This window comes from uncultured Sphingomonas sp. (assembly GCF_934560975.1).
Lineage (GTDB): Bacteria > Pseudomonadota > Alphaproteobacteria > Sphingomonadales > Sphingomonadaceae > Sphingomonas_I.
The window spans coordinates 286959-341227 of sequence record NZ_CAKTFO010000001.1 but is presented as its reverse complement, the minus strand read 5'-3'; the positions used below and the strand labels follow the sequence as shown (position 1 = coordinate 341227).

General features: G+C 66.2%; 68 protein-coding genes and 1 tRNA gene (2 of these 69 cut by a window edge). 30 read left to right on the top strand and 39 right to left on the bottom strand.

Translation table 11 applies throughout. The features are described from left to right. The 20 genes from Q0D93_RS01610 to Q0D93_RS01515 form a co-directional block, all read right to left on the bottom strand. Window positions 1-137: the 5' end (the start) of a hypothetical protein gene (locus Q0D93_RS01610; RefSeq protein ID WP_294390451.1), read on the bottom strand. It extends 244 nt beyond the left edge of the window; only the first 137 of its 381 coding nucleotides appear in the window; its start codon is at window positions 135-137; its stop codon lies beyond the left edge, outside the window. A 35-nt stretch (window positions 138-172) separates the two neighbouring features. Continuing rightward, a complete protein-coding gene (locus tag Q0D93_RS01605) occupies window positions 173-601 on the bottom strand; it encodes a hypothetical protein (RefSeq protein WP_294390449.1) in 429 nt (142 codons plus the stop codon). 121 nt (window positions 602-722) lie between these two features. Further along, window positions 723-1172: a hypothetical protein gene (locus Q0D93_RS01600; RefSeq protein ID WP_294390448.1), complete on the bottom strand. Its 450-nt coding sequence runs from the start codon at window positions 1170-1172 to the stop codon at window positions 723-725. Between the two features lie 95 nt (window positions 1173-1267). Next, window positions 1268-1693: a hypothetical protein gene (locus Q0D93_RS01595; RefSeq protein ID WP_294390445.1), complete on the bottom strand. Its 426-nt coding sequence runs from the start codon at window positions 1691-1693 to the stop codon at window positions 1268-1270. After that, window positions 1690-2271, bottom strand: a complete 582-nt coding sequence (locus tag Q0D93_RS01590; RefSeq protein WP_294390443.1) for a hypothetical protein — start codon at window positions 2269-2271, stop codon at window positions 1690-1692. Before Q0D93_RS01590 ends, Q0D93_RS01595 begins: the two co-directional genes overlap by 4 nt. Window positions 2272-2273: 2 nt before the next feature. Then, window positions 2274-2468 carry a hypothetical protein gene (locus Q0D93_RS01585; protein WP_294390439.1) on the bottom strand — a complete coding sequence of 65 codons (195 nt, stop codon included), beginning with the start codon at window positions 2466-2468 and terminating at the stop codon, window positions 2274-2276. Continuing rightward, window positions 2469-2852, bottom strand: a complete 384-nt coding sequence (locus Q0D93_RS01580; RefSeq protein WP_294390437.1) for a head-tail adaptor protein — start codon at window positions 2850-2852, stop codon at window positions 2469-2471. Further along, the gene (locus Q0D93_RS01575) at window positions 2828-3460 is read right to left on the bottom strand and encodes a hypothetical protein (protein WP_294390434.1); all 633 of its coding nucleotides are present in this window, start codon (window positions 3458-3460) and stop codon (window positions 2828-2830) included. The genes Q0D93_RS01580 and Q0D93_RS01575 overlap by 25 nt, the downstream gene beginning before the upstream one ends. Next, a complete protein-coding gene (locus Q0D93_RS01570) occupies window positions 3457-3681 on the bottom strand; it encodes a hypothetical protein (protein WP_294390430.1) in 225 nt (74 codons plus the stop codon). The genes Q0D93_RS01575 and Q0D93_RS01570 overlap by 4 nt, the downstream gene beginning before the upstream one ends. Continuing rightward, complete coding sequence (locus Q0D93_RS01565) at window positions 3678-4178, bottom strand: hypothetical protein (RefSeq protein WP_294390427.1); 501 nt, start codon at window positions 4176-4178, stop codon at window positions 3678-3680. The genes Q0D93_RS01570 and Q0D93_RS01565 overlap by 4 nt, the downstream gene beginning before the upstream one ends. Then, window positions 4178-4609 carry a hypothetical protein gene (locus Q0D93_RS01560; RefSeq protein WP_294390425.1) on the bottom strand — a complete coding sequence of 144 codons (432 nt, stop codon included), beginning with the start codon at window positions 4607-4609 and terminating at the stop codon, window positions 4178-4180. The genes Q0D93_RS01565 and Q0D93_RS01560 overlap by 1 nt, the downstream gene beginning before the upstream one ends. 15 nt (window positions 4610-4624) lie before the next feature. Next, a complete protein-coding gene (locus Q0D93_RS01555; protein WP_294390422.1) occupies window positions 4625-4939 on the bottom strand; it encodes a hypothetical protein in 315 nt (104 codons plus the stop codon). A 2-nt stretch (window positions 4940-4941) separates the two neighbouring features. After that, window positions 4942-5202 carry a hypothetical protein gene (locus Q0D93_RS01550; RefSeq protein WP_294390420.1) on the bottom strand — a complete coding sequence of 87 codons (261 nt, stop codon included), beginning with the start codon at window positions 5200-5202 and terminating at the stop codon, window positions 4942-4944. 80 nt (window positions 5203-5282) lie between these two features. After that, the gene (locus Q0D93_RS01545; RefSeq protein ID WP_294390418.1) at window positions 5283-6545 is read right to left on the bottom strand and encodes a phage major capsid protein; all 1263 of its coding nucleotides are present in this window, start codon (window positions 6543-6545) and stop codon (window positions 5283-5285) included. A 22-nt stretch (window positions 6546-6567) separates the two neighbouring features. Next, the gene (locus Q0D93_RS01540; RefSeq protein ID WP_366510231.1) at window positions 6568-7278 is read right to left on the bottom strand and encodes an HK97 family phage prohead protease; all 711 of its coding nucleotides are present in this window, start codon (window positions 7276-7278) and stop codon (window positions 6568-6570) included. A gap of 2 nt (window positions 7279-7280) precedes the next feature. Beyond that, window positions 7281-8648 (bottom strand): phage portal protein, encoded by a 1368-nt coding sequence (locus tag Q0D93_RS01535; protein ID WP_294390412.1) that lies wholly within the window; start codon window positions 8646-8648, stop codon window positions 7281-7283. Continuing rightward, a complete protein-coding gene (locus Q0D93_RS01530) occupies window positions 8648-10357 on the bottom strand; it encodes a terminase TerL endonuclease subunit (protein ID WP_294390409.1) in 1710 nt (569 codons plus the stop codon). The genes Q0D93_RS01535 and Q0D93_RS01530 overlap by 1 nt, the downstream gene beginning before the upstream one ends. Next, complete coding sequence (locus Q0D93_RS01525) at window positions 10358-10930, bottom strand: hypothetical protein (RefSeq protein WP_294390405.1); 573 nt, start codon at window positions 10928-10930, stop codon at window positions 10358-10360. Window positions 10931-11043: 113 nt separating this feature from the next. Further along, entirely contained in the window at window positions 11044-11466 is a 423-nt protein-coding gene (locus Q0D93_RS01520; protein ID WP_294390402.1) for a hypothetical protein, read from the bottom strand. Next, entirely contained in the window at window positions 11463-11837 is a 375-nt protein-coding gene (locus Q0D93_RS01515) for an HNH endonuclease signature motif containing protein (RefSeq protein WP_294390400.1), read from the bottom strand. Before Q0D93_RS01515 ends, Q0D93_RS01520 begins: the two co-directional genes overlap by 4 nt. 312 nt (window positions 11838-12149) lie before the next feature. Between Q0D93_RS01515 and Q0D93_RS01510 the strand changes: the two genes are divergently transcribed. Then, window positions 12150-12341: a helix-turn-helix transcriptional regulator gene (locus Q0D93_RS01510; RefSeq protein WP_294390397.1), complete on the top strand. Its 192-nt coding sequence runs from the start codon at window positions 12150-12152 to the stop codon at window positions 12339-12341. Window positions 12342-12432: 91 nt separating this feature from the next. On the opposite strand, the gene Q0D93_RS01505 is transcribed toward Q0D93_RS01510, so the two are convergent. From Q0D93_RS01505 to Q0D93_RS01475, 7 genes are read right to left on the bottom strand one after another with little or no spacing between them, the layout of a single operon-like run. Beyond that, window positions 12433-13050 (bottom strand): hypothetical protein, encoded by a 618-nt coding sequence (locus Q0D93_RS01505; RefSeq protein ID WP_294390395.1) that lies wholly within the window; start codon window positions 13048-13050, stop codon window positions 12433-12435. A gap of 24 nt (window positions 13051-13074) precedes the next feature. Next, window positions 13075-14226: a glutathionylspermidine synthase family protein gene (locus Q0D93_RS01500; RefSeq protein ID WP_294390392.1), complete on the bottom strand. Its 1152-nt coding sequence runs from the start codon at window positions 14224-14226 to the stop codon at window positions 13075-13077. Further along, entirely contained in the window at window positions 14223-14612 is a 390-nt protein-coding gene (locus tag Q0D93_RS01495) for a hypothetical protein (RefSeq protein ID WP_294390390.1), read from the bottom strand. The genes Q0D93_RS01500 and Q0D93_RS01495 overlap by 4 nt, the downstream gene beginning before the upstream one ends. Further along, window positions 14609-15394, bottom strand: coding sequence for a DUF1376 domain-containing protein (locus tag Q0D93_RS01490; RefSeq protein ID WP_294390387.1), 786 nt, complete (start codon window positions 15392-15394; stop codon window positions 14609-14611). The genes Q0D93_RS01495 and Q0D93_RS01490 overlap by 4 nt, the downstream gene beginning before the upstream one ends. Next, window positions 15387-16823: a DnaB-like helicase C-terminal domain-containing protein gene (locus Q0D93_RS01485; RefSeq protein ID WP_294390383.1), complete on the bottom strand. Its 1437-nt coding sequence runs from the start codon at window positions 16821-16823 to the stop codon at window positions 15387-15389. Before Q0D93_RS01485 ends, Q0D93_RS01490 begins: the two co-directional genes overlap by 8 nt. Beyond that, entirely contained in the window at window positions 16820-17827 is a 1008-nt protein-coding gene (locus Q0D93_RS01480; protein ID WP_294390380.1) for a CHC2 zinc finger domain-containing protein, read from the bottom strand. Before Q0D93_RS01480 ends, Q0D93_RS01485 begins: the two co-directional genes overlap by 4 nt. A 5-nt stretch (window positions 17828-17832) precedes the next feature. Next, window positions 17833-18036, bottom strand: coding sequence for a hypothetical protein (locus Q0D93_RS01475; protein WP_294390377.1), 204 nt, complete (start codon window positions 18034-18036; stop codon window positions 17833-17835). Window positions 18037-18148: 112 nt separating this feature from the next. Between Q0D93_RS01475 and Q0D93_RS01470 the strand changes: the two genes are divergently transcribed. The 16 genes from Q0D93_RS01470 (at window position 18149) to Q0D93_RS01395 (ending at window position 23178) form a co-directional block, all read left to right on the top strand. Continuing rightward, complete coding sequence (locus tag Q0D93_RS01470; RefSeq protein WP_294390373.1) at window positions 18149-18745, top strand: S24 family peptidase; 597 nt, start codon at window positions 18149-18151, stop codon at window positions 18743-18745. A gap of 202 nt (window positions 18746-18947) precedes the next feature. Beyond that, a complete protein-coding gene (locus tag Q0D93_RS01465; RefSeq protein ID WP_294390371.1) occupies window positions 18948-19280 on the top strand; it encodes a hypothetical protein in 333 nt (110 codons plus the stop codon). 74 nt (window positions 19281-19354) lie between these two features. Further along, a complete protein-coding gene (locus Q0D93_RS01460) occupies window positions 19355-19762 on the top strand; it encodes a hypothetical protein (protein WP_294390369.1) in 408 nt (135 codons plus the stop codon). Then, window positions 19759-20082, top strand: a complete 324-nt coding sequence (locus Q0D93_RS01455) for a hypothetical protein (protein WP_294390366.1) — start codon at window positions 19759-19761, stop codon at window positions 20080-20082. Before Q0D93_RS01460 ends, Q0D93_RS01455 begins: the two co-directional genes overlap by 4 nt. Further along, window positions 20079-20306, top strand: a complete 228-nt coding sequence (locus Q0D93_RS01450) for a hypothetical protein (RefSeq protein WP_294390362.1) — start codon at window positions 20079-20081, stop codon at window positions 20304-20306. Before Q0D93_RS01455 ends, Q0D93_RS01450 begins: the two co-directional genes overlap by 4 nt. Beyond that, window positions 20303-20803: a hypothetical protein gene (locus Q0D93_RS01445; RefSeq protein ID WP_294390360.1), complete on the top strand. Its 501-nt coding sequence runs from the start codon at window positions 20303-20305 to the stop codon at window positions 20801-20803. The genes Q0D93_RS01450 and Q0D93_RS01445 overlap by 4 nt, the downstream gene beginning before the upstream one ends. Beyond that, window positions 20800-21015 carry a hypothetical protein gene (locus tag Q0D93_RS01440; RefSeq protein ID WP_294390355.1) on the top strand — a complete coding sequence of 72 codons (216 nt, stop codon included), beginning with the start codon at window positions 20800-20802 and terminating at the stop codon, window positions 21013-21015. The genes Q0D93_RS01445 and Q0D93_RS01440 overlap by 4 nt, the downstream gene beginning before the upstream one ends. After that, window positions 21012-21188 (top strand): hypothetical protein, encoded by a 177-nt coding sequence (locus tag Q0D93_RS01435; protein WP_294390350.1) that lies wholly within the window; start codon window positions 21012-21014, stop codon window positions 21186-21188. Before Q0D93_RS01440 ends, Q0D93_RS01435 begins: the two co-directional genes overlap by 4 nt. After that, window positions 21185-21508 (top strand): hypothetical protein, encoded by a 324-nt coding sequence (locus Q0D93_RS01430; protein WP_294390347.1) that lies wholly within the window; start codon window positions 21185-21187, stop codon window positions 21506-21508. Before Q0D93_RS01435 ends, Q0D93_RS01430 begins: the two co-directional genes overlap by 4 nt. 197 nt (window positions 21509-21705) lie before the next feature. Then, window positions 21706-21864 (top strand): hypothetical protein, encoded by a 159-nt coding sequence (locus Q0D93_RS01425; RefSeq protein WP_294390345.1) that lies wholly within the window; start codon window positions 21706-21708, stop codon window positions 21862-21864. Further along, window positions 21861-22088 carry a hypothetical protein gene (locus Q0D93_RS01420; protein ID WP_294390342.1) on the top strand — a complete coding sequence of 76 codons (228 nt, stop codon included), beginning with the start codon at window positions 21861-21863 and terminating at the stop codon, window positions 22086-22088. Before Q0D93_RS01425 ends, Q0D93_RS01420 begins: the two co-directional genes overlap by 4 nt. Beyond that, complete coding sequence (locus Q0D93_RS01415) at window positions 22085-22393, top strand: hypothetical protein (RefSeq protein WP_294390339.1); 309 nt, start codon at window positions 22085-22087, stop codon at window positions 22391-22393. The genes Q0D93_RS01420 and Q0D93_RS01415 overlap by 4 nt, the downstream gene beginning before the upstream one ends. After that, on the top strand, window positions 22390-22620 hold the full coding sequence (locus tag Q0D93_RS01410) for a hypothetical protein (RefSeq protein ID WP_294390337.1): 231 nt from the start codon (window positions 22390-22392) through the stop codon (window positions 22618-22620). The genes Q0D93_RS01415 and Q0D93_RS01410 overlap by 4 nt, the downstream gene beginning before the upstream one ends. Beyond that, entirely contained in the window at window positions 22617-22838 is a 222-nt protein-coding gene (locus tag Q0D93_RS01405; protein WP_294390333.1) for a hypothetical protein, read from the top strand. The genes Q0D93_RS01410 and Q0D93_RS01405 overlap by 4 nt, the downstream gene beginning before the upstream one ends. Then, window positions 22835-22978 (top strand): hypothetical protein, encoded by a 144-nt coding sequence (locus tag Q0D93_RS01400; protein WP_294390332.1) that lies wholly within the window; start codon window positions 22835-22837, stop codon window positions 22976-22978. The genes Q0D93_RS01405 and Q0D93_RS01400 overlap by 4 nt, the downstream gene beginning before the upstream one ends. Beyond that, on the top strand, window positions 22975-23178 hold the full coding sequence (locus Q0D93_RS01395; protein WP_294390330.1) for an AlpA family phage regulatory protein: 204 nt from the start codon (window positions 22975-22977) through the stop codon (window positions 23176-23178). The genes Q0D93_RS01400 and Q0D93_RS01395 overlap by 4 nt, the downstream gene beginning before the upstream one ends. A 9-nt stretch (window positions 23179-23187) precedes the next feature. Here the strand turns inward: Q0D93_RS01395 and Q0D93_RS01390 are convergent, their stop codons facing one another. The 4 genes from Q0D93_RS01390 to Q0D93_RS01375 form a co-directional block, all read right to left on the bottom strand. Continuing rightward, entirely contained in the window at window positions 23188-23808 is a 621-nt protein-coding gene (locus tag Q0D93_RS01390; protein WP_294390327.1) for a hypothetical protein, read from the bottom strand. Window positions 23809-23863: 55 nt separating this feature from the next. Continuing rightward, window positions 23864-24046, bottom strand: coding sequence for a hypothetical protein (locus Q0D93_RS01385; protein WP_294390324.1), 183 nt, complete (start codon window positions 24044-24046; stop codon window positions 23864-23866). 263 nt (window positions 24047-24309) lie between these two features. Further along, entirely contained in the window at window positions 24310-25614 is a 1305-nt protein-coding gene (locus Q0D93_RS01380) for an integrase arm-type DNA-binding domain-containing protein (RefSeq protein ID WP_294390321.1), read from the bottom strand. Between the two features lie 157 nt (window positions 25615-25771). Further along, a tRNA-Ser gene (locus tag Q0D93_RS01375) sits at window positions 25772-25862 on the bottom strand. 74 nt (window positions 25863-25936) lie between these two features. On the opposite strand from Q0D93_RS01375, the gene Q0D93_RS01370 reads away from it, so the two are divergent. The 3 genes from Q0D93_RS01370 (at window position 25937) to Q0D93_RS01360 (ending at window position 28592) form a co-directional block, all read left to right on the top strand. After that, the gene (locus tag Q0D93_RS01370) at window positions 25937-26839 is read left to right on the top strand and encodes a peptidylprolyl isomerase (RefSeq protein ID WP_294390318.1); all 903 of its coding nucleotides are present in this window, start codon (window positions 25937-25939) and stop codon (window positions 26837-26839) included. Window positions 26840-26843: 4 nt separating this feature from the next. After that, window positions 26844-27617, top strand: coding sequence for a metallophosphoesterase family protein (locus Q0D93_RS01365; RefSeq protein WP_294390315.1), 774 nt, complete (start codon window positions 26844-26846; stop codon window positions 27615-27617). A 528-nt stretch (window positions 27618-28145) separates the two neighbouring features. Further along, on the top strand, window positions 28146-28592 hold the full coding sequence (locus Q0D93_RS01360; protein ID WP_294390312.1) for a hemerythrin domain-containing protein: 447 nt from the start codon (window positions 28146-28148) through the stop codon (window positions 28590-28592). A 13-nt stretch (window positions 28593-28605) separates the two neighbouring features. On the opposite strand, the gene Q0D93_RS01355 is transcribed toward Q0D93_RS01360, so the two are convergent. Both Q0D93_RS01355 and Q0D93_RS01350 read right to left on the bottom strand, forming a co-directional pair. Next, the gene (locus tag Q0D93_RS01355; RefSeq protein WP_294390309.1) at window positions 28606-29712 is read right to left on the bottom strand and encodes a histidinol-phosphate transaminase; all 1107 of its coding nucleotides are present in this window, start codon (window positions 29710-29712) and stop codon (window positions 28606-28608) included. A gap of 2 nt (window positions 29713-29714) precedes the next feature. After that, window positions 29715-32099, bottom strand: a complete 2385-nt coding sequence (locus Q0D93_RS01350) for a TonB-dependent receptor (RefSeq protein WP_294390306.1) — start codon at window positions 32097-32099, stop codon at window positions 29715-29717. Window positions 32100-32308: 209 nt separating this feature from the next. On the opposite strand from Q0D93_RS01350, the gene Q0D93_RS01345 reads away from it, so the two are divergent. Both Q0D93_RS01345 and Q0D93_RS01340 read left to right on the top strand, forming a co-directional pair. Further along, window positions 32309-33301, top strand: a complete 993-nt coding sequence (locus Q0D93_RS01345; protein WP_294390302.1) for an SDR family oxidoreductase — start codon at window positions 32309-32311, stop codon at window positions 33299-33301. Continuing rightward, on the top strand, window positions 33298-33621 hold the full coding sequence (locus Q0D93_RS01340) for a hypothetical protein (RefSeq protein ID WP_294390299.1): 324 nt from the start codon (window positions 33298-33300) through the stop codon (window positions 33619-33621). The genes Q0D93_RS01345 and Q0D93_RS01340 overlap by 4 nt, the downstream gene beginning before the upstream one ends. 27 nt (window positions 33622-33648) lie before the next feature. Here Q0D93_RS01340 and Q0D93_RS01335 read toward each other — a convergent pair whose 3' ends face one another. Both Q0D93_RS01335 and Q0D93_RS01330 read right to left on the bottom strand, forming a co-directional pair. Beyond that, entirely contained in the window at window positions 33649-33834 is a 186-nt protein-coding gene (locus Q0D93_RS01335) for a helix-hairpin-helix domain-containing protein (RefSeq protein ID WP_294390297.1), read from the bottom strand. Between the two features lie 138 nt (window positions 33835-33972). Beyond that, entirely contained in the window at window positions 33973-35613 is a 1641-nt protein-coding gene (locus tag Q0D93_RS01330) for a GGDEF and EAL domain-containing protein (RefSeq protein WP_294390293.1), read from the bottom strand. Between the two features lie 138 nt (window positions 35614-35751). Between Q0D93_RS01330 and Q0D93_RS01325 the strand changes: the two genes are divergently transcribed. Next, window positions 35752-37071, top strand: coding sequence for an Nramp family divalent metal transporter (locus Q0D93_RS01325; RefSeq protein WP_294390288.1), 1320 nt, complete (start codon window positions 35752-35754; stop codon window positions 37069-37071). A gap of 18 nt (window positions 37072-37089) precedes the next feature. Here the strand turns inward: Q0D93_RS01325 and Q0D93_RS01320 are convergent, their stop codons facing one another. Then, on the bottom strand, window positions 37090-39453 hold the full coding sequence (locus tag Q0D93_RS01320; protein WP_294390284.1) for an FdhF/YdeP family oxidoreductase: 2364 nt from the start codon (window positions 39451-39453) through the stop codon (window positions 37090-37092). Window positions 39454-39484: 31 nt separating this feature from the next. Beyond that, the gene (locus tag Q0D93_RS01315) at window positions 39485-40582 is read right to left on the bottom strand and encodes an NADH:flavin oxidoreductase/NADH oxidase (protein WP_294390279.1); all 1098 of its coding nucleotides are present in this window, start codon (window positions 40580-40582) and stop codon (window positions 39485-39487) included. A 64-nt stretch (window positions 40583-40646) separates the two neighbouring features. Between Q0D93_RS01315 and Q0D93_RS01310 the strand changes: the two genes are divergently transcribed. Next, entirely contained in the window at window positions 40647-41027 is a 381-nt protein-coding gene (locus Q0D93_RS01310; protein WP_294390277.1) for a helix-turn-helix domain-containing protein, read from the top strand. A gap of 63 nt (window positions 41028-41090) precedes the next feature. Next, window positions 41091-41438, top strand: a complete 348-nt coding sequence (locus Q0D93_RS01305) for a DUF2934 domain-containing protein (protein WP_294390274.1) — start codon at window positions 41091-41093, stop codon at window positions 41436-41438. Here Q0D93_RS01305 and glgA read toward each other — a convergent pair. Together glgA and glgC are read right to left on the bottom strand one after the other, a co-directional pair. Continuing rightward, complete coding sequence (gene glgA / locus Q0D93_RS01300; protein ID WP_294390271.1) at window positions 41419-42879, bottom strand: glycogen synthase GlgA; 1461 nt, start codon at window positions 42877-42879, stop codon at window positions 41419-41421. The two genes, Q0D93_RS01305 and glgA, sit on opposite strands and share 20 nt — an antisense overlap. Then, complete coding sequence (gene glgC / locus Q0D93_RS01295; protein WP_294390268.1) at window positions 42876-44147, bottom strand: glucose-1-phosphate adenylyltransferase; 1272 nt, start codon at window positions 44145-44147, stop codon at window positions 42876-42878. Before glgC ends, glgA begins: the two co-directional genes overlap by 4 nt. A 126-nt stretch (window positions 44148-44273) precedes the next feature. Between glgC and glgB the strand changes: the two genes are divergently transcribed. The 5 genes in view from glgB to treY are tightly spaced (each overlapping or abutting the next) and all read left to right on the top strand, a layout consistent with a single transcriptional unit that may run on beyond the window. Further along, window positions 44274-46421 carry a 1,4-alpha-glucan branching protein GlgB gene (gene glgB / locus Q0D93_RS01290; RefSeq protein WP_294390265.1) on the top strand — a complete coding sequence of 716 codons (2148 nt, stop codon included), beginning with the start codon at window positions 44274-44276 and terminating at the stop codon, window positions 46419-46421. Beyond that, window positions 46418-48520, top strand: a complete 2103-nt coding sequence (gene glgX, locus Q0D93_RS01285; RefSeq protein WP_294390263.1) for a glycogen debranching protein GlgX — start codon at window positions 46418-46420, stop codon at window positions 48518-48520. Before glgB ends, glgX begins: the two co-directional genes overlap by 4 nt. Then, on the top strand, window positions 48517-50232 hold the full coding sequence (treZ, locus tag Q0D93_RS01280) for a malto-oligosyltrehalose trehalohydrolase (RefSeq protein WP_294390260.1): 1716 nt from the start codon (window positions 48517-48519) through the stop codon (window positions 50230-50232). Before glgX ends, treZ begins: the two co-directional genes overlap by 4 nt. Next, window positions 50229-52160 carry a 4-alpha-glucanotransferase gene (gene malQ, locus Q0D93_RS01275; RefSeq protein ID WP_294390257.1) on the top strand — a complete coding sequence of 644 codons (1932 nt, stop codon included), beginning with the start codon at window positions 50229-50231 and terminating at the stop codon, window positions 52158-52160. Before treZ ends, malQ begins: the two co-directional genes overlap by 4 nt. After that, window positions 52157-54269: the 5' portion of a malto-oligosyltrehalose synthase gene (gene treY, locus Q0D93_RS01270; RefSeq protein WP_294390255.1), read on the top strand. Its footprint extends 359 nt past the window's final position; 2113 of the gene's 2472 nt are visible here — the first part of the coding sequence; its start codon is at window positions 52157-52159; the stop codon falls past the right edge of the window. The genes malQ and treY overlap by 4 nt, the downstream gene beginning before the upstream one ends.

The window sequence follows — 54269 nt, the reverse complement described above, 5'->3', positions numbered from 1 at the left end:
CCGATCTCCATGAGGCGATCGGCGATCCACGGCGCGGAGAGCGGCGGCATAGGAGGATCGACCCCTCCCGCCTCCAGCAGCGCGCCCCTGCTGTGCTTTGCGGCCGGCAGGCCAGCCTCAGGCATCGCCTGGGGCACGGCCGCCAGCCACGCCGCGTGACGGACGAAGAGGGTTAGTTCTTCGCCGAGGTCGTCAAAAAATTGGCGTAATCGCCCAGCTGCTCATCGAACTGCTCCACGATGAAGCCATAAGCGGGGTCGGCATACAGCGCGTGGTGATAGTCCCGGCCGGACAGGTGCTGGTACTTCTGCGAGGCGAAGTTGTTGAAGCCGATCGTGATATCGGCGAGGAAGTCCGCCTTGCTCTCGTCCAGCTCGGCAGCCGACAACTGCTTCGCCTTGCCGCCGCGCTTGTTCAGGCGACCGAGCCAGCGGTCGGACTGCTTGGCCTTCGCCTTGGCATATTCCGGCGAGCCGGGCGCATAGTGGTCGATCGTCGCCGGGCCGTCGGGGCCCGCCAGCGGCTCCTGGGTAGCCGGGTGCAGCAGGATCAAGGAGGCGCTGGGCGCTGCGGCGAGCGTATCGATGTTGAAGCCGTTCATGAGAAACCTTTCGCGGGTTGATGGCGCACCGGCCCGCCTCGCACCCGCGTGGACGAGGCGGACCGATGCACAGGAACCAGACAGGCGTGGTCGAACCCGCCCGCTGGAATGGGGTTAGGGGTCAGGCGGCGTCGACGTCGACCTGCTGCTTGCTGAAGCGGATCAGGGCGCTGCCCATCACGACATTGGTGGCGCTGCCGGGCTCTTCCGTTGCGCTGAAGACGCGGCCCTGATTATAGCGGGCGTCGTTGTTCGGATATTGCACCTTGAACGAGCGAAGCGCGTTGTCGCCCGGCTTCGCTGCCTGGCGCAGCATCGCCTGTCCTGCGTCCTGCTTGTCATAGGCATAGGGGACGGTCAGCGAGCCGTAGGACACGGGGCCCTTGTGGACCTCCTCCGGGCCGTTCAGCGGCTGATAGCTGTTCTCACCGACGCTGGGGCCGAAAGCGGGGATCGTCTGGACGCCCGTGATTTCGGTCCAGGCCAGCGCCTCATAGCCGGCCTTGGTTTCGGCTGCGGGCAGGGCGGCGGAAATAAACAGCCGCGTGCCCGCCGAGGTGGTCGACGTCATTGTCATTCTCCTGGGGAGTTGGAGCCGGTCGATCCGGCGGAGCTTTGCCCGGCGGGCAAACTGGGTCAGGTTTCGCCGCAAGTTGCGGCGGAACCTCAGGCGGCCTCGGTGTAGGCCACGAAGAAATCGATACTACGCGAGTAGAGGTCGGCGCCGGTATCATCGTCCAGGTCGGGGCCGGTGCTCTCGTAGACGACCGACACCCCGGCGAGGCCGGCCACATCGCCGCGCTTGCCGGAACAAGCCTTGCCGATCGCGCCCTGCCCGCCGACCGCCGTCAGCGCCTGAAGATCCTCATAATTCTCGCACACGCCGGTGACGCGGACGCGCTCGAACACGGGGCGGCCGGTTGCGGCATCGTCAGCCAGCGACATGCGGCTGATCGAGATCGAGCGGGCGGCAATGCCCGGGAGCGGTGTGCCCTCAGGCAGGCGATACGCCCAGCGGCTGCCATCTGCGACGAGCGCCGTCGCGTCAGGTGACGCGCCAAGCAGCGTCAGGATTACGTCGACGCCGGTCATTCGCCGGCCTCATCGGGTTCGAAGGTCTCCGGCATGGCCAGCCCCTCCTTCGTCAGGCGCAATCGGACATAGTCCGCAGCTGCCTTGGCCGACACCTCGCGCGCCGCGTCGGCGCCGGTGCTCATGAACGGGTTCCACTTGGCACCGGGATGGTAGACCGCGTCGCCGACGAAGTTCTTGCCGATCACGAGCGAGCCGTTTCGCAGGGCGCGATTGGCGGTGCGCACGCTGAGGCCGTTGAGCTTCGTGCCCTTCTTCTTGGTGACCCAGTGCCCAAGCGTGCCATGCTCGGCCCAGATCCCGACCGAGGCGGGGAACTTGCGCAGCTGCAGCTTGGACTTGATCAGGTCGCCGCGCGAGCTGTCGACCACCTTCAGGGCATCAGCCAAGCGCACGGATGCGTGCTTCACCTGACCGCCGACCTTGATTTCAGGAGTGCGCAGGCTGCCGGCGGCCTGCTGGACGATGGGGAGAGCCGCAGTCGCCGCCGCCTTGGCCGCGCCGCGCAGGATGTTGCGGCCGGTATTGCCGGCGAGGCTGTCCAGCAGAGCATATAGCTCTGCCTCCCCCTTGCCCACGATCAGGCCTTATCGGACGCCGACGACTGCGCCTTCTTGTGGGCGTCCGCCTCCGCCTTGGTCGGCTCGCGCACGAGGCCGACGCCCTTCCAGTCCTCGAACTGAGGCAGCGCCGGAATGAACTGCTTGGCGGAGTAGGCGACGGGGCCGTGGGTGAAATCGCGTGTCGCAACGGCGTCGTGCTTGGGCTGGGCCATCTACTTGCCTCCTTCGTGGGCGCTGGTTTCTTCGATCACCAGCTCAAGGCGCTGGCGGAAGCCGAGCTGCGCCGGGCCGGTGACAATCTCGTAGGTGCGACGATCGTGAACGACGCGCATGTCGGCGGTGATGTCGGTCCGGTAGAGCATGCGGAGCCGCGCCGGCCGCGCGCTGGCGGTCGCCACATCGCTGTCGCGCTGGGCACGACTGGGCAGCACGTCCTGGACCTCCGCGCGCACCGTGCAGACCTCGTCCCACTGTTCCTTGCCCTTCCCGGGCTTGTTCGTCGCGCCAGGTGCAGGGGCGCGGCGACGAAAGAAGGTGACCACCGACCGCATGTTGCCGGGATCGAAGGCGGTCACCACCGTTCGTGCAGCTCGCAAAGGCTGCGAACGCCTTCCGACATCTTCCATTCCCCGCGAGTCACGAACCAGCTCGTCACCAGGATCAGAATGGCGCGCTTCAACGTGTCGGGCACATCGTCAGGCGTGTAGCCAGCAGTGGCGGTGATGGTAATCGCGTCGCGGCCGCACGGATATACCGAAGGGAGGCCGCTGCCTGCGGGGACGACCCGGGCGGTGCCGCGACTGACGATGGCGCGCCACGCGCTCGCATCCAAATCCTGAGCAGCGCCCGTCAAGTCCGTGTAGCTGATGGCATCGATGCTTATGATCGGTCGCTCTGCCAGCTTGAGCCCCCAGAAGGATGCCGCGCCGACGGTGATGACGCGCCGGGCCAACACCATGCCGGTTTCGCCCTCGATCATCTGGCGGGCTGCACAGATCATCTGTTCAATGAGGCGATCCTGCGTAGCATCGTCGCCTGGGAGCATGCCGAGCTGGGTGCGGGCCTCCGCCAAGGTGACCGGCTCGTCTGGAGGCACTTGCTCGACAGACACGCCAGCCTGAAGCTGCGCCCACCGATCAACAACCTCAGCGTCTGACACCTCCGGACCGAGGCCCAGCTGGGCGCGCATCTCATCAGGCGTCATCGGGTGTACCGGTAACGGGCGATATAGGAGCGGTCGTCGCCGGCCGGCTCAATATCATGGAGGATCACCGTCCGACCGTTCAGCAACGCGCCATGCACACGCCCTGGCGCACGATCGGTGAGGTTCGGGGTGAAGGCCACCATGCCGCGAGCGACGCCGCAGACGCCCTCGAACACTTCATGGATATGGAGCGGCAGCTGCTCGCCGGCATCAATGATCATTTCTGCCTCACGATCAGCACCGCCGTCTGCTCGATGAACTGCGGCGGGCTCTGGTCGGTCGCGATCTGCATGCTGATGCCGATCGGCGATCCGGTGCTGGAAAATGCGTTGTTCGACTGGAAGAGGTCGGCAACGGATGGCCAGAACGCCACCAGGGTGCCGGTCTCCGCATCGATCAGCGTCGGATGCTCGGCGTCGTTGATGACTGTGACGCCATATTGCGCGCCAAGGGCCGAAATCGAGATGCGGCGAACCGTCTCGACCTTAGCGCCCTCGGGCAGCGCCTCCGTCCAGTCGAAGGCATAGGGCAGGCGATCGGACGGGTCGAAATGCCGCTCGAACGGCACCGAGCCCAGCGGCAACCCGGTCGCGATGCTGACCACCGAGCTGATCCGCCGCAGCACGGCCGTGCAATCGTCCGGAACGCCCACGTCGCCGGGGATTGGATCGGCGGTGGCGGAAGGGATGACCCCGATCGCGACCAGCTGCGCGAGCATCAGTCCGCGTAGCCCACGAACCCGGTAGCCGACGTGCCGGCCGCCCGGATGTACTGGATGTTCACCGGAATGATCTCGCCAGCGACGGCGGTGATCGTCACGTCCGCAGAGCTGCCCGAAGCCCGAAAGGCGACTGTGCCGGCGGCGTTCACGCGCACGGCGCGAGGGATGGGTGAAATCGCCGTGCCGTCGCTGGGCGTGATCGCGAACGCCTTGGACGCCGGGCCCGCGTCGGTCAGCAATCGCGCCGCAAGCGCCGTAACGATCGCCTTCAGTCGGCCAAGCAGCGTGTTTGCACCCGGACTGGTCGTGACCAAGCCCATGGCGTCTTCGCCGGTCGTGTCGTTCAGCAGGTTGTTGCCGTGCAGCTTCCCGCTGATGTTGGTGCCGATCGGCGTGCCGGCGGGCAGCGGAGAGTTGAAATCAGCCATGCGGGTGCTCCGGGACTAAGCGGCGACGGCGGCAGTTGCCGCTGAAGTAGCCTTGGTGATGTTGGTGGATCGCAGAGCGTTGGTGACGACGACCTCGAACGTCAGCGCCGCGCCTACATCTGCCGCCTGGGGAACGTACGTAGCCTCCGTGGCCCCGATGATGGCGACGCCGCCCCGCTTCCACTGGCGACCGCTGACCGTTCCGTTGAGGATGGCCCCGCTCGCTCCGGTCAGCGTCTGCCCGACCTTGGGGATACCGCTGATCGACGGCTTGACGGTGAAGGTCGGCGAACAGGCGAAGTTCCGCAGACGCTGGCCGGGGCGGGCCATGATCAGGCGCCCTTATTGGCGGGCTCGGCCGCCTTCTTATTGGCCGGTGCCTTGGCCTGCTTCTCGCTCTCGACGGGCTTGGACGGGTCGGGCTCGATTGAGTGCTGATCGCCGGCCTCGACCTCGGCAGCAGTTGCTTCGCGCACCAGCCCGCGCGCCTCCAGTTCGTCGAAGCGTTTGGTCTGGACGTCGCGCAGGATCTTGCCCTCGCGTACGGTTCCGTTGTCCCCGTGGTGATCGCTGATCACGTAAGCGTTCTTCATGGATCGTCTCCTTTCTGGACCGTCGATGCGGCGGCGGTCGAAAAAGGAGGGCGGCCCTAGCCGCCCTCCGGTTCGCCGGCTCAGAGACCGGTGAAGTTGCCCTTGGTGAGCGCCGCCAGCCGGCGGATCACCAGTGCCAGCCGCTTTTCGGCGCGGATCGTCAGCATGTTCTTGATGAAGTTGTCGCGATCCTGATCCGAGATGCGCACCTCGGTATCCATGCGATCGAAGATCTGCGCCGCCAGCTTGAATGCGCCGACGAGGAAGTTGCCCTGGCCGATCCGCTTGGTGGACACGACCGGGCGCCCCCACAGCACGTTCGAGGCGAGCCCCTGCGGGTTGGCAAAGACGTAGCCGCCGGCCGAGTCCTTCGTCAGCTCGATGTTGGTCCACTGCGTGGGGTGCAGCACCATGCCGTCCGGCGCATAGTCGGCCAGCTCGACCATCAGGATCGCCAGCCGGATGCGATCGATGCGGGTCTCGCCGTTGATCGTCACGCCGGAGGGCTGAACATAGCTCGGTGCCTGCGTGTAGAGGCCGAGGATGTTCTGACCCGAACCGTCGCCGAGCAGCAGCTGCGCGTCCTCGGCATCGTCGAGGCCGAACCGGAGTTCGCCGTCAATCAGGCTCTCCAGCTGCGGCACGTCATCCATAGCCTGGCGCGACGCAGGCACCCAGTGCGCGATGGTGCGCACGGGCGCATTCGCCACGTCCCAGCCATAGCCGCTCTCCGGCTTGAGGGCGGTTTCCGCCACCGCCGCCGCGTTGTTGTTGCGGAGGCTCTGGTAAGCGTACTCAATCGAATTGCTGTCGGTCTGACCAGGGGTAAGCAGATCACGCACGCGCAACTGCGGGCGCTGGATGCCAACGATTTCGGGCTGGCGATCCGGGCGGATCAAGCCGCCGGCCGAACCGGTCGCGCTGGTGACCGCCTTGACCGAGAAGCCGATCGTGCCCTTGCAGCCGCCAGCCGCATAATCCTTCACTTCCTGGTGATTGGCCACCTCGTGGCCCAGCGACTTGATCTGCGGCGCTTCGTCTCCGCCGCGCTTGCCCTGCGCCAGCTTCTGCGAAAGCTCGGTAATTTCGCCGCGCAGGCCGGTGAGTTCGGAGAGCGCCTTGTCCGCCTTCTCCTTGGTCTCCTCGTTGACCTTGTCGCCTGCGGCATTCTTGGCGCGGAACTCCTTGGCGAAATCCTTGACCTCGCCGAGCGTCTCACCGAGCTGCTTCTGGAGTGCCTCCAGCGACTTGTCGTCGCCAGCGCCGCCGTTGGCGTCCTTACGGCCGAACTCGCGCGCAACCGGGCTCGCGGCTGCGGCCATCGCCGCAGCAGACGTGATCATATTCATATCGTGGTGTTCCTTGTCAGGCCGTCTTCAGGCTGAAGCCGGCGAGGGTGTCCGAAAGGGCCTTCAGGCCCGGTGCCGTCTGATCGCGTTCGGACTCCCTCCGACGCAGTTCTGCGAGGCCGTGGCCGACGAGGCCGGCGGCTCGCGTTTTCGAGAAACCTGCCTCCCGCAGGTACTTCTCAAACTCTCGATCTGTGGGAAGCTCGTTGTGGGCGAGCTTGAACTTGACCGCTTCCACCCGCGCATCATCGTTCGCAGGGAAGGTGACGAGGCTGATTTCGACGAGGTCGAGCTTGGTCAGCGTCCGAATGCCGGTCTTTTCGTCGTAGCTGCTCTCACGGACCCAATAGCCGATCGACAGGCCAGTGACGGTGCGCGCCTTCATGTGGGCGTAAGCCCGGCGCTCCATGTCACCGGCATCGAGCAGGATCTTGCCGTCGCCGAACAGGCCGTGGTCATCTTCCTTCAGGTTCGACCATGCGCCGATCGGCTCGCCGCTGCGATGCTGCCACAGCACCGGCACCGGCCGGCCCTTGGCCGCGATCTCGGCCAGGCTGTCGGTGAATGCACCGCGCGCGACGATCTCCTGATAGCTGTCGACGACGTCCCACACGGAGCCGTAGCCCGAGAAAGAGCCGTCATCACCGACCGCCTTCACCTCGAAATCGAAGTCACGGACCTTCAGCGCGCCAGTGTGTTTGCGCCCGAAGGCGGACGGCATGTTCATTGTCATTCCTCCAGACGGGGAACGCCATCGCGGCCCCTCATCGCGGCTTTCACGCGGGCGTCGATCGCTGCGTCGACATCGCCGCCGAACAGCAGGTTCATGAGTGCCGAGCGGGCCTGTTGCTCCGCCGGCGCGGCCGTTGTGCCGAGCTGATCGAGCCGCACCAGGTTAGACTGCACCGTCAGATACTCACCGCCTGCGCGGTGATCGAGGTTCTCGCGAGACCGCATCTCGTTGCGATCCATCACGCCGTTCTGACCGAAGGCGGAATACAGCGCGGCGCGGCCGGCGCTGTCGATCGCCATCATCGATTCGCGGTTCAGCTCCGGATAGACCGCCTGTCGTTCCGCCGGAGACAGCAGCTGCAGCTTGACCGCCTGTTCGATCTTCCGCAGCAGCGGGTTGAGGCGGAGCGTCTGCCAGCCGAGCAGAAGCTGCTCGATCCCACTGCCCCACATCGTCTGACCCTTGGCCGCGTGCCCGATCAGCATTGGCAGCATGGCGAACCAACGGCAGACCTCCTCCACGTCCCAGGCGCGGCTTTCGAGGAGCTGCACCTCGGTCGGGTTCATCTTCAACGGCTGGAACTTGAAGTCCTTCTCCAGCGGCACGATCCGGCCCCGCATCGCCCTGCCGGTGAACTCGTCGAAGATCTCGACCATGTCGGCCCGCTGATCGGGGGTGAGCTTGGTCGAGCCCGTTTCCATGAAGCCGCCGAGCTGGAGCCCGTTGGTGAACGTATCCCGTGCGACCCGATTGGCCGCCATGGCCGAGCCGAGCGTACGGCGCCCGTATTCGATGGCGGACAGGCCAGTGTCGCCGCCGAGCGTCATGCCGCGCAGGTGGAGCATCTTGTCGGCCGGCAGCACCTCCTGCTTGCCCCGGTCGAGATAGACGTATTCGCGCTCGTTCCGCTTGTTCCGGCGGCAGGTCACCAGATCGGGCGAGAGCGGCGTCAGCGCGGTGGTGCGCTTGCCCAGCATCTCCTTCTCGGCATAGCCGTTGCCCCACAGGTCGATGCACGCGACCATCGCGGCCCAGAACTCGGACGGGCTCTGGTCGCGGTTCGGCTGCTCATGCACCAGGTTGTAGAGCCAATGGTCGGGTTGATCCTTCCGGCCGCCGCCAGCCTTTTCATAGACGCCCATGCCCATGGCGCCGACCAGCTCGGACTTGAGCGTGACGCTCGCCCAGGCAGCCGAAAGCCCAAGCGTCGACTTCTGATTGACAGATTCTCCAGCCGTGTTCTGGCCGTTACCCCATTGGATCGCCTTTCGGGTGGGTTCGTCCTCAGGCGCCCCGCTCAGTTTGCCGTTTTCGCCGGTGCCGAACCAGCGAAGGGTGGAGCCCACCCACGAACCGAGGCCCATCAGGCCGCCCGCTTGTGCTGGGCGATGAAGTCGTCGACGCCCCCGCCGCCCGCTTCAGGGTTGCGGCTCATCAACACCACCGCGTTGAACATCGCCATCAGTGGATCGATCTTCGCCTTGCCGGCGACCTGCTTCGTGATCAGCACGGCATTACCTCGCTGCTCTGTCTTGGCGTTGCCCACGCACCAGTCCATCAAGCGCTGGCTGGCATGGACCATCGTGCCGTCCTTCAGCTTGCGCTCGCTGCCGATCACCGCGCTGTGCAGGCGAAAGCCCTGCGGCACGTTCATCAGCTGCTTCATGTCGAAGCCACGCCCCGCCAGTTCGTCAACCAGGGCAGTGACGCCATGCGGGTCGAGGCCGATGGCATGATCTTCCGGGAACAGCCCGGCATCCTTCACCTGCTCCAGCAGGTCCGCCACCTCGCGCAGATCCTGCGTCGGATCCTCGCATTTGATCAGGTCGTCGTCCTTGATGAAGCCGTCGAGCGTTGAAACGATGTCCTTGCGCCGCTCGAATACGTCCTGCTGCGCCCATGCCCGGCACCAGATCAGCCACTGCTTGGTGACCTTGTGACGGCCGAGCAGACACAGACCGAACAGGTCGTCCAGGCCGCCGCCGTCGATCCCGGCCGTGACGACCTCGCAAATCTCAAGGAGCTGCTCCAACGAGCCGTCCCACACCTTTGGCGATGCCGCCGCCTTCTCCCAGTGCAAGGCGCCAGCCCATGCATCGTGCAACAGGCCGACGCCGATCTCGACGTTGAGGTGCTTGGCGTAGAACACCTGCCGCTCGCCGGGATCGCCGGCTTCGGCCTTCGTGAACTCCCCCTCCAGCCAGTCCTGGCGCACCGAAAGACCGATATTCGGGTTGGTGACGTAGAAGTTCGCGGGGTCGCGATGCTCGCCCGCTGCCAGCATTTCGGTCGGAAACTCGTACAGTACCGGCAGGAACTTGGGGTCGTTGACTGTCCCGTCCCGCACGTCCCGCGCGTATGTAAGCTTCTCCTTGAAGATCCCCGCTGGCGGCTTGTCCGACTGCGTCGTCAGATAGAGATTGTAGCCTTCCGGGCGACCGATCTGGCCGCCTGTCGCCTCGCCCAGCATAGCGCCGGCCGTGGCCACCTCGCCGAACAGCCAAAGCTCATCGACCAGCACCCGGCTTGCCTTCTTGCCCGCCACCGTCTTCTTGTCGGCCGCAACAACCTTGAGCTTCGCCTTTGTAGTGCGGTTGGTGATGAGCCGGTAGTGATCCTGGATCTGCATCAGCGCATCCAGTTCCTCGTCGGCGCGGATCATCGCCGCCGCTGGCCCGAAGCTGTTGTCCGCCACCTCCTTCGTGGGCGCGAGGATCAGGTTTTCGTCATAGTCGCGCCAGCCGCAGACCAGCTCCGTGACCATGATGCCGGCGGCGATCGTGGACTTGGTGTTCTTCTTGCTGACCAGCAGCATCGCATTGTTGATGCGCTGCTCGCCGGTCTCAGGATCGTAAGCGCCGAAGATGGCGGCCGCGAAGTCGAGGATCCAGGGCGCGCATGCGTCGCCGATCGTCGGCTGGCCCGGCAGATCGGTGATCCGCAGGGACGAGAACACCGCCATCTTTGCTTCGGCGGCGTCCGGGTAGAGCGGGTCGAACGGTATGAGCGATCGGCGCCCCTTGATCCGTTCGCGCCAGTCGGGGCACGCCGTCGACCAGGTCGGAAGCGCCAACTACTGCACCGCCTTCAGCTTCGGCGGGCCGATCGGACGGAAGCGGCTGGCGATCTGGTTCGCCTTCTCCTGCTGCGCCGCCTTCTTACCCTGCGGCGCGGATGCCTCATTCGCCTGCTTAAACGCGGCGGTCAGCTCCTTCAACGTCTTGGCGCGGCCGCCGAGGCTGATCGCGCCCAGCATGCCGTCGCGGCGGCGGTTATTCTCGTCACCGGCCGTCTCGGAAAGGATCATGTCCTCCAGTTCGCCTTGGTGGGTGGTGACGGTGTCCAGTTCGTCCAGAAGGCGGCTCACCAGCGCGCGGGCCTGGTCGGCGATGGCCGCCGGCTCTGCCGCTGGCGCGCTTTCCGCCCCGACCGGCCGCGCGGGTGGCGCGGTACGCACTTTCCGGGCCTGTTCGAGCTGTCTGCGTACCATTTTCGGCCGGACGGGCCATTTTTCGGCCTTCGCACGCTTGCGAATAGCCCCCTCTGTGAGGCAATATTGTTCAGCGATCTCGCGGATGGACATAGTCGCAGCCAAGTAATCGGCCTTGATCGCGGTCCAGTCGGCCGCCTTTTTCTTGTTGATCATGGTCCGCCTCTCTGGCGCCGGTACGCACCCCTGCCGATCTGGGGGAGGAAATTTTCTGCGCGTGGGTACGGGGGCGGTCCTTACCCCGGCCGGACCCCTGACTTTCGACCCCCCTACCCCCGGTCGGGGTGCAGGGGCTTGGCGGCACCATCACGAAGGCCCGGATAGGCACCGTCGATCAGGTCGTTGGCAATGTCAGCGAGGTTCCAGCCCAAGTAGGCGCTCAGCCTTTTATGCCTGCGCATCCACGACAGCGGTTCCAAGAGCGAGCGAAAGGCGGCCTCGTAATCCGGGCTAACCGGCCGATCTCCCTCACCGCCCCGCACAGGGACAAGCCCCGCGTCAGGCTCGCTTGCAAGCAGGAGGGACGCCACATCCTTAGCGTTGCCCTTCACGCGCCAGCTGCACCTATCCGCCATCCACACGATAGCCAGCGTGGCGTCGTCCGGCGCGCGTTGCACGCTGCTCACCTGCGCCGGGTTGATATAGACCGTTGCACCGTGCTCGGTCTCCAGAACGGGGATAGGTCGCATCACCGCATCTCCTGCGCCTGCTCCAGGCGCTGCTTGTGTTTCGAGTGGCATGGCGACGCGCACAGCGTCTGGAGGTTGTCCGGCTTCCAGAACAGCGTCAGATCGCCACGGTGCGGCCGCCTATGGTCGGCCACCAGCTTGGAGGGATCGTGCCCGATCTTCCCGCACATCTGGCAGGTGAAGGCGTCCCGGACCAGCGTCTGCCAACGCAGCTTCATCCATCGCGCCGTCTTGTAGAGCTTGCGCAGCGGGTTGAACGCAATGCGCTCGCGGTCACGGTCCTGCGTGGTGGCGGCACTGGCCAACCGTGGAGCGGCCGTCGACAGGCGCGGGGCAATGCGGCTTAGCTTGGCCATCAGGATCTCCCGGCGCACGACCCAGCCTCAGGGGGGAGCCGCACCGCAGCGCCGGAAGCTCGGAATGTGGGAGGCACAAAAAAAAGACGTGACACCTAACTTACCGCTTGACCGGTTTAGGTGTCACGTCTAAATCATTCCTTGTCAGCGGGAATGCAGCCCGCCGACAAACCGAAAGGAAAGACCAATGATGATTGGCTTCACCGTTCGGTTGGCTTGGAAGAAGCTTCGGGTGTCGTTCCTGATCTTCTTCTAGCTTAACCGGGGTCCGGTGACCGTGAACAACACGGCACCGGGCTCCGACTGCAAGATACGATTGGAGGCCACACGATGCAACCCGACGAACTGAGGCGCCTGCGCAAGGATGCGGGCATGACGCTTGCCCAGATGGCCGAGGCCTTGGGCATGTCCCTCGACAGCATCAGCCGCATGGAGCGCGGTGTGGCCGGCTATCCAATCGAGCGCCGCACGGAACTGGCGGCCCGCTACGTGGTGGAGGTGCTGCGCCCGGTAGGCGGCTAGGGTTTAACATCTCTGGACATTTCTCTAGCTGTCGCGGGAAGCAGGGTGCTTCCACCGCGTTGCTGGCGAGGGCGACCCCAAGTCGACCGAGTTAGCTCGCCATAGCCGTCCTTGCGGCCGCGTCCTTACCGGACAACGCTGCATCTACATGATCAGGAATCAGTCGCCAAGTCTCAATGTTCCACTTGTGTCCATTGCTGAACTCGATCTGCGCCACCCGGTCGTTGCCGCCCGCCACGACGCCGACCATGCCCAGCATGCTGTCCTGATCGGCCACCCGCACGACCGTTCCTCGACCGTAGAGGTAGCGCTGCGAACGCTTCAGCTTCTTCTCGCGCCGATCCACGAACGCCTGCCACTCGATGTCGGCCTTCGTCTCCTCGGCCTTCAGCCCCTGGATGTCCGTCCCAGAAATCTCCGGGACACGGCGGCCGACCGTGAACACGGAGAACGGCGGGAACGGGCAGACGGGAAGCGCGAGCGCGCGCCAGAGGTCGTCCAGGTGCCGCGAGGGCACGAAGACGAACCCCGGCGCGATCGCCAGTTCCCGGTCAATGGTGACCGTGCTGCGCGGCCGGCGGCGGGACTCCATCCGCCTCGGCGTCCATCCCTCATAGCCGGCCGCCGACAGCGCCCGCGCGAGCGGAAGTGTCCGCCCGGCCGACGTCTGCAAAATGCACCACTTCCCCGCCCTGCCCTCTTCCACCATGCTCTCCAAAAACGAGGCCCGCCCTCACGCCTCGATGATGATATGCGGCACGAACCGCGCGGTATTTCCGGTAATTAGCCCGTCTTCACGGATGCCCATGCCCGCCGGCTCGCCGTCCACCACCCAGCTGCCGATGACCGGGAAGCATCCCGGTGCGCTCTCCGGCAGCGGGTACAGGCCCTGGTAGACATAGCCCTCCTCGCCATATTCGCCCTCTGCCTGGGCGATGACCTGGCCGCCGCGCCGGATCGAAACATTCGCGCCCTCGCGTGACAGCAGCGGCTTGGCGACGGCGTCGCCCGCCGGGATGTCGAAGGTGGCGGGCAGCAGGTTCGGATGGTCAGGGTGCAGATCCCACAGGATCGGCAGGATCGCCTTGTTGGACCAGATCATTTTCCAGATCGGCTCCAGCCACTGGGTGTCCCCGCGCTCCAGCGTCTTCAGCAGCTGCGCGCCGAACTCCTCGTGGACCATCCACTCCCACGGATAGAGCTTGAACGTCGACCACATCGGGTTGCCGTCCAGATCGGCGAAGCATCCGTGCTCACTATCCCAGCCGATGTCGCTCATCAGGATCGGCACGGTCGTCAGACCGGCCGCTTGCGCTGTGTCGCGCAGGTAAGACACCGTGACGGTATCCTCCCCGGCGTCATCTGCGACGTGGGCGAAGTAGACCACGCTGGACAGATGCGGCGCAAGGTCGCGCCACTTGGCCACCAGCTTATCATGCAGGCTGTTGAACTGGTCGGCTTGCGGAAACCGCTCCTGTTTCCAACTCCATTGGATCACCGCCGCCTCCAGCAGGGACGTGGGCGTGTCGCAGTTGAACTCGAACAGCTTGGCGGAGCCGGTGCCGTCATAGCCCAGGTCGAACCGGCCATAGTTCAGCGCCGCCGGTTCCGCGTGCCACGCAGCCCGAACGGCGTCGTGGAATGCGTCGGGAATGCGGAACCGCTCCATCAGGCGCGGATCGTGGACGATTGCGTCGCCCGCCCCCACGAACAAGCGGTACAACTCTTCCGTCGCGCCGTGGATCTCCTCAATCTGGCCGGGCGTGAAAGCGTAGTACGAAGCCTCATTCCAGTACGGCTTGCCCTCGGCGGTGTGCCAGATCAGGCCATCCGCCTCGACCTTCGCCTGCCAGTCGTGGCGGGGCTCGATCTTCCGCCGGATCACGAGTGCGCACTCGAAAAGCTGTGAGCCGACGAGCCGAACCCGCCGCGTGAGATTGCTGCCGATCGCGTCATGGCGCTGCCGGACGGGGCACGGAAGTAGGATCGGCCCGTCGTCCCGCTGTACGATCCGCCACGTGCCGCCTCGCCGTAGTAGGGCACCTGGCTGTTGCGGCCGAGGAAGTACCACATGAACGCGCTGCTCGCGCCGTTGCCGCCGTAGGCCCCGTGGCCGCGCTGCTCGCAGTTCCGATCAGGCACGCGCTTGCCCTGCCGGTCGGTGCAGATCGCCGTGTCCTGCTGCGCGGTCCATTCCGGCGGCCGCCGATCACACCCGGCCGCCATCAGCGCCGCCGCAACGGCAGTCGTGATCGTCAATTCCTTCCTCACGCTTCGTCCTCCCTGATTGCCTGCGGCCGCAGCAAACCGCGCTCCGCATCTTCCCGTCGCTGGTCTTCGATCATCTGCCGGCGCAGCGCCTTGCGAGCGTCCTGCATGGCCGGTGTCGGCACCCCGATCTTCCGTCGCGCCTCGACCCAAGGGACTGGGTCGGTGATCGCCTGCGCCTTGGCGTCCAGCAGCGCCTGGAGCACCCACGCGTCGCTTTCGTCCCGTCGCCACTTACCGATGATCCCACGCGCGTCTCGTGGGCTCTTGCCGGCCGCCGTCAGCAGTTCGACGCCGAGGTCGAAAACCTGCTTCACCGGATCCATTGGCGGCGCGTCTGCGCCAGTAGATTTATCTACTGAAGTGGGTGTGGGTGTGGGGGTTGCCATCTCGTTGGCATCTCGTTGCAACGACAGGTCAACGGACGTTGTATGGCGGTTCAATCTTTTCAGGGACTTAGCCTTGGCGCTGGCACGACCGGCTTGCACCTGTTGATCCCTCCGGCTTTGCAGAAGCCGAAACTCATCTTGCAATCTGGCTTGGTGCCAACCGCCCTCTTTCACGGTGAAAAACGGCTGCAGCACGGGCTTGAGCTTGCGCCACTTGTCGGGCGTCGTCCGCGTGTACCGCGCGAGCAGCGCGTCATCGTCGGGCAGAAAACAACCTTGTGACCGCCACGCTATCATGAGCAGCAGCATATACGCCCCGTGCTCGAACGTGGTCAGGTGCGTGGTGTCGCCCAGATAGGCGTCCGTCCACAGCGGGAGCGCCGGAAACTCAGCCACGCGCGCCTCCTTCGATCTGGTAATAGTCATCGCCACGCACAGCCTGCGACGCGCCGAAGAAGTATCCTCGGCCGACCCCGGTCTGCCCGAAACGCCGCTTCGGAACGAGGAAGTCGATGCGGTCGCGCAGCGCCTCCATGTCGTTCTGCCACTCGATGTATTCTGCGCCGTTCTTCTCGCGGGGCTCTTCCTGGGCGATGTAATAGGCCTCGCGGTAGACGAACAGGATCGCGTCGGCGTCCTGCTCGATCTGGCCGCTGTCGCGCAGATCAGAAGGGATCGGACGTCGATCATTCCGCTTCTCCACCTCACGGCTGAGCTGGGCGACGACCAGCAACGCAATGCGCTCCTCCTTGGCCATTTCCTTCAGCGAACGGCTGACCTCGGTCGCATGCTCGTAGAGGCTCATGCCTTGCCGGCTGGGAGCGATCAGCGTCAGGTAGTCGACAATGACCAACTCCAGCTGCCGCCCTGCCGCCGCCTCCCGGCGCTTGTGGCGGCGAACACGGCGGCGCAGCTGCGCCACGGTAAGGCGGGAAGGTTCGGCTATCTCCAGCGGCAGGCGGTCCAACCGTGCGCACGCGGCCTGGACAAGCGCCAGATCCGAACCAATGGCCGTACCCGCCTGGATGCGCTCATAGGGCACCCAACGCTGCGGGGTGTGGCACATGTCCGCCAGCAGTCGACGGGACAATTCGTCGGCCGTCATCTCCAAGCTTATGAAGAGCGTGCTGTGCCCACGCGCGGCGGCGCCCCATGCGTAAGAGGTCGCCGTTACCGTCTTGCCCATGCCGGGGCGTCCGGCCAGCACGTTGTAGCTGCCGGGCTTCAGCGGACCGAGGCGATCGTCCAGCGAGCCGATGATGCCTGACAGCACCCCGTCCTGCGGCTGCCCGAAGGTGTCGACTGCCTTGCGCGCGAAATGCGCGGCATGATCCTGCTCGTTGCCGGCTCCGCGATCGGCCAGCTCGGCAATCGCTTCGTCAGCGTCGGCCAGAAGATAGTCGCTGGCGACGTCCAGATCCTCGGCCGTCTGAATGACCATTCGCAGCCCGGTCGTGAAGCGCCGCCGCGACGCCATGTCCGCTATCTGGGCGGCATATGACCCAAGCTTGCCTTGCGCCTCCGGCGACAGCGCGGCCTCACGCAGGCGGCCTAGCGTGCCATGCTGGATATAATCTTGATCGTCCCGGAGAAACGGCTCGATCGTGATGGTGTTGAGCAGCTGACCGGCGGCAGCTCGATCAACGACGAGCTGGAACACGCGCCCGAAAGCCTGATCAGCGAAGTCGACGGCGCGGACGGCGTCGGCGGCTTGGTCGATCTTGCGCGGATCATGGAGCATCCCCGCAAGCAGCAGCAGTTCCGCCTCGGGGTTGGACAGCGGACGGGCGGCAGTATCAGCTGCCCGCGTCGGGAAGCCGGTCATGACCGCACCCCACGAAGCTGATCGTTGAAGTCCTTGAACCCCGCGATCGGGAAGAAGCCGTCTACAGCTAGGCCGCGCTCGGCATGCGCCTTTAGGGCTGCCGCCGCTGCTGTTTCACCGGCCGTACCATTATCGCCGGCCACGCGGACGCTGCGGACGCCTTCCGGGAACCGCATTGCTGCCATGTTCGAGGTGCCGAGCGCGACCCATACCGTGGAGCCGGGCATCTCCTGCATCAACGTCCAACCATCCTCCGGGCCTTCGCACTCGATGATCTGCTCGGCTGGAGCCCCCAGGCGCAGCGCCCCTTCCATGAACCGCCCGAGCGTCAGCTTAGGCTTCGGCATCCGCGCTTTCTCGCGCCCGCCTTTACCCAGAAAGATGCGCTGGATACCCATGAACTCGCCGTCGGCGCCCTGGACGCAGCCGATCACGGCCGGGATGTTCGGGCCGCATTCGTCCGTTTCCCGGTCATACCAAGCAGGCGTGCGCGCGAACCTAATTGATGGCGGCAACGGGATGCGGATGCCCCGGGCCTGAGCATAGGTTTCGGCCGGGGTGCCGGCGGCAGGCACGGCCTTCCTCCACACGGTGCGCGCCAGTTCGATGCTGGCGGCGCGGTCGGCTTCGTCCTCAGCGCGCTGCTGGGCCCTCTGCTCCTCCGTCACCTCCGGCAACGCGGCGGAGTCCAGCCACCGGACCGCGTCGAGCATGCCAACGCCCTGCTTCAACCGGAGGAAATCAATGATGTCGCCGTGCGCGGCGCAGCCAAAGCAGTGGAAGCCTCCGTCCGCGTCGTAGACGTGGAAGCTGGGCGTCCGCTCGCTGTGGAATGGGCAAAGGCCACGCAGCGCCCGCGCGCCCGCCTTCTTCAGCTTGGTGTAGCGCCCGATGACGTCGGAAATGTTGTAGCGTTGCTTCGCCTGATCGACGGCGCGGCGGAACGCCGCATCGCGCTCGGGCGAGCGGCTGCCCCGCGCCCGGTGTGAGCCCCCCTCCCTCATCCCCATCACTCTGCCGCAGCGTAGGCGGCGAAATCGTTGGCCGTCACCTTGCCGCTCGTCTCACGAGTGATGGCCGCGAGGATCTTTGGACGAGGAAAGCGGGCGCCGCTGCAATACTTCGCGATCACGCCAGGGTTCGCCACACCAATTTGGTCGGCGAACGTTCGGTATGGGATGCGCTCTGCGGCCAGATAGGTCTTCAGGTCCATGGCTGAGACATTATCCTTTTTGGAAAGTGGCGGCAAGCAGCGGATTAACCCTCATTGTGCGTATCGTTGTGTTTCCGTTTCGGATAACACGCCCTCACTCTAGGAGGCCGTGGTGACCAAACTGACTGACGTGATGCCCAGCCGCATTCGCGATCTGCGCTTGCAACGTGGGTGGAGCCAGGGTGACCTGGCCGAGCGCGCAGGCACCACGATCGCCACCATCTCCAAGATGGAACGCTCCATGCGCGGCCTCAGCCTTGATTGGGTCGAGCGCTTGGCCTCGGCGCTGGACATGAGCGCCCATGCTTTGCTCGGCAGCGGTCAACCCGCAGGCCTTCGCACCATCCCTGTCGTCGGTCGCATTGCCGCCGGCAATTGGCAGGAAGCGATCGAGGATCCAGTGGGGCATATAGTCGTCCCGGACGACGTGGGACCGAACGCCTTCGCTCTTGAGCCCCATGGCGACAGCATGGACATGGTCGCACCCGCAGGTTCCATCGTGGTAATCGACCCAGACCAGCACGAGCTCCGCGACGGAGCGATCTACGCGATCATGAACGGCGGTGGCGAGACCACCCTGAAGCAGTTCCGCGCTGACCCTGCGCGGCTGGAGCCGCAGTCCAGCAACCCTGACCACAAAACGATAGCACTTGGCCGGGAGCCCTTCACCGTCATAGGTCGCGCTGTCTCCGTCAACCGACGGCTGTGATTATCCATTAACGATAATCCGTCTTGACGCACTTTCCATTTCGGACAATCCTAAGCGCATCAGAGCCGCTCTGAAGCGTTCGCCTAGCGACGCAGTCGGACGGCCCGGATGCGCAGGATGGAAACGCGTGCTGTCGGTCCCCGCGATGTAAGGGACGAGCCTCCGCAGACCCACCTGCTCCACCTTGGCAGGAGGGTCCGTCATGGCCACCGCAGTAGACGACGAACAGGTTGCGAAGGCGCGGTACGACGCAAGGCGCGCCGCCCATAAGGAAGCCGCAAGCTTCCTCTCCAATTACCAGATCGAGGGCGTGACGCTGTTCGGGGGCAATCCCGACGACATCCGCGAACTCCAAGAAAGCATCATCGGGCTTTGCTCCATGATGGCCGCAGCCTGCCGCGATGCGGACAACAGTTACGACACTCCCGAAGAAACGTTCCTTGGAATGCGCGGGAATACGCATGCCCGCGTCTTCAGCGCAGTCGGGCAGTTGGCCGCTCTCACCCACTTTTTTGTTGGGGCGCAAGGCAAGTGAGCGCGCGTCGCCCCCTCCCCTCCACGGCCGAACCCGGTGTTGTCGAGCAGTCCCGCAAGACAGTCGTTCGCGCCATGGTCGACACAGCCGTGGTGGCCGGCGCGGTCGCCCAGCAGCGGAGCTGCGTCGGGCTCGCTTTCGATCTCACCAGCAAGCACCGGGCAACGGATGCTGCAGCTTCCCAGCTGGAAGAGAAGCTGTTGGATCACGCATTGACCCAGGCTCCCGAGAACCTGCTCGACGTGGCGTTGCTCTGCCTTGTCGCTGATCTGCGGCAGGAAGCTTATTACAGTGGGCTCAACGAAGCCGATCAGCAGATCTTCGATGCGGTTGCGACCGCCACGCTGTCAATCTGCGGCTATGCGCTCGCCAACATCGGAAGCGCGGATCTGCGGCTGATCCCGGTCGCCATGCGCAACCGCGCAGAAGAGCTTCTCGCGGAAGTCGTCGGCTTGGAAGCCGCGCAGGAGGCGTTCGCATGAGCCTCGCCCTCGCCGACGCATGGCAGGTATCCAGCCCGCGCTCAATGTTCGACGACGCCGTTCGCGCCTATCGGTTTTGCCGCGCCGCATTCGATGCGATCGGCCCCGTTTCCGACGATGCAGATGTAGACGCTGGCGTCGACGCTTACTGCACGCTGTTGGACGTCGTCATCGAGCACACCGAGGCGCCGTCACTGGCAGCCGTCCTGCTAAAGATGGACCTCGCCTGGGAGCGGCAGGACGGCGTCGGCATGATTGACGCCTACTGGCACGCGATCCGGGCGGACTTGGGCCGGCTGGCGGAAGGCGGTGCGGCGTGAGCCGGGCGTGTCGCTTCTGCGATCACTTCTGCCAGTCGGCAGCGGCACTGGCGATTGCCGATCCCCGTGATCGTCACAGCAATGCCGAGTTCGGCACCTGTCGTCGCTACCCGCCCCGCGTGTTCGTCAGCGTCGATGACGGCGAGACGGACACCCGCTGGCCCGAGGTCCACCGCGCGAACCGCTGCGGCGAGTTCGTACTTGTTCAGGAGAGGGCCGCATGATCGGCTTCTATCACGATCCGGAGACAGACGGCGCCTGGAGCATCGACAATATCAAGTCGATCAGCCCTCCCAGCGATCCCGGGAAACATGGGTCTCGTTACCGAGTAGCGCGTCGCCGCGACGACACGACTTTCCAGATCCACAGCGGCGTAGCCGATGCAATTCTGCGCAGGCCCGTTCAGCTGATGCCCTGCCAGCCGGGCACGATGCTCTGCCACATCGAGGCGCAAGCGACAGAGCCTCATGAGGTGTTCTTCACCCCGATGGTGGCTTGGGCGATATGCGCCGACGGTGAGATCCGCCCGGTGACGCCGGCAGGTGTTAACGACGGCTTGGGCGAGCCCAACGAGGGCTGGTATGTTAAAATGCCCGACGGGAAGATCTGCTCGGCCAACGCCTACGCCGATCATTGCGCTTTCGACAGCGCGGATGAGCTTTCGGCGCATTTTGCGGCAGAAGCCCGGAAGCGCCGCCCCGCGCAGGAAGCGTCGGCGTGATCCGCCTCGCCGCCACCACCAGCCCCGTCGAGGTCGCATGGCACGCCTACGACACGGAGATGCTGGCGCTTCACCAGATGTACGTGGCCGGCGCGCAGACGCAGCACGGCGATCGGTTGGAACAGGCCCTGAAGGTCGGCAGGCTGTGGGACGAGTTCCTGCACCAGGTCGCGCTGGAAGACGGCGGTGACGATCCGAGGCCGGCGGCATGAAGGCGCTACGCAGATGGTGGTGCGCGGTCGAGCCCGGTCTGACCATAGATCGTGACAACTCGATCGAGCGCTGGGACGCGCGCGGCGAAGGTCGCGCCTGGTCCATCAGCTTCGAAGGATTTGGCCTCACCGCGCAGATCTTCATCGGCCGCACGCCGGAGGCCGACCGGTGACGGACCTGTTCCGCTACCCGGCCGCTCCAGGCGCGCAGGACCGCGACACGTCCCGCGCTGCCGCCGACGCGATCGCGCCCAAGGCTCAGATCCTGCGGCACATGGCGCTCGACGTGCTGGAGCGGTCCAATGGCCTGACCGCCGACCAAGTCGCTGCGCGGCTGGGCATGTCGATCCTCTCGATCCGCCCCCGGATCACGGAGCTGAGCCGCATGGGCAAGGTCCGCGACACCGGGGAGCGCCGCCGCAACGCCAGCGGCAAGAACGCCATCGTGTGGGCTGCCATCCAGCCCGCGCGGCTTAATCGGAGCGCGAAGTGATGTTCGGCTTATCTCGCCGCCTCTACGATTTCTTGAGCCGGCCGCCGGTCCTCGCTTGGGAGATCGGGCCAGCTTGCTCGTTGCCCTTGCTGAATCGGAATGACCTGTCGAAACCGCGCGTCACGATCCGCCCAGACGGTTGGATTAGGCATGACGGGCAGCCTTTCCCATTCGACGGAAAGCGGTGCTGGGTCGAAGTGGCGTTCGAGAGCGGCGTCATCCTTGCGGGCCGCGATGGCATCCAGCTTGCCGCCTACTGGCCTGCCGAATGGTGGACATGGAAGGCGCAGGATTGGAAGCGCAACATCGTCGCTTACCGGATCGTTCGCAGCCCCCGCTTGCCGGTGTCGGCATGACCGATCGCGTGATCCTTTCCATGCGGGAGCCAACCGCTGGTGCCACTGAAACGCGACGTTTCAACGGCGACTATGGCGTGGCCTTCCGCATGCGGTTCGACAGGCTGGAAGACGCCGAAGCATTCGCCGGGCACATCGCACGCCTGTTCCCCGAATTGGGGTCGATCGCCATTGACCGGCAGATCGCGCGTGTGAAGCTCAAGCCAGCGGAGAACGCGGCATGATGCGCCTTGCCGTCGATGTCACCACGCCCACCGGCTGGCATCCCGCCGGCGCCGGCACGACCTATCGTGGCCGCGCCTGGGTCGCTCTTGCGGCAGTGAGCCCCACGCATTGGGCGGTCGGTTTCGAGCTGCTCACACGAGACAAGATAGGCGTCGCGCTGATCCTTGGGCCGCTGTGGCTCGGGGTGGCGACCGCCAAGCTTAACAGAACACCCCAGCCCGCTCTCCGGCGGGGCCAGGGTGAGACCGGGCGGGCGATCCCCCCATTGGCCCGCCCGGTCGACAATCAGAAAGATGAACGGTGAACGACAATTACAGCGTCTGCACGGAAGCGGCTTTCGATCAGGCCAGGACCGCCGTCGACATGCACGTTCTACGGCACCGCGCGGCCGCCATCCCCACCCTTATAGCGGCATGCGTCGACTGGTCTGTTCGGAACGGAATGGGCCACCTCGTTGAGACCAGCCTGCGCAACGCAGTCGAGATGGTGCCCGCCGCCGTCGCAGCGTTTCGGAAGGAAGAGGTGCAGTGACCGACGATCAACTCGACAACTATGCCGTCAGCTTGGCCAATGCTGCGATGGTGTCCACCACCGACGCAATCGAGGCGGCTACCGTGCTGTTCCAGGCGTCGGCGGCGGTAATCGCCACGCAATTCGGTCCTGCCCAGGTCGCCCCCATGCTCCGCAGGATCTCGGAAGAGTTCGAGCAGGAGGTAGGCGGTCTCGGGCTCGGGGAGACGCGGCAATGACCGACGGCGCCCTATTCGCCTGCACCATCGTGGCGCTGATCTGGGTCTTTCCGTCGATCGCCCGTGCGGCCCGCGCCGCCGAGACGATCGCCGCAGAACTGCGCCGGCTCCGCGAGCTGGCCGAACGAGGAAGACGATGACCGACCGCCGCAAAGACAGCTTGCTCCGCCTCGCGGAGGTCAAAAAGCGTACCGGTCTTAGCCGGACGACGATCTACCGTCGCGCAGGAGCCGGCACCTTCCCCAAGGCGACTCCGATCAGCGCTGGGTTGGTCGCTTGGTACGAGAGCGATGTAGAGGCGTGGATTGCCGATCCGATGGGTTGGAGCACTGTGGCATAAACCACTTATTCAGGCGGCAACCGAAAGCGCTTGAATGTCGATCCCAAATCGGGCTGCCGCAGTCTCGTATTGTGACCCCACCACGGCTGCCGCCACGTTCTCCGGCAGCCACCATCGAGCTGCCAATTCGGCTGGCTTAATCACACCGGCACGAGCCTGATCCAAATATTCTTGCCGCAACCACGGAGGAACCAGCGCAATAATCGCTTTCCAAAGCGCCTCGCGGTCTGCGGCATATTGTGCGCTTGCCTCATCCAGGAATGGTTTCTCGGCAATGTCGTTCAGGAGAGTGCGGAGCTGTTCCACATTAGCGGTACGCTGCTTTTCTTCGTCGAACACGTGCATCATCTCTTTAGCGGCGACGATACGCCGCAAAGGACGATCGTCTCTGAGAACAGAACTGAGATGGATCTGCGCGTCCCGATGAGGCTCCTCATTGCGGCCGGCGAGCTCTTCTTCCATCCAGAAGAAGATGCCATATTGGCTACCTGGAAAGTGATCGAAATACCTGAAGAAAACCCTGCCCACGCCATGGTGATAATCGTGCACCAAGCTTACAAGATCTTCAATGTGAACGCGGGGCGATGGCCGCTTCTGAGCCAACTGCTCTATGAACTGCTGGTAACGCAAAAACGACGCCCCCTCTATTGAGGGGGCGTCGTTTATCCTGCTATATTATAGGGCGTCAAGCGTGATCTACGTTTGCGATCACGTTGCTGGGATCGTCCTGACCCGCCAGACACACGACAATCTGCTCAGCCAAATTTTCGGCCGTGGAGTCAGGCTGACAGAAAAACTTCACGTCTATGGCCCGACGCCCTACCTGGGGAAAGAGCAGCGCCGCGGCTCGGTCAAATTGACTGTTCATCACGTTACCTCCTTTCGCCGATTCGAAATCGATGTGGTAAGCCGACCAAGGTCGTGACCATTGAAAAACCTCATAGAAGCGAACGGTTAAACGTCCGTTTCGCTCCATCCCTGCTGCGCCATTAACGACAAATCCGAACCACAGGGGGACTGTTCGGTACTGCCTGAACCTCCATGGGTGTACGCGGATGCTGATCGTAACGCAATGGAGTAGCCCATCGGTTCGTCCGATCACCTCTCATATCGTAAGGGGGCGCAGAGGTTTCAACCTGATCTCCGCGCTCCGCTCAGTAGCGCGTCTGCTCTTCCCATCCCCTTCATCAACAGGTCCGACCACTCCTGCGATAGCTCCCGCCTCCGCTCCATGTGGCCAGCGCGATCGTAGGCAGCCTTGACCTTGTTCTCGGGCACGTGCGCCAACATCAGCTCAATGACGTCCGCGTCCTCATGCCGCCGGCGCTTCTTCGCTAACGTGTTCATCGTGGTGGAGAATGCCGCGCGCCAGCCATGCGGGACGTGCCGGCCGTGGAAGCCGGCGCGGTTGTAGAGGTAGCCGATGGCGTTCTCGCTCAGCGGCTTATGGCTGTGGCGCTGGCCGGGGAACACCAGCTTGTTGCGCCCCGTCAGGCGACGCGCCGCCCGCAGCACGTCAACCGCCTGCCATGAAAGCGGGATGATATGCTCGAACGCCTCTTCGTCCTTCATATCCAGCACCAGCTTCATGCGCCGAGCCGGCACGCGCCAGATCGGCAGAAAGGGGCCGAACAGGGCATCATCCCAGTCCACGCCTTCGATCTCTGACCACTCCAAGCCGCGCACCATGCCCGGCCGCGCTTGGGTGAGCGCAAGGAAGCGCGAGGCGAACTTGGTAATCGGCGATGCGCCGGACGCCTCAGCCGCAATCAGCACCTCGCGCGCCTCGTCGGGATCGGTGATCGACGGCTGCTTGCCCTTTTTCGGCAGCGGCTTGAGCGCCTTCCCGACCGCCGCAGCCGGATCGATGGTCACGATCCCTTCGGAGATCGCGTAGGAGTAGACGGCCGACATACGCTGCCGCAGCCGCTTGGCCGTCTCGATGGAGCCACGATCCTCGACCACGCGCAGCACCTTCAGCACCGTCGGCGCATCTATGACACCAAGCGGCTTTGCGCCGATCGCCGGAAAGACGTCGCGCTCCAGGCTGGTAATGACGTCATCGGCGTGCACTAGCGCCCACCGGCCGCGCTGAAGGTCGTGCCAGGTGCGGGCCGCCTTCTCGAAGGTGATCTGCTTGGCCTCCTCCGCCTTCGCGGTCTCCTTCGCCATCCGTGCCCGCTCGCGCGCACCCGACGGGTCGACATGCTCACGGATCTGCGCCCGCGCCACGTCGCGCTTCTCGCGCGCCTCCGACAGTTTGACCTCGGGGTATGGCCCGAAGGTCAGCAGCTTCTCTTTGCCATGCAGGCGAAATTTCATCCGCCAGGACTTCAGCCCGCTCGGCGCGACATAGAGATATAGCCCGCCTGCGTCGGCAATCTTATATGGCTTGTCGCGCTTCTCGGCGCGCTTGGCGGCTGCGTCCGTCAGCATCGTACCCCGACCCCTCAAATCGATACCCCGTGAAATGCCCCCGATACCCCCGCGCTTGGCTGGAACAGATCGGGACAATTCGAGAGAGCGCATAAGGCAAAAAGGCCGCTTTTCCTAGGGTAAGCGGGTCTATTTGGGGGCGTTTGGGCTGTGATTTTGGCGGAGCGGGAGGGATTCGAACCCTCGATACGGTTTTGCCGTATACTCACTTTCCAGGCGAGCGCCTTCGACCACTCGGCCACCGCTCCGCATGCCAGGAAGCGGGGCCCTATCGTGCCGGCGGGGGTTTCGCAAGGCAGATAGGCGTGGCACGGTGACATTCATGCATTTTATGGTCCTTACCGCCGCTATCGCCGCCTTGTGGGCGGCGTCCGCGCCTGCCGTGTCGCCCGCCGAGATTGCGAAGGCAGCGCCGGCGCGCGACTGGGTCGCGATTGCGCCCAGGGACATAATGGTCATGGACCTCGCGCCTGATTCCGCCGGAACGGCTCGCCGGGTCGTTATTCAGCTGATGCCGCCGCCCTTCGCCCCGCATCACATCGCCAACATCCGCGCGCTGGCGGCCGCGCGCTGGTGGGACGGGACCAGCATCAACCGGGTGCAGGACAATTATGTCGTGCAATGGGGCGATCCGACTGAGAAGAAGCCGCTGCCGCCCGGCCTGACGACCGCCCCTGCCGCGGACTATGCGATCGCTGCCGACGCGCTGAAAGGCTGGTCGGGGGCGGCAACGCCGCCGTTGCGCGATGCCTATGCGGCGCGGGTCGGTTTCCGCGCGGGCTGGCCGCTGGCGTCCGACGGGCGCGAGATCTGGCCGGTCCATTGCTACGGCATGGTCGGGGTCGGCCGCAACCTGTCGCCCGACACGGGCAGCGGGGCCGAACTCTACGCCGTCATCGGCCACGCGCCCCGCCATCTCGACCGCAACGTGGCCTTGGTCGGCCGCGTGGTGGCGGGCATGGAGCATCTGTCCGCATTGCCGAGGGGTTCGGGCGCGCTCGGCTTCTACCAGCAGGCGGCGGAGCATACCCCGATCGTCGCCGTCCGGATGGGTGACACGCTGCCGCCGGGCGAGCAGCCGCATTTCCAGTATCTCTCCACGGAAAGCGCCGCCTTCACCTTTTATGTAAAGGCGCGCGCCAACCGCAGCGACGGCTTCTTCATCCGCCCGGCAGGCGCGGTGGACGTGTGCAACGCCCTGCCGCCGGTTCGCGCCGCTCGCTGACGCCATGGCATTGTTCGGCCTCGGCAAGAAGGCGTCCGTTCCCGATCAGCCCACGTCGCGCGTGCCCGATGGCATACGGGTCTATGCCGTGGGAGACGTGCATGGGCGGTTTGACCTGCTCCGGTCCTTGCTGGCGCGGATCGAGGCGGACGATGCGGCGCGCGCGCCGGCGAGCACGCATGTGGTGCTGCTGGGAGACCTGATCGATCGCGGCCCGCAATCGCGCGAGGTGGTCGACCTCCTGCTCAACCACCCGCCGCAGTTCGCCACCATCCACATCATCATGGGCAATCATGAGGAGATGCTGCTGCGGCTGGCGGACGACCCCCATGCACGTGGCATGGCGCATTTCCTGCGCTTCGGCGGGCGGGAAACGTTTGAGAGCTACGACGCGCCACAACGCGTGCTGGACCTGCCGGAAGGGCTGCCCAACACCATACTGACCGGCAGCATCCCGCCCGAACATCTCGATTTCCTGCGCCGGGCGCATCACGGATTGCAGTTCGGTGATTATCTGTTCGTCCACGCCGGAATCCGCCCCGGCATCCCGCTCGACAAGCAGAGCAAGAACGACCTGCGCTGGATCCGCAGCGATTTCCTCGACAGCACGGAGGATCATGGCGTGGTGGTGGTCCACGGCCATACCATCGTGCCGGCGCCGGAGGTGCGGGCGAACCGCATCGGCATCGACACCGGGGCCTATGCGTCGGGCGTGCTGACCGCATTGGGGCTGGAAGGCGCCACGCGCTGGTGGCTCGCCACCGAACGGGACAGGTAGCGGGGCAACCTGGCTCCCTGCCGACCGACGACGGTACGTCGTGGGTAACCGATCCAGTATGCACTGGCCGCATGTCGTCGCGACGGATGCAAGCCTGGCGGCGCGGCAGATCGGCCCTGGTTGGACCCTGCCGCCGTTGGAGCGGATGATTCGGCTTCGGCCGCCGCCATCATCGGTCAGTTCCGATCCAGCAACGTTCCGCCGCACCCCCAAACCGCGCGACGCGTTGATTAAATGTCAGTAATTTAAAGCATTTTTCAAAACTTGATATATATGGAGGTCACCGGTGCGCGCTCCCCCCAACATCGCGCGTGCCGGCCCGGCGCCCGGCCCGCTGTGCCCCGATTGACAGCAGCGGCCGGGCGCCGGGATCCTCTCATCTTCGGAACTCCCTTTCCGAAGTCCTTGAAAGATCAACGTGTCCGCGTCAGCTGAAGCGATCTATCCCGCCGAAATCACGAAACCGCTGCACCCATATGCTCGTTCCTGTAAGCTTTGCCGCAATCCGGACCGTGAACAGGGGGGAACATGCCGCAGTTAAGCTTTGAGCGTCTGATTTCCGAACATGATCAGATCGAGCGCATGATCACGGCCTTGTCCGAACAGGCGGCCGATCCGGACATCCCCGCTTCGGCCATCTCCGATCGGCTGTTCGAGCTTAGTCTGCTGGTGGCCGATCATCTCGCGCATGAAGACGGCGCCATCTACCCCGCTATCTTGCGGACGATGGGAGCGGCTAGCCATGCAACGCAACTGAACCAGTCCCTGCACATCCTGAAGATGGATTGGATCTCTTACCTGAGCAGTTGGCCGCTGGATTGCATCGAAGCCGAACGGGACAAATTTAGCCGCCACACCGAAGACATGCTGCCGCGCCTCCGCGAACAGGTGCAGACCGAGACGCAGTTGCTGTATGCCGCCGGCTTGCGGCACGGCATCATCACCCTGCGCGATCGCAATCCGCGCCGGCGCTGAGGCTCCGCCTCCGTCATCCGGCGGCGGCAAGGGCCTTGGGCAATGCGGCCGCGAAATGGGCCAGTTCCGCAGGTATGGCCGTGCCGATGCGGATCCAATTGGCGTAGGCCGCGCCCTCGAACAGGCGAACCTCGACCCCCAGTCGGGCAAGCCGCGCCTGCATGTCCTTCCCCGGCATGCCGCAGTTCAGGTATACGAACGTGCCTTCCGAAGGCAGGAAGACCAGCTTGTTGTCCTCGGCAATCCGGTAGATGCGGCTGCGGCAATCCTTGAGGTAGGCGATCGCGCCCGCCAGATAGGCCGCATCGCCGAGACAAACCGTGGCTGCCGCCAGCCCCGCCTGGTTGCGCGACGTCGTGACAAGGCTCTTCAACAGCCGCACGCGCTCCGGCTGGGCGAGGATATAGGCGATGCGGAACCCGGCCAGCCCGTACACCTTGGAAAAGGTCCGCGCGACGATCACGTCATGCCCTTCGCGCACAAGGTTCGCGACGGAGTGGCGCAGTGGATCGGGCGCGAGCTCGAAATAAGCCTCGTCGATCATCACCGGCACCCGCTTCGACGCCTCGATGCAGAAAGCGTGCAATGCCGCGGGGTCGAGCAGCAGGCCGGTCGGATTGTTGGGGTTGCAGAGGTAGACCAGCCGGGTCTGGGGCCCGATCGCCGCCAGCATCGCCGCCAGGTCGATCTGGTGATCGCGGCCGAGCGGCACCCAATCGGTCTCCACGCCCTGACGCGCGGCGTAAGCAAGGTGGGTGGAATAGGTCGGTTGCGGCGCCAGGATCCGGCCGCCCCGCCCCAACCCGACGGAAAGATGCGACAAGGCGTCGAGCGACCCGCTGGCCAGCGTCACCTGCTCCGCGCGGATGCCCTCCCGCGCGACGATGCGGTCCAGCAATGGCTTTTCGCTATGTGGGTAATAAGCGGCGTCCCTGACAGAATGCCGGATGGCGAGGCGCGCGGCCGGGCTTGGTCCGAACGGGTTTTCCGTAACGCCCAGATGCGCCTTGATCGGCACGGCGGGGTCAGCCGCCGCATATTGCGCCCGCGCCGCGCCGCCGGCGGTAGCGGCAAGGCCCGTCGCCAGCAGCGGCAGCGTATCCCGGCGACTTACCTCCATGTTCAAAACCTGACCCCCAGGCGGGCATAGAACAGGCCGCCATCGGTATCGTAGGGCGCGTTGCGCGAGTAGACCAGTCCGCGCGAAGCCTGGAACGTGGCCTTATCGGGGTAATTGTCGAGCAGGTTTTCCGCACCCACGGTCAGGGTCAGGTGCCGGTTGATGTCATAGCTGGCGGACAGGTCCACGAACGCCTCCGCCCCGAAATCCTGCACCAGGTTGGCCGAGTTCTGGAACTGGGCGTCGGTCCACCGATCGTACCACCGCACACGCCCCAGCATGGAGAAGCGGCCGGTGCGCAACTCCGCGCTGGCATTGGCCGCCTGTTCGGGCAACCGGTCCTCGATGTTGATCCGCTCCAGCGCGGATACGGCGGCGGTGGCGCGCCGCACCTTCGTGTCGTTCAGATTGTAGGCGACCGTGAAGCGCAGCGACGTGTCCGTGGCGAGGCGCCACAGATACGATCCCACCAGGTCCACGCCCTGCGTCCGGGTGTCGAAGGCATTGGTATAATAGGACACGGTGGTGATGCTGTCCGCGCCCGCCACGCCCTGCGCGATTAACGCGGCCCGCTGCGCCGCCGACAAGGTGAAGTTCTGCGATTGGCCGAAACGGTCGTCCACGCGGATGTTGTAATAATCGGCGCTCAGGGTGAAGCCGGGCGCAGGCTCGAACACCAGGCCGATGCTGGCGCTCTTGGACTCCTCCGGCTGCAGCGCGGTTGCGCCGAACAGTTGCGAGATGGGGTTGTTGGGCGACAGCAGCCCCGACGTGAACACCTGCAACGTGTTGGTGTCCAGGCCCTGGCTGACCCGCGTATAATTCGACTGGCCGGGCGTCGGCGCGCGGAAACCGGTGGAATAGGCGCCCCGCAGCGCTAAGCCCCTGACCAGTTCCAGCCGGGCCGTGCCCTTCCAGCTCCAATTGCTGCCGAAATCGGAATAATGTTCGTACCGGAGCGCGCCGCCGAGGGTCAGCGCATCGATCGGCGTCGCCTCGACGTCGAGATAGCCGGCATAGCTGGTGCGGCCGAAGCTGCCCTCCTGCGCGGGCGTATAGCCCGGAAAGCCGCTCGACCCCGACGGCACGCCATAGCGCGCGGCCGGTCCCACACCGTAGGAGAAGGGATCGCCGGCACCGATGCGGTAGGTTTCGCGGCGTCGTTCCGCGCCCGCCGCGATGTTCACCGGCTTGGCAAAGGCGGCAATCTCCAGCGGATAGACCAGATCGAGGTTCAGGTTGAACTCGCGCTGCACCAGCGTGCCATCGTCGGACGCGGTCGGCGATTCCGGACCGAACGAGGCGTTGATCGACTCCCGCATGAAATAATTGATCTCGTTGCGGCCGAACCCCGCGCTCAGGTCCCAGTTGAGGCCCCCGTCGAAATCGCCCTTGACGCCGCCCACGGCCGTCAGGTCCTTGTCCTTCTGCCCGAAGCGCGGGGTGAAGCCGGCGGGATAGAGCGAACGCAGGTCGAAGCCGGGATAAGCCGGCGTGATGCGGAACGAGGTTTCGCCGGGGTTGCGCCAGTTGAAGTCGGTGACCTGCTTGCTCTCGCCATAGATGCCGAAGCCATAGAGCCGCGCCACCTCGCCCAGGCCGATCTCGGCATTGGCGACGGTGCGCCACGCCTCCCGGTCGGGCTGGCCCCAGCGCGTCACCGGGTTGCGCACGGTCAGCTTGGGATTGGCCGCCTGGAACGCGATCGCATCCGGGCGCTGGATACTGCGGGAGGTGACGTTGGCGTTGGAATATTCGCCGGTGACCACCAGGAAGCCGTCATTGGGCAGTGCCGTGCCGAACTTGGCGCCCGCGCGATACAACTCGCCGTCACCGTCATAATATTGCGATGCGACGCCGAAGCCGGAGATGCCGGGCGCCTTGTCGAGGATCAGGTTGATCACGCCCGCAATCGCGTCCGAGCCATATTGCGCGGCGGCACCGTCCCGCAGCACCTCGACCCGGCCGAGCGCAAAGGTCGGGATCTGCGCCAGGTCGACGCCCTGCGCGCCGCGCGTGCCGAGCAAAGCGGAGCGGTGCTGGCGCTTGCCGTTCACCAGTACCAGGGTCTGGTCCGGGGAGAGGCCGCGCAGGGTCGCCGGACGGACGAAGGCAAGCCCGTCTGCGGCAGGCAGGCGCTGCACGTTGAACGAGGGGACAAGCTGCTGCAACTCGTCCGTCAGCTCCTCCGACACGGTGGAGGACAAGGCATCCTGGCTGATGACGTCCACCGGCGTCGACGACTGGATGGCGGTGCGGCCGGTCGCACGCGTGCCCGTCACGATCACCGCGCCTGCATCGTCGCCCTCCGCCCCCTGCGCAAGGAGCGGCCCCGCGGCGGACAGGGCAGTGGCGGCCGCCAATAGGGCGCGGACGGAGGATCGCATGTGTGAGTTCCCTTTTCTGGATCGCGGCAGGCGCTACCTGCCGGAAAAGTCATTTCGGCGTCGTAGCGGTTGCAGGAATGTTACGCCACGCGCCGCGTCGGCTGGGTCCGCCTGCCCGCCGCGACCGTGACGATCGCGGGGAACGATGCCCTCCTCCGGTTCGTCTCGACCAGCGACAACAAAGCCAGCGACAGACATGGAGAGCCGGGATGAACGACATGGCCGATGACAGTCAGGCCCGCCAGGGACAGCGCATCGTCATCACGGGCGCGTCCAGCGGGATCGGCGCGGCAACCGCGATCGCCTTTGCGCGGGGCGGCGCCCGGCTGGTGCTGGCGGCGCGCAACCAAGCGGGGCTGGAGGACATGGCCCGCCGCTGTCGCGAGGCGGGCGGCGGCGCGGATGTACGCGTGGTCGACGTAACCGACGCCGCCGCGGTCGCGACGCTGGCCGCGGAGGCGCGCACGCTGCTCGGCGGGATCGACATCTGGTTCAGCTGCGTCGGCGTGGGCGTGGTCGGCCGCTATGAGGATGTGCCGATCGCCGACCACCGGCAGGTGATCGAAGCCAATCTGCTGAGCCACATGAACGAGGCGCATGCGGTGCTGCCGGTCTTCCTTGCGCAGGATCGCGGCACCTGGATCAACATGATCTCGGTCGGCGGCTTCGTCGCGACACCTCACGCCGCCGCCTATTCGGCCAGCAAGTTCGGCCTGCGCGGCTTCAGCGAAGCCCTGCGCGGAGAATTGTCCAAAAAGCCGCACATCCATGTGTGCGATGTGTACCCCACCTTCGTGGACACGCCCGGCATCGACCATGCGGGCAATTATACCGGCGCCAGATTGTCGCTGCCGCCCGGTGCGCTTGCGCCGGAAACGGTCGCCAAGGCGGTGGTCCGCCTGGCCAGGCGGCCGCGCAACACCACGGTGATCGGCGCGCCCGCCATCGCGCTCAAGCTCGGTCAGTTCGCGGTGCCGAACCTGGGCGCGGCGATCATGAACGGGTTCATGGACAGCTGGTCCGACCGTGCCGATCCGGGCGAGGATACGACCGGCACCCTGTTCGACCCGCCGACGACGCCCGGCGGGATCGATGGCGGGCGACGCCGGCCCGACCAGCGGCGCAAGGCCGCTGCGGTGGCCGGCATAACGGCGGCGGTCGGGCTGGCGGGTGTCGGCGCGTGGCTGTGGCGGAGACGGTGACCGAGCCGCCGGTCACGCCCGACGGCCGCTACATCGTCGTGCGTGGCCGGTTGTGGCGTCGCGCCAATCCGCATCTACCCGCCGTGGAACGGCAGGCACTGGTGGCCCGGCTGATGGACGCCCGCCGCGCGGTCGGCCGTGCGCTCAAGGCCGACGACGCGCCCGCCCTCGCCGCAGCCCGCGCGGAGGTGCACCGCGCCAAGGTCGGCTTGGGCGAGCGCGGGCCGGTCTGGTGGCAGGACGGCGCGCCGGACCAGAACCGCCGCATGGTCGGGAATACCGACTATGCGGCCTGGCATGCGGCGCTCGACTGCGCGTGATGAGGGGTGACGGATGAGCCCTGCGGCTCAGTCGAACCGGATCCGTCCTTCAAGCCCCGACACCTTGCCTGCCAGCCCCGGCACCTCCTCCAGCTGGCGCACGGCATCGAAGCGGCCGCGTTCCTCGCGGTAGCGGACGATCTCGAACCCATGGCCTTTCAGCGGCTCCACCCCGTCAATCTCATCGGCAGATGCGGTGTTGATGTCGATCATTCCTGTCCTTTCCATGCGCCGGTCGCGGCCGCCCGGTTCAACGTCGCTACGGGACATATGGTCCGGTGGTCGCACGGCGGCGGCCATGATCGTGTATCGTGCACCCCCTCCCGGCAGTTGCGCCGGTCCCGCAGCCGTTCAGGGCAGCAGGCGCCACGTCCCCCGGCCGGCCGCCTTGGCCTCATACAGGGCCGCGTCGGCGCGCGACATGCTGTCGGTGGAGGTGGGCGGGTGCGGCAGCCATGTCGCGCCGACGCTCGCCGCCACGCGCAGGTCGCTCCCCCCGACGGCGGCAAAGCCTTCGCCCAGCGCCTGGGTGGCGCGCTCGGCCAGCCGCTCCAGCCCCGCGACGTCGATGCCCGCCAGGATCATCACGAACTCGTCGCCGCCCAGGCGGGCGACCAGATCGGTGTCCCGCACCATCGCCCGCAGCCGCGCGCCCGCTTCCACCAGGACCGCGTCGCCGATATCGTGGCCCAATCGGTCGTTGACCTGCTTGAACCCGTCCAGGTCGATCGCCAGGATGCCGCAGGCGGAGCCGGGCGAAAGCTGTTCGAGCCGCTGCTGCAGGCCGCGCCGGTTCAACAGGCCGGTCAGGGGATCGGTGCTGGCTTGGAATTCGGCCCGCATCGCCCGGTGATGCTCCTCCGTCATGTCGATCGCCACGCCGACGATCTTTTCGGGCCGGCCATGCGCATCGCGCAGCAGCCTGCGGTCGCACCGCATCCAATGCACCCCGGTCTGCGTCTGCAGGCGATACTGGACGGATGATCGATCGGCCTCGCCCTCGATCAGCGGCTCCAGCGTGCATTGCGGCAGGTCGAGAGGGTCGATGTGGCCGCAATATCCCGCAAGGTCCAACGGCTGCGTGCCCGCGCCACCGATGAATTGCGCCAGCGCGTCCGACGTTTCGAACCGGCCGGTCGCCACGTCGAAATGCCACGATCCGCCGCGGATCGCCTCGCTCACCAGCGACAGCCGGGCGTTGGTTTCGATCAGCTTGCGCTCCGCCGCACGCTGCTGCGTCACATCCTCGATATGCGAGAAGAAGCGGATGACGTCGCCGCCATCGTCGCGAATGGCGGACACGGCCAGGCGCGCGTCGATGCACGTTCCGTCGGCACGCACATAGCGTTTGTCCAGGCAATAGCCGTTCCGCTCCTTGCGCAGCACGCTGCCGAACAGGTCCAGGTCGGCGTCCACATCGTCCGGATGGGTGACGGCGCTGAAGTTCAGCGCCTGCATCTCCTCGACCGAGCGGCCCAGCATGGTCGCGAACGCCAGATTGCACCGGATGACGTGGCCATCCAGCCCGACCATAGCCGCGCCGTTTGGGGCATTCTCGAACGCTTCGTTGAACATCGCCTCGCTCTCGGCGATCCGCAGCTGAAGGTCGTCGCGCCGGCTGATGTCGGTCACCAGCGTGATGACGCCGACAACCCGCCCGTCTTCGTCGAAATCGGGCACGTAGCTGCCCTGCACGCGACGCCGGAAATCATCGTCGAAGATGTAATATTCGTAGACTACCCGCTCGCCGGCTAACGCGCGGCGCAGCCGTTCCTCGATCACCGGATAGTTGCGCTCGCCCACGACATGGCGGACGTGACGCCCCACGATTTCCCTGGGGTGCAGCCCGCGCCAATCGGCATAGGTCGCGTTGGCGTAGCGATAGCGCAGGTCCGCGCCGAAATAGGCAACCAGGCCGGGCAGCAGATCGAGGATGCGGCGCGGCGCCACTTCAACGTCGTCACGCTCCACCCGGCTGCCACTGTCTCGCAACACTGAATCCATCACCGTCCGTACCATGCTCTGGTTAATACGGGCTTGCCGGTATGCGCACCGGCGATCTCTGAAAAGCGGCGTGAATCGAACAGGCACCTGTCCTCCGCCGCATTGTTCCGGTAAATCAGCCACTTCATGCCGCTGAAACTACCCCGCACCGCCACCGCGCCCTTTTGCCCCTCCGAAGTGCGCGGAGTGATAGATATTCCACAGGGCCTGCCGTTCTGGCGCAAGGCGCTGCGCTCGGCCGGGCCGGGCCTGCTGGTGGCGGTCGGCTATATGGACCCGGGCAATTGGGCGACCGACATCGAAGCGGGCTCGCGCTACAGCTACGACCTGCTGTTCGTGGTCGTGTCGTGCGGACTGGCGGCGATGCTGCTGCAATGGCTGGCGATGCGGCTCGGCCTGGTGACCGGGCGCGATCTGGGGCAGATGGCGCGCGACCGATATGGCCGGGCGACGTGCCTGTTCCTGTGGCTGCTCGCCGAGTTGGCGATCATCGCGACCGACATTGCGGAGGTGCTGGGCAGCGCGCTGGCCTTCAACCTGTTGCTGGGCGTGCCCTTGTGGCTCGGCGTGCTGCTCACCGGGCTGGATACCATGTTGGTGCTCGGCCTCAAGGGCCAGGGATTTCGCCAGATCGAGGCGATCATCCTCGGCCTGGTGGCGACGATCGGCATCTGCTTCGCCGTCCAGCTCGCCATTGCGGGGCCGGATGTCGGCGGCATCCTCCACGGCATGGTGCCGAAACCGGCCTTGCTGATGGACCAGCACGCGCTCTATCTGGCGGTCGGCATCCTCGGTGCGACGGTGATGCCGCACAATCTCTACCTGCACTCGTCCGTAGTACAAACCCGCCTGACCGGCAGCAGCGACACGGCCAGGCGTACCGCGATACGCTTCGCCACGATCGACATCGTGGTGGCATTGCTGCTCGCCACCCTGGTCAACGGCGCGATCCTGACCTTGTCGGCCGCGACCTTCCACGCCAGCGGCCATTCCTATGTGGCGGAGATCGAGGATGCCTACCGCCTGCTGGCGCCCCTGACGGGCGCGACCGCCGCGGCCGCCCTGTTCGCCATCGCCCTGTTCGCGTCGGGGCAGAGCGCGACCTTTACCGGCACCATCGCCGGGCAGGTGATCCTGGAAGGCTTTCTGGACCTGCGCATCCCCTGCTGGCAGCGCCGCGTCATCACGCGCGTGCTGGCGCTGGTGCCCGCCCTAGCCGGCATATTGTGGCTGGGCGACCATGCGGTCGGACGGCTGCTGGTACTGACGCAGGTGGTGCTGTCGCTCCAGCTGCCTTTCGCTCTGTATCCGCTGATCCGCTTCACCGGCGACCGCGCGATCATGGGCGCGTTCGTCACGCCGCGATGGGCCGCCGCGATCGCATGGGCCCTGTTCGCGCTGATCGCGTCGGCCAATCTGTGGCTGATCGCACAGTGGATCGGCTGACCGCCGCCGCTCCCCGGGTCAGGCCCTTGCGGGCACGTTGAGCGGCAGGTGGTCCGGGTGGGTTTCCGACACTTCCGGGTCGCTTGACGCCGGTGCGCCGGGCCGCGCCGCGGTGATCCGCACCGGCACCGACTTGGCCGCCGGCGTGTTGCTGCGCTCGTCCCGATGGGACAGCGGCAACAAGGCGTTGGTTTCCGGATAGTAAGCCGCGCAGCACCCCTGCGGCACGTCATAGGCCACCACCTTGAAGCCGCTGACCCGGCGGTCGACACCGTCCTCCGATACCGTGGCGAACTCGATCACCGACCCTTCCGCCAGGTCAAGGTCGACCATGTCCTGCTGGTTCATGAACACCACCATCCGCTCGCCCGACACGCCGCGATAGCGATCATTGTAGGAATAGACGGTGGTGTTGAACTGGTCGTGGCTGCGCAAGGTCATCAGCTGCAGATGCGGCCGCTCCGGCGCGTCGTCATCCTCGTCCATCCGATCGGGCTTGAACAGGAAATTGGCCTTGCCGGTCGGCGTATCCCACTTCCGATCGCGCGCCGGGATCGGCAGGTGGAAGCCGCCCGGCGTCTTGATGCGCGCATTGTAATCCTCGAACCCGGGGATCACCGCCTCGATCTTGTCGCGGATCAGGCCATAGTCCGCGATCATGCCGTCCCAATCGACCTGTCCACGATCGGGCACCGTCGCCTTGGCCAGCTGGGCGATGATCCAGGGCTCGGATCGGCACTGGTCGCTGGCGGGCTCCAACTGCCCGGTCGAGCCGTGGACCATGGCGAAGCTGTCCTCCACCGTCACCGCCTGCTGCCCGTCCGCCTGCATGTCACGCTCGGTCCGCCCCAGCACGGGCAGAATATAGGATTGCTTGCCATGGGTCAGGTGGCTGCGGTTGAGCTTGGTGGCGGCGTAGACGGTCAGGCCGATGTCGGCCACCTTCGCGCCGATCCGGTCCATGTCGGGGATCGCACGGAAGAAATTGCCGCCCATCGCCAGGAACGCATCCACCTCGCCCGCCAGGATCGCCTCGCAGCATTCGGCGGTGTCGTGCCCCCATTCGCGCGGGGCGGTGAAGGCGAAGGCCTTGTCCATCTTCTGCAGGAAGGGTTCGGTCGGCGTCTTGTTGATGCCCACCGTGCGGTCGCCCTGCACGTTGCTGTGGCCGCGCACCGGGCATGCGCCCGCGCCCGGCTTGCCGATGTTGCCGCGCAGCAGCAGCAGGTTGCAGATCTGCTGCATGGCATCGCCGCCGCGCCGGTGCTGGGTGATGCCCATTCCCCAACAGGCGATCACGCGCTCCGCCTTCATGTAGATCGCGGCCGCCTGCTCCAGCTGCGCACGGGTCAGCGCGGTGAACCGCTCGATCTGGTCCCAGGGGAGCGCGCGGACATAGTCGGCGAACGCCTCGAACCCGTGCGTATGCTCCTCGATGAACGGCACGTCGACGATGCGCGGCTCGCCCGCCGCCTTGGCCTTGTCGTCGGCCTCGATCACGACCTTGCACATCGCCTGCATCGCGACAATGTCGCCGCCGGTGCGGAGCTGGTAGTAATTGGAACTGATCTGCTGCCCGCGCCCGGTCAGCATCTCGATCGGGCTCTGCGGATCGGTGAACTTCAGCAGCCCGCGTTCCTTCAGCGGGTTGAACGACACGATCGGCACGCCCCGCTTGGACATGTCGTGCAGGTAGCCCAGCATGCGCGGCGAGTTGGTACCGGGATTCTGGCCGATGATGAACAGCGCATCGCACTGTTCCCAATCGTCCAGCGTCACCGTCCCTTTGCCCACGCCGATGCTTTCCGGCAGCGCCACGGTGGTGGTGGCGTGGCACATGTCGGAGCAATCGGGGAAGTTGTTGGTCCCGATCAGCCGGCCATAGAGTTGCCAGAGGAACGCCGCTTCGTTGGACGTGCGGCCCGACGTGTAGAGGTTCACCCGCTTGGGATCGAGCGCGCGGACATGCGCCCCGATCTCACGCACGGCGGTGTCCCAATCCACCGGCTCGTACTTGTCGCTCTCGGCATTGTAGCGCATCGGATGGGTCAGCCGCCCATTGTCCTCCAGCGCGAAGTCGCTCCAGCCCTTCAACCGCTCCACCGTATATTCGCCGAAGAAATCGGGCGTGGTGCGCTTCTTGGTCGCCTCCCACGCCACCGCCTTGGCGCCGTTTTCGCAATATTCGGCGGTGTGGGGCTTCTTCGGGTCCGGCCATGCGCAGCTCGGGCAGTCGAACCCGTCCGGCTTGTTCATGTTCAGCAGGGCGCGATTGCCCTTGACGAGGATCCGCTGCCGGCCGAGCTGCCGCTCGACCGCGTTCAGTGCCCCCCACCCGCCGGCGGCGGGCTGGGGCGGAGCATTCTTGCGGCCTTCGGCCATGATCGGATCCTCGTCAGTCTTGGTTGGCGGCTCAGGCGGTGCGGTAACGCTCGAGCCAGTGGGCATAAGGGGCAGGCAGGGTCCAGGCGGCGCGCTCGACGCCCAGCTTGCTGGCTGCGGCATAGGTCCAGTGCGGATCCGCCAGCAGCGGACGGCCCAGCATAACCAGGTCCAGCTGCCCCTGCTCTATCATGGAGTTAGCCTGCTCGGCGTCGCTGATATACCAGCTGGTCGATCCCGGCAGGCCGGTCTCCTTGCGCACGCGCTCCGCGATCGGCCCCATAAAATTGGCGCCCCACGGGATCTGGGCCTGCGGGGTGGAGAAGCCGATGCTGACGTCGATGAAGTCGAGCCCGCCGGCCTTGAACTGCCGTACCAGGTCGATCGACTCCGCCAGCACCTGCTCGTCGCGCCCATCGAATTCCAGCACGCCGAACCGCGCCGTCAGCGGCCGGTCCGCCGGCCACACCGCGCGCACGGCGGCCAGCGTTTCCAGCAGGAAGCGACCGCGATTTTCAGCACTGCCGCCGTAGAGGTCGTCGCGCTGATTGGAATGATCCGACCAGAAACTCTGGCCAAGATAGCCATGGGCGAAGTGCAGCACGAGCCACTCGAACCCCGCATCGCGCGCGCGGATGGCGGCGGCGACGAAATCCTCGCGGACACGGGCAATGTCGTCCAGGGTCATCGCCTCCGGCACGCGCGGCAGGTTGCCGCCGAATGCCAATGCGGAGGGCGCGATCGGCTGCCACGCGCGCGGATCGTCCTCGGCCATGTGATCATCGCCTTCCCACGGCCGGTTGGCGCTGGCCTTGCGACCGGCATGGCCGATCTGGATGCCCGGCACGCTGCCCCATTTCTTGATGGATGCGACGATCGGCGGCAGCGCGTCCGCCTGCGCATCGTTCCACAGGCCCAGATCGGCCGGGGTGATGCTTCCTTCCGGCGAGACGGCGGTCGCCTCCACCACCACCAGGCCCGCGCCGCCCCGCGCCAGCCCTTCATAATGGACGGCGTGCCAGTCGTTCACCACGCCATCCTCCGCCATATATTGGCACATGGGCGATACGGCGACGCGGTTGCGAAGGGTGGCGCCCTTCAGGGTGTAGGGATCGAACAAGGCGGGCACGCATATCTCCATCACTGACAAGGCAATGGCCCTAACAGTATGTTTGTTCGCATACCACCGAACAATGGCGATCGCGGCAACCTATGCTATGGGCGGCGGGGTGAGAGGATATAAACACCCGTCGATCGACGATGTTGCGCCGGAGCATATCTTCCAGGCGCTGAGCGATCCCGTGCGGATCGACATCGTGCGTCGGCTCGCCGCCGTGCCGCAGGCAAGCTGCGCCGCCTTGACCGGCGATCGGCCTAAATCCAGCATGTCGCACCATTTCAGGGTGTTGCGCGATGCCGGGCTGGTCCGCACCCGGATCGAGGGCACGGCCCATGCCAACGAACTGCGGCGCGCGGAACTGGACCGGCGTTTTCCCGGCCTGATCGACGCGCTGCTCGACGCGATCCAGGCGAATGGCGGCGGCGGTGCGCCCGATCCCGTGCGTGGCGCCTGATCCCGGCGCCCTCGCAAGGCTCTTTCGCCCCCGGCCAGGAACGCGCTAATGCGCCCGCCCGTTATGACGCCGATCGAGGAGCTGGCAGCTATGAGTGACGACCCGGACACCCCCGAACGCAAGATCCGCGATCGTGCCTATGCGATCTGGGAACGGGAAGGTTTTCCTGAGGGCCGGCACGAAGACCATTGGCATCAGGCCAGCCGCGAGATTGCCGGGGAAGGCCAGCCTGCCGAAACGGCGCCGCAGGACACCGCGCCGACCGATCCGGCCGGCAGCGACACGGTAGCCGCCGCGACCGGCGAACCAGCGTCGCTTGCACCCGCCGCCAGCACCCCCGCCGCGCCCGAAGCGGCCGCCGCGAGGAAGCCGGTCCGCAAGCCGCGTGCCGTCAAGCCGAAGAAGGTCTGACCGCCACCCTTTTGAACAGCGCGGCATAGGCCTTGGCCGCGCTGGCCCAGGACACGTCGCTGGCCATGCCGTTCGCCTGCAACCGCGCCCACGTCGCTTTGTCGTCGTACAGCGCCATCGCCCGTTTCAGTGCCGCGCGCAGCATCGGCGGCGAGATCGGCGCGAACTGAAAGCCGGTCGCCACCCCCTGGTTGAGGGCGAACGGGCTCGCGTCGATCACCGTGTCCGCCAGGCCACCGACCCGCGCCACGATCGGCACCGCGCCATAGCGTAGCGCGTACATCTGGGTGAGGCCGCACGGCTCGAAGCGGGACGGCACGACAAAGGCATCGACCCCCGCCTGGATCCGATGCGACACCGCCTCGTCATAGCCGATCCGGCACGCGACCTGGCCGGGAAAAGCGGCGGCAAGCGCGGAGAAGGCCTGTTCCAGCCCCGCATCGCCGCTGCCCAGCAGCACGAACTGCCCGCCGCGCGCCAGAAGATCGGGCAGCACCTCCAGCAGCACGTCCATGCCCTTCTGCTCGGTCAGGCGGCCGACCGATCCCAGCAGGAACGCATCCGGGCTTGCGGCGAGGCCGAACGCATCCTGCAACGCCCGCTTGTTGGCCGCGCGTTTCGGCAGGGTATCGGCGGAGTATCGCTCCGCCAGCAGGTCATCGCGCGCCGGATCCCAGACTTCGGTGTCGATGCCGTTCAGGATGCCGGACAGCGTATCCGCCCGCCCCGCCAGCAACCCGTCGAGCCCCATGCCCGCATCCGGCAGCGTAATCTCGCTCGCATAGGTCGGGGAGACGGTGGTGATCCGGTCGGCGAAGATCAGCCCGCCTTTCAGAAAGCTGATCTGCCCGAAATATTCCAGCCCCTCCAGCGCGAACGCCTCGGCCGGCAGCCCTATCGCGCCGAGCAGGTAGGCTGGAAACACGCCCTGGAACGCCAGATTGTGGATGGTCGTCACTACCCCCGGACGCCGCGCCGGACGATCATAATGCAGATAGGCGGCGGTCAGCCCCGCCTGCCAGTCATGCGCCTGCACCGCATCCGGCTGGTAATCGTCCAGCAGCCCCGCCGCGACATCAGCGGCCGCGCGCGAAAAGGCCGCGAAGCGCAACGGATTGTCCGGCCAGTCCCTGCCGTCGGGCCCCAGATACGGATTGCCCGGCCGCGCGAACAGATGCGGCGCATCCAGCACCAGCAGGTCGAGCCCGGCCGCCCGTCCGCGCCGCAGCTCCGCCGGGCCGCCCATCAGGGCATCGTAGCGATGCACCGTCTCCGCACCGTCCAGGGCATCCATCACCGCCGGATAGCCCGGGACCATGGTGACCACCGCCACGTCCTGCCGCGCCAGCGCCGCCGGCAGCGCCCCGGCCACGTCGGCCAGACCGCCCGTCTTGATCAGCGGGTACAGTTCGGACGCGACCGACAGCAGGCGCAGGGTCATTCCCGCTCCAGCCTGGCGATCATGTCGGCGGTGATCAGGCAGACGCCGTTTTCGGTGCGGCGGAAACGGCGCGCATCCTCCTCCGGATCCTCGCCCACCACCAGCCCTGCCGGAATGGTGACGCCGCGATCCACGATCACGTTGCTCAACCGGACGGAACGGCCGACCGTGACGCGCGGCATCAGCACCGCATTGTCGATCTTGGAAAAGCTGTTGACCCGCACGCCGGTGAACAGCAGCGAATGACGCAGCGCCGCACCCGACACCACGCAGTCGCCGGACACCAAGGACGACACCGCCTCGCCCCGTCGCCCGTCCTCGTCATGCACGAACTTGGCAGGCGCGGTCATCTCCGAATAGGTCCAGATCGGCCACTCGCGATCATAGAGGTCCAGGTCGGGCACGGTGTTGGTCAGGTCGATATTGGCCGCGAAATAGGCGTCCAGCGTGCCGACGTCGCGCCAATAGGGCTCGGCATGGGGGCCGGAACGAAGCGCCGACTTGCTCAGATGATGCGCGCGTGCATTGCCGTCGCGCACCAGCCTGGGCACGATGTCCTTGCCGAAATCATGCGCGGAATTGGGATCGGCCGCATCCTCGCGCAGCACGTCGAACAGGAAATCCGTCTCGAAGACGTAGATGCCCATGCTGGCGAGCGCCATGTCCGGGTGGCCTGGCATGGCCGGCGGATCGGCCGGCTTTTCCAGGAAGTGCAGGATGCGGTCATTCTCGTCGACGTGCATCACGCCGAATGCGCTCGCCTCCATGCGCGGCACCTCCACGCAGCCCACGGTGACGCTGGCGCCCGTGTCGCAATGCTCCTCCAGCATCACGCCATAATCCTGCTTGTAGATGTGGTCGCCCGCCAGGACGAGGATGTATTTGGGGCGATAGCTGTCAATGATGTCCAGGTTCTGGTACACCGCGTCGGCGGTGCCGAGATACCAATTCTCTTCCGACACGCGCTGGCTGGCGGGCAGGATGTCGAAGCTTTCGTTGCGTTCGGGGCGAAAGAAGCTCCAGCCATGCTGCAGGTGGCGGATCAGGCTGTGCGCCTTGTACTGCGTCGCCACGCCGATGCGCGGGATGCCCGAATTGAGCGCGTTGGACAAAGCGAAGTCGATGATGCGGGTCTTGCCGCCGAAATAGACCGCGGGCTTGGCCCGCCGGTCGGTCAGTTCCATCAATCGACTGCCTCGCCCCCCTGCCAGAACGATGGCCATGGCCTGTCGGGTGACGAGACCCCGCAACGTCGCACTCGGAGGCATCCGTTTTCTTCCTTCTCTGGACAGCTATGAAGCGGTTTTTGGCGTTCCGGTTCCATGGTTAAGGGATGACCGGACACTTTTCCCCGGTTGCGTCGTTCGGCACGCATTGCAGCAGGGGGTGTAAGGGTGCAGGCGGGACATTCGATCGGGAACTGGCTGCACGATCCCTTTGCGTATCTGGGCCCGCATTCCGGCACGATCCGCAACTATCAGCCGGGCGCCGTCGAGGTGACGGTGGTGACGGACGGGCAGGAGATTGCGCTGCCACCGGGTGCCTTCGATGGCCTGTTCGAAGGCGCGGCACCCACGGACGGCAGTTATCGGCTGCGCGTGCAATGGCCGGACGGGCATGTCAGCGAGGCGGAGGATCCCTACGCTTTCGGCCCCGTGCTGGGCGACCTCGATCTGTATCTGTTCGCTCAGGGCACGCATTGGGACCTGCCGCTGCGGCTCGGCGCCAATCCGTGCGTGCACGAAGGCGTGGCGGGCACGTCGTTCGCGGTATGGGCCCCCAATGCCCGCGCAGTCGCCGTGATCGGAGACTTCAACAGCTGGGATCCGCGCCGCCTGCCCATGCGCCTGCGCCATGAGGCGGGGCTGTGGGAATTGTTCGTGCCCGGAATCGGTGCCGGCGCCCACTATAAATATGCGGTGACCGGCGCGGACGGGCGGCTGCGCGAAAAGGCCGACCCGCTCGCCCGCGCCACCGAATGCCCGCCCGCAACCGCCTCCATCGTCGCGCCGCCGCCCGCCTTCGCCTGGAGCGACGATGCGTGGATGGCGGAGCGGGCCGAGCGGCACCATGCCGGCGCGCCCATCTCCATCTACGAAATGCACGCCGCGTCGTGGCGGCGGCCGTGGCACGGCGGCGAACATGATTGGGATCAGATCGCCGACCAGCTGATCCCCTATCTGACCGAGATGGGCTTCACCCATGTGGAGCTGATGCCGATCATGGAGCATCCGTTCGGCGGCTCCTGGGGCTATCAGCCGCTGTCGCAATTCGCGCCCTCCGCCCGCTTCGGCAGCGCCGAGCAATTCGCCCGCTTCGTGGACCGGTGCCACGCGGCCGGGATCGGGGTGATCCTCGATTGGGTGCCGGCACACTTCCCGTCGGACGCGCATGGTCTGGCGGAGTTCGACGGCACCGCGCTCTACGAACATGCCGATCCGCGCGAGGGCTATCACCCCGACTGGAACACGCTGATCTACAATCTTGGCCGCCAGGAAGTGGTCGGCATGCTGATCGCATCCGCCGTGTGGTGGCTGGAGCGGTTCCATGTCGACGGGCTGCGGGTCGATGCCGTCGCGTCCATGCTCTACCGCGATTACAGCCGCCGGGCCGGCGAATGGATCCCCAACCGCCATGGCGGACGCGAGAATCTGGAATCGATCGACTTCCTCCGGCGGATGAACGCAACGGTGGCCGATCGCTGCCCCGGCGCGATCACCATTGCCGAGGAATCCACCGCCTTCCCAGGCGTTACCGCGCCTGTGGACCATGGCGGGCTGGGCTTCGACTATAAGTGGAACATGGGGTGGATGAACGACACCCTGCGCTATGTCGAGCGCGACTCCGCCTATCGCCGCTGGCACCATGGCGACATGACCTTCGGGCTGGTCTACGCCTTTTCCGAGCGGTTCATCTTGCCGTTGAGCCATGACGAGGTCGTTCATGGCAAGCATTCGCTGCTGGCGAAGATGCCCGGCGATCGCTGGCAGCAATTCGCCAACCTGCGCGCTTATTTCGCCTTCATGTGGGCACATCCCGGCAAGAAACTGCTCTTCATGGGCGGCGAGCTGGCGCAGGATGCGGAGTGGCAGCATGACCATCAGCTCGACTGGGGCGCGCTGGCCGATCCGGGCCATGCCGGGGTGCAGGCGCTGGTCCGCGATCTCAACGCCCTCTACCGGGCCGAGCCGGCGCTGCACCAGACGGACGCCGATCCGCGTGGCTTCGCCTGGCTGGTCGGGGACGATGCGGACAACAGCGTGCTGATCTTCCGTCGTTCATCGCCCTATGGCGGGGCGCCCCTGCTGTGCGCGGTCAACATGACCCCGGTGCCGCGCAACGCCTATCGCGTCGGCGTGCCCGATGCGGGGCGCTGGACCGAAATCCTCAACTCCGACCGTGCCGATTATGGCGGCAGCGGGATCGGCAATGCGGACCTGTCGACCACCGACGTCGCCAGCCACGGCCATTCCCACTCGCTCGACCTCGTGCTGCCGCCGCTCGCCACCATCATCTTGCGTTATGAAGGATCCCATTCTTGAATCCGTTTCCCGATCGCCTGGACAGTGGCCAGCCCTACCCCCTCGGCGCCACGTTTGACGGACTGGGCGTGAACTTCGCCGTCTTTTCCGCCCACGCGGAAAAGATCGACCTGTGCCTGTTCGACGAAAGCGGCCGGCGCGAGATCGCGCGGCTGGAACTGCCCGAATGGACGGACGAGATCTGGCACGGCTACCTGCCCGATGCACGCCCGGGCCTGCTCTACGGCTTTCGCGCGCATGGCCGTTATGCGCCGGAGGAAGGGCACCGCTTCAATCCCAACAAGCTGCTGATGGACCCCTATACCCGCAAGACGTTCGGGCGGGTGCGGTGGAGCGATGCGCTGCACGGCTACCGCGTCAATTCCCCCCGCGCGGACCTGAGCTTCGACCGGCGCGACAGCGCGCCCGCAATGCCCAAGTCGGTGGTGGTGACGGACGCGTTCGACTGGGGCGACGATCGCCGCCCCAACGTGCCCTGGTCGGACACGATCATCTACGAGGCGCACGTCAAGGGCCTCACCCAGTTGATGGAGAATGTGCCCCACAAGGAACGGGGCACCTATCGCGCACTGAGCCACCCCGACGTGATCGCGCACCTTCAGCGGCTGGGCATCACCGCGTTCGAGCTGATGCCGATCCACGGCTTCGTGCAGGACCGGTTCCTGCAGGAAAAGGGCCTCGTCAATTACTGGGGCTATAACAGCCTGGCGTTCTTCGCGCCGGAAGCCCGCTATCTCGGTTCCGGGGACGCCGACGACCTGAGGCTGGCGGTGCGGCGGTTCCACGCGGCGGGGATCGAGGTGATCCTGGACGTGGTCTACAACCACACCGCAGAGGGTAGCGAACTGGGCCAGACCATGTGCTTCCGCGGGCTGGACAATGCGACCTATTACCGCCTGCAAAAGGACAATCCGCGCCACTGCGTGAACGACACCGGCACCGGCAACACGTTCAACCTCGATCAGCCGCGCGTGCTGCAGATGGTGACGGATTCGCTGCGTCACTGGGTGGAAAGCTATCGCATCGACGGCTTCCGCTTCGATCTGGGCGCGACGTTGGGCCGCACCGGCGACGGCGGCTTCGATCCGGGCGCGTCCTTCTTCGACGTGCTGCGCCAGGACCCGGTGCTGGGCCGGATCAAGCTGATTTCGGAGCCGTGGGACATCGGCCCGGGCGGCTACCAGCTCGGCAACCATCCGCCGGGCTTTGCCGAGTGGAACGACAAATATCGCGATTCCACCCGCCGCTTCTGGCGCGGCGATGCGGGCGTGCGGCCGGAGTTCGCCGCCCGCCTGTCCGGTTCGGGCGACCTGTTCGACCGCCGCGCGCGCCGCCCGTGGGCCAGCGTCAATTATGTCGCCAGCCATGACGGCCAGACGCTTGCCGACCTGACGCAGTATGAGCAGCGCCACAACGAGGCGAATGGCGAGGATAATCGCGACGGCCACAGCGACAATCTGTCGTGCAACTGGGGCGCGGAAGGGCCGACCGACGACGCCAATATCCGCGCCATCCGCGAACGCGTGCGCCGGTCCATGCTGGTCACCGTGCTGGCGTCGCTCGGCACGCCGATGCTGCTGGCGGGCGACGAGTTCGGCCGTACCCAGCGCGGCAACAACAATGCCTATTGCCAGGACAATGAGATCAGCTGGCTCGACTGGGCGCAGGCGGCGAGCGCGGAGGGCGCAAGCCTGGCGCATTTCGTCCGCCGGCTGATCCTGATCCGCAAGCATTATCCGCTGATCCACTCCAGCGCCTTCCTCTATGGCGAGGAGATCGCGCCCGGCATCCGCAACCTCGACTGGTTCGACGAACGCGGGCAATCGCTGTCGCCCGAGGATTGGCAGAATCCGGAGGGCAAGGCGCTGATCATGCGCCGCGCCCGCCTGACCGACGACGGCGGGTTCGAGGCGATCACCATGCTGATGAACGGATCGCAGGCGCCGTTGGAGTTCACCCTGCCCGAACCGCATGAATATTGCCGCCTGCTGGTCGACAGCGCGGACATGGACATCGGCGAACGCGACCTGCCCGAACAGACGATCGAGGTGAAGGATCGCGCCGCCGTGCTGATCTTCGCCCGGGGGCCGGTCGCATGATGTGGGGTCCGCAGATCCTTGCGCCCGATCGCACCCGCTTTGCGCTTTGGGCGCCGGGGCTGGACCAGCTGATGCTGGAGATCGAAGGCGCGGAGCCGTTGGCGATGACGGCGGGGGCGGACGGCTGGTTCTCGGTCGAGGCGCCATACGGGGCGGGCGCATGCTATCGCTTCCGCCTGCCCGACGGCACCGCCGTTCCCGATCCCGCGTCGCGCGCGCAGGATGGAGACGTGCATGGGTGGAGCATCGTGGTCGATTCAGGCGACTTCCGCTGGCATAGCCAGTGGAGCGGACGCCCCTGGCGCGAGGCGGTGATCCAGGAATGCCATGCGGGGGTCGCGGGCGGCTTTGCCGGCTTGATCCAGCACCTGTCCGAACTGGCGGCGACGGGCTTCACGGCGCTGGAACTGATGCCGGTCGCGGCTTTCGGGGGCACGTGCAACTGGGGCTATGACGGCGTGCTGCCTTATGCGCCGGCCTCCGCCTACGGCACGCCCGACGACCTGCGCACCCTGGTCGATGCCGCGCACAATTCGGGACTGATGGTGCTGCTGGACGTGGTCTACAATCATTTCGGGCCGGACGGAAATTACCTGTCGGCCTATGCGCCTGACTTCTTCAAGGCGGACGCGGACACGCCATGGGGCGGTGCGATCGATTTCGACAAGGAGCCAGTGGCGCGCTTCTTTATCGACAATGCGCTCTACTGGCTGCGTGAGTTCCGGTTCGACGGCCTGCGTTTCGACGCGGTGCATGCCATTGGCGACAATGACTTCCTCGACCGGATGGCAGGCGAGATACGGGCGGCCTTACCCGGCCGCCACATCCACCTGGTGCTGGAAAACGAGCATAACGACGCCGCGCGGCTGGAGCGCGACTATGACGCGCAGTGGAACGACGATTTCCACAATGTGCTGCATGTCCTGCTGACGGACGAAACCCACGGTTATTATCGCGACTTTGCCGAGGCGCCCGCCCAGAGGCTGGCCCGCTGCCTGGCGGAGGGTTTCATCTACCAGGGCGAGGGGTCCCCCAATCAGAACAACAAGCCGCGCGGCAGCAGCAGCGGTCACCTGTCGCCGCCGCATTTCGTCTCCTTCCTCCAAAATCACGACCAGATCGGCAACCGCGCCAAGGGCGAGCGGCTGACCGTGCTGACCAGCGTGGAGAAGCTGCGCGCGGCGACCGGCCTGCTGCTGCTGTCGCCGCAGATCCCGCTCGCGTTCATGGGCGATGCGGCGGGATCGCGCGCGCCATTCCTGTTCTTCACCGACTTTCACGACGAACTGGCGGATGCGGTGCGCGAAGGGCGGCGTGGCGAGTTCAAGAGCTTTCCCGGCTTTTCCGACCCGGAAGCGCGCGCGAGCATTCCCGATCCCAATGCGCGCGACACGTTCGACCAGTCGCGTCCCCTGCCCGGCCCTGATGCGGAGGAATGGCGTGCACTCTACACGCGGTTGCTGGCGATCCGGCACGAGCGGATCGTACCGCATCTGGATGATTGCCGCAGCGCCGGGGCCGAGGCGATCGGGGACAAGGCGGTGGTGGCGCGCTGGCAGCTGGGCGACGCCATGCTGACGCTGGCGATCAACCTGGGCGAGGAAGCCGTGCCGCTGACGCAGCCGCAGGGCGAACGCATCGCGGAGATCGGAATGGCCGATGCGCAAGGCACGCTCCCCCCCGCCAGCTTCGCCGCGTGGATCGGCGCATGAGCGACGCCGCCGTCGCGCGCCTGGCGACCGCCGCCGGGCTGCTGATCGATTGGGAGGATGCGTCCGGCGTCCAGCGGCGCGTCTCGCCGGAAAGCCTGCGCGCGTTGCTGACCGGGCTCGGCTTCCCGTGCGGCAGCGAGGCGCAGTGCCGGGAGAGCATGGAGCGGTTGCGCCACGATGCGGGCGAACCCTGCCGGGTGATCGACAGCGGCACGGCGCTGACCGGGCTGACCGGTCGGGCCAAGCTGCACCTGAAGGATGGCGGCACGCGCGACCTCGATCTCGCCACCGCCCCGCGCGTCGACACGCTCGGCTATCACCGGCTGGAGCATGCAGGCGGCGAGACTTCGGTGATCGTCGCGCCGCAGCGGTGCCGCGAACTGCCGGCCGGGCAGCGGCTGTGGGGTACGGCGGCGCAGATCCATGCGCTGCGGGGAGCGGGGCCGTTCGGCGACTTCGCCACGCTTGCCGACTATATCGGCCATGCCGCGAAGGCCGGTGCCGAGGCCGTGATGATGAGTCCGGTCCACGCGCTCTTCACCACCGACCCGAGCCGCTACAGCCCCTATTCGCCTTCCAGCCGCCGCTTCCTCAATCCCTGGCTGGCGGATGCCGGCGAGGGCTGGCACGATCCCGTCAGGGCCTACCTGATCGACTGGCCGAGCGCCGTTGCCGCCAAGCTGGCGGTGCTGCGCACGAACTTTGCCGTGCGGCAGGACGATCCGGCGTTCCGGGCCTATGTCGATGCCGCCGACCCGGCCTTGATCGACCATGCCCGGTTCGAGGCGCTGCACGCGCACTTCCTGCGGACCGACGGCGCGCGCGGCTGGCAGGATTGGCCGGAGGCCTATCGCCGCCCGAACGCCCCCGCCGTGGCCGACTTCGCCCGCGACCATGCCGGGGAGGTCCGTTTCCACCTGTTCCTGCAATGGTGCGCGGAAACCAGCCTTGCCCGCGCGGCGATGGCGGCGGACGGGATGCGCGTCGGTCTGGTCACGGACATCGCGGTCGGGCTGGACGCCGGCGGCAGTCATGCATGGAGCCGGGGCGACGAACTGATGCTGGGCATCGGCATCGGCGCGCCGCCCGACGCCTTCCAGGAAGCGGGCCAGAATTGGGGCATTACCAGCTTCTCGCCCTTCGCCCTGCGCACCAAGGCCTATCGCCCGTTCATCGAATTGCTGCGCAGCACGATGCAGCATGCCGGCGGTATCCGCATCGACCATGCGCTGGGTCTGCGCCGCCTGTGGGTGGTGCCGACGGGAGCCTCTCCCCTCGATGGCGCCTATCTCCGGCAGGATGAGGACGATCTGTTGCGGCTGATCGCGCTGGAGTCGGTGCGCTCGGGAGCCCTGGTGATCGGGGAGGATCTGGGCGTCGTGCCGCCGGGCTTCCGCGACGCAATCGGCGACCGCGGCCTGCTCGGCATGCGCGTGCTGCCATTCGAGCGCACCAAGGATGGCGACTTCACCCAATCCTCCACCTGGGATGCGCAGGCGGTGGCGATGACCAGCACGCACGACCTGCCGCCGATCGCCGGCTGGTGGAAAGGGTGCGACATCACCTGGCGCGAACGGATCGGCACACCCGGCGACCGTGACGCGGACAGGAAAGATCGCGCGCGGGACCGGAAGCGGCTGTGGCAAGCCTGCATCGAGGCGGACGCGGCGGAAGGTGCGGAACCCGCACCCGATGCACCGGACGCGGCGGTCGACGCCGCTGTCGGCTTCACCGCCGCCGCCCCCTCCGTACTCGCCATCATCCCCGCCGAGGACCTGTTCGCCACGGACGAGGCCCCCAACCTGCCGGGCACGGTGGACGAACATCCCAACTGGCGCCGACGCCTGCCGGACACCGCCGACGCCCTGTTCGCCCGTGCCGACGTCGCGCGGCGCATCGACCAGCTCAACCGATCGAGACACGCATGATCCCCCGCGCCACCTATCGCATCCAGTTTCACGAACGATTCCGGTTTGCGGATGCCGTGCCGCTCGCCGGCTACCTCGCGGACCTCGGCATCAGCCACCTCTATGCCTCGCCCATCGCCACCGCCCGGGCGGGGTCCACCCACGGCTATGACGTGGTCGATCCGACCGCGATCAATCCCGAACTGGGCGGCGAGGAGGGTTTCCGCGCGCTGGCCGCGGCGCTGCGGGACAAGGGCATCGGCATCATCCTGGACATCGTGCCCAACCATATGGCGGTCGGCGGGGCGGACAATCGCTGGTGGCTGGATGTGCTGGAACATGGCCGGCAGAGTGCGTTCGCCCCCTATTTCGATGTGGATTGGGAGCGGCCGGACCCGAGCCTGCACGGCAAGCTGCTCGCCCCGTTCCTGGGCCTGCCTTATGGCGAAGCGCTGACCAGCGGCGCGCTGACGCTGGAGGCGGACGGCAGCGCGGTGATGACGCATGGCACGCATCGTTTCCCGATCCGGCCCGAGGACCGGGCGGCGCTGGCGCGGGAAGGCGACCTCGCCAGCCTGTATGACGGCCGCGCGCAAGCGGGCGCGGCGCGGCTCCACGCGCTGCTGGACCGGCAGCATTACCGGCTCGCCTGGTGGCGGACGGCGGCCGACGAGATCAACTGGCGGCGCTTCTTCGACATAACCGAGCTGGCGGGCCTGCGGATGGAGGATCAGGCCGTCTTCGACGCGGTCCATGCCCTGCCGCTGCGGCTGTATCGCGAGGGGCTGATCGACGGGATGCGGGTCGACCATGTCGACGGCCTCGCCAACCCCGCCGATTATTGCCGCCGCCTGCGAGCGGCGATGAACGAGGCGCGGGCCGAGCCGGGCTATCTGGTGGTGGAAAAGATCCTGGCCCCTGGCGAGACGCTGCCCAGGGCGTGGGGGACCGACGGGACCAGCGGCTACGACTTCATGAACCATGTCGCCGCCTTGCTCCACGATCCCCGGGGCGAGGCGCCCTTGACGGAGGCATGGGCGGCGGTGAGCGGCCGTTCCCCCGCCTTCGCCGACGAAGAGCATGCCGCCCGGATCGAGATCCTCGAACGCACCTTCCCCGGCCAGCTTGCCGCCGCCGTGGCCGCATTCCACCAGGTGGCGCGGGCCCAGCTGGACACGCGCGACCTCACGGCCGGCATGATCCGGCGCGGGCTGACCGGGCTGCTGGTCCATTTCTCCGCCTATCGCACCTATGCCGGGACGGAGGAGGATGGACGGGCGCGGCTCGACGATGCCGCCGACGCCGCCAGGGCCGAAGCCGCGCCCGGCGAGGCGGCGGTGATCGACCGGCTGGTCGGCTGGATCATGCAGGCGGGGGAATCGCCCGAGCTGCGCGACGCCGCCCGCCAGTTCGAGCAACTGAGCGCCCCACTCGCCGCCAAGGCGGTGGAGGATACGGCCTTCTACCGCTACGGTCGGCTGCTGTCGCGCAACGATGTCGGCTTTGATCCGGGGACGTTCGCGCTCTCCGCCGACGACTTTGCGCGGCGTGTGGCCGATCGGGCGCGGGATTACCCCGACGCCATGCTCGCCACCGCCACCCACGACCACAAACGGGGCGAGGATGTGCGGGCTCGGCTGGCGGTGCTGAGCGAGGTGCCGGACGCCTGGCTGGATGCGGTCAGCCGTTGGGAGAGGCTGGTGCCGGCACCGGGCGTGGACCCGGCCGACCGCTATCAGATCCTGCAGATGCTGGTGGGTGCCTGCCCGCTCGACCTGTCCGCCGAACAGGCGGAGGATTATGCCGGGCGGCTGGTGCAATGGTGCCGCAAGGCGCTGCGCGAGGGCAAATTGCGTTCGTCCTGGACCGTTCCGGACGAAGCCTATGAGGGCGCGTGCGAGGCCTATATCCGCGACCTGCTCGCCGGCGGGGAGCGCCGGGATGCGCTCACCGCCTTCGTGGATCGTATCGCGCCGGCGGCGGCGATCAACGGCATCGCCCAGGCCGTGCTGCGCTCCACTCTGCCCGGCGTGCCGGATTGCTACCAGGGTACGGACCTGTGGGACCTGAGCCTGGTCGATCCCGACAATCGCCGGCCGGTGGACTATGCCGCGCGGCAGCCGGTGGCGG

Excerpts from the sequence above, each read along its gene's own strand:
- Q0D93_RS01605 (WP_294390449.1), bottom strand. The coding sequence starts at position 601 with ATGAACGGCTTCAACATCGATACGCTCGCCGCAGCGCCCAGCGCCTCC.
- Q0D93_RS01600 (WP_294390448.1), bottom strand. The coding sequence starts at position 1,172 with ATGACGTCGACCACCTCGGCGGGCACGCGGCTGTTTATTTCCGCCGCC.
- Q0D93_RS01595 (WP_294390445.1), bottom strand. The coding sequence starts at position 1,693 with ATGACCGGCGTCGACGTAATCCTGACGCTGCTTGGCGCGTCACCTGAC.
- Q0D93_RS01585 (WP_294390439.1), bottom strand. The coding sequence starts at position 2,468 with ATGGCCCAGCCCAAGCACGACGCCGTTGCGACACGCGATTTCACCCAC.
- Q0D93_RS01575 (WP_294390434.1), bottom strand. The coding sequence starts at position 3,460 with ATGACGCCTGATGAGATGCGCGCCCAGCTGGGCCTCGGTCCGGAGGTG.
- Q0D93_RS01570 (WP_294390430.1), bottom strand. The coding sequence starts at position 3,681 with ATGATCATTGATGCCGGCGAGCAGCTGCCGCTCCATATCCATGAAGTG.
- Q0D93_RS01565 (WP_294390427.1), bottom strand. The coding sequence starts at position 4,178 with ATGCTCGCGCAGCTGGTCGCGATCGGGGTCATCCCTTCCGCCACCGCC.
- Q0D93_RS01560 (WP_294390425.1), bottom strand. The coding sequence starts at position 4,609 with ATGGCTGATTTCAACTCTCCGCTGCCCGCCGGCACGCCGATCGGCACC.
- Q0D93_RS01555 (WP_294390422.1), bottom strand. The coding sequence starts at position 4,939 with ATGGCCCGCCCCGGCCAGCGTCTGCGGAACTTCGCCTGTTCGCCGACC.
- Q0D93_RS01550 (WP_294390420.1), bottom strand. The coding sequence starts at position 5,202 with ATGAAGAACGCTTACGTGATCAGCGATCACCACGGGGACAACGGAACC.
- Q0D93_RS01545 (WP_294390418.1), bottom strand. The coding sequence starts at position 6,545 with ATGATCACGTCTGCTGCGGCGATGGCCGCAGCCGCGAGCCCGGTTGCG.
- Q0D93_RS01540 (WP_366510231.1), bottom strand. The coding sequence starts at position 7,278 with ATGAACATGCCGTCCGCCTTCGGGCGCAAACACACTGGCGCGCTGAAG.
- Q0D93_RS01535 (WP_294390412.1), bottom strand. The coding sequence starts at position 8,648 with ATGGGCCTCGGTTCGTGGGTGGGCTCCACCCTTCGCTGGTTCGGCACC.
- Q0D93_RS01525 (WP_294390405.1), bottom strand. The coding sequence starts at position 10,930 with ATGATCAACAAGAAAAAGGCGGCCGACTGGACCGCGATCAAGGCCGAT.
- Q0D93_RS01510 (WP_294390397.1), top strand. The coding sequence starts at position 12,150 with ATGCAACCCGACGAACTGAGGCGCCTGCGCAAGGATGCGGGCATGACG.
- Q0D93_RS01505 (WP_294390395.1), bottom strand. The coding sequence starts at position 13,050 with ATGGTGGAAGAGGGCAGGGCGGGGAAGTGGTGCATTTTGCAGACGTCG.
- Q0D93_RS01485 (WP_294390383.1), bottom strand. The coding sequence starts at position 16,823 with ATGACCGGCTTCCCGACGCGGGCAGCTGATACTGCCGCCCGTCCGCTG.
- Q0D93_RS01480 (WP_294390380.1), bottom strand. The coding sequence starts at position 17,827 with ATGAGGGAGGGGGGCTCACACCGGGCGCGGGGCAGCCGCTCGCCCGAG.
- Q0D93_RS01475 (WP_294390377.1), bottom strand. The coding sequence starts at position 18,036 with ATGGACCTGAAGACCTATCTGGCCGCAGAGCGCATCCCATACCGAACG.
- Q0D93_RS01465 (WP_294390371.1), top strand. The coding sequence starts at position 18,948 with ATGGCCACCGCAGTAGACGACGAACAGGTTGCGAAGGCGCGGTACGAC.
- Q0D93_RS01460 (WP_294390369.1), top strand. The coding sequence starts at position 19,355 with ATGGTCGACACAGCCGTGGTGGCCGGCGCGGTCGCCCAGCAGCGGAGC.
- Q0D93_RS01455 (WP_294390366.1), top strand. The coding sequence starts at position 19,759 with ATGAGCCTCGCCCTCGCCGACGCATGGCAGGTATCCAGCCCGCGCTCA.
- Q0D93_RS01445 (WP_294390360.1), top strand. The coding sequence starts at position 20,303 with ATGATCGGCTTCTATCACGATCCGGAGACAGACGGCGCCTGGAGCATC.
- Q0D93_RS01435 (WP_294390350.1), top strand. The coding sequence starts at position 21,012 with ATGAAGGCGCTACGCAGATGGTGGTGCGCGGTCGAGCCCGGTCTGACC.
- Q0D93_RS01420 (WP_294390342.1), top strand. The coding sequence starts at position 21,861 with ATGACCGATCGCGTGATCCTTTCCATGCGGGAGCCAACCGCTGGTGCC.
- Q0D93_RS01415 (WP_294390339.1), top strand. The coding sequence starts at position 22,085 with ATGATGCGCCTTGCCGTCGATGTCACCACGCCCACCGGCTGGCATCCC.
- Q0D93_RS01400 (WP_294390332.1), top strand. The coding sequence starts at position 22,835 with ATGACCGACGGCGCCCTATTCGCCTGCACCATCGTGGCGCTGATCTGG.
- Q0D93_RS01395 (WP_294390330.1), top strand. The coding sequence starts at position 22,975 with ATGACCGACCGCCGCAAAGACAGCTTGCTCCGCCTCGCGGAGGTCAAA.
- Q0D93_RS01385 (WP_294390324.1), bottom strand. The coding sequence starts at position 24,046 with ATGAACAGTCAATTTGACCGAGCCGCGGCGCTGCTCTTTCCCCAGGTA.
- Q0D93_RS01380 (WP_294390321.1), bottom strand. The coding sequence starts at position 25,614 with ATGCTGACGGACGCAGCCGCCAAGCGCGCCGAGAAGCGCGACAAGCCA.
- Q0D93_RS01370 (WP_294390318.1), top strand. The coding sequence starts at position 25,937 with ATGCATTTTATGGTCCTTACCGCCGCTATCGCCGCCTTGTGGGCGGCG.
- Q0D93_RS01365 (WP_294390315.1), top strand. The coding sequence starts at position 26,844 with ATGGCATTGTTCGGCCTCGGCAAGAAGGCGTCCGTTCCCGATCAGCCC.
- Q0D93_RS01360 (WP_294390312.1), top strand. The coding sequence starts at position 28,146 with ATGCCGCAGTTAAGCTTTGAGCGTCTGATTTCCGAACATGATCAGATC.
- Q0D93_RS01355 (WP_294390309.1), bottom strand. The coding sequence starts at position 29,712 with ATGGAGGTAAGTCGCCGGGATACGCTGCCGCTGCTGGCGACGGGCCTT.
- Q0D93_RS01350 (WP_294390306.1), bottom strand. The coding sequence starts at position 32,099 with ATGCGATCCTCCGTCCGCGCCCTATTGGCGGCCGCCACTGCCCTGTCC.
- Q0D93_RS01345 (WP_294390302.1), top strand. The coding sequence starts at position 32,309 with ATGAACGACATGGCCGATGACAGTCAGGCCCGCCAGGGACAGCGCATC.
- Q0D93_RS01335 (WP_294390297.1), bottom strand. The coding sequence starts at position 33,834 with ATGATCGACATCAACACCGCATCTGCCGATGAGATTGACGGGGTGGAG.
- Q0D93_RS01325 (WP_294390288.1), top strand. The coding sequence starts at position 35,752 with ATGCCGCTGAAACTACCCCGCACCGCCACCGCGCCCTTTTGCCCCTCC.
- Q0D93_RS01320 (WP_294390284.1), bottom strand. The coding sequence starts at position 39,453 with ATGGCCGAAGGCCGCAAGAATGCTCCGCCCCAGCCCGCCGCCGGCGGG.
- Q0D93_RS01310 (WP_294390277.1), top strand. The coding sequence starts at position 40,647 with ATGGCGATCGCGGCAACCTATGCTATGGGCGGCGGGGTGAGAGGATAT.
- Q0D93_RS01305 (WP_294390274.1), top strand. The coding sequence starts at position 41,091 with ATGACGCCGATCGAGGAGCTGGCAGCTATGAGTGACGACCCGGACACC.
- glgA (WP_294390271.1), bottom strand. The coding sequence starts at position 42,879 with ATGACCCTGCGCCTGCTGTCGGTCGCGTCCGAACTGTACCCGCTGATC.
- glgC (WP_294390268.1), bottom strand. The coding sequence starts at position 44,147 with ATGCCTCCGAGTGCGACGTTGCGGGGTCTCGTCACCCGACAGGCCATG.
- treZ (WP_294390260.1), top strand. The coding sequence starts at position 48,517 with ATGATGTGGGGTCCGCAGATCCTTGCGCCCGATCGCACCCGCTTTGCG.
- malQ (WP_294390257.1), top strand. The coding sequence starts at position 50,229 with ATGAGCGACGCCGCCGTCGCGCGCCTGGCGACCGCCGCCGGGCTGCTG.